This window comes from Marivivens sp. LCG002 (assembly GCF_030264275.1).
Classification (GTDB): Bacteria; Pseudomonadota; Alphaproteobacteria; order Rhodobacterales; family Rhodobacteraceae; genus Marivivens.
In genome coordinates this window covers 1,774,885-1,832,555 of record NZ_CP127165.1, presented here as the reverse complement: position 1 = coordinate 1,832,555, position 57,671 = coordinate 1,774,885, and the positions used below count along the sequence as shown (strand labels likewise).

At 55.7% G+C, this 57,671-nt stretch carries 52 protein-coding genes (2 of these 52 only partly in view); 37 read left to right on the top strand and 15 right to left on the bottom strand.

What is annotated here, in order from left to right; genetic code table 11:
• On the bottom strand, window positions 1-423 hold the 5' portion of the coding sequence (locus tag QQG91_RS09065; protein ID WP_285769904.1) for a hypothetical protein. The gene continues 525 nt to the left of window position 1, outside the view; the window shows 423 of its 948 coding nt (coding positions 1-423); the start codon lies at window positions 421-423; its stop codon lies off the left edge, out of view.
• A 12-nt stretch (window positions 424-435) separates the two neighbouring features.
• Window positions 436-3,339, bottom strand: a complete 2,904-nt coding sequence (locus QQG91_RS09060; RefSeq protein ID WP_285769903.1) for a vWA domain-containing protein — start codon at window positions 3,337-3,339, stop codon at window positions 436-438.
• Between the two features lie 185 nt (window positions 3,340-3,524).
• On the opposite strand from QQG91_RS09060, the gene QQG91_RS09055 reads away from it, so the two are divergent.
• From QQG91_RS09055 to QQG91_RS09015, 9 genes are all read left to right on the top strand, one after another.
• Entirely contained in the window at window positions 3,525-4,244 is a 720-nt protein-coding gene (locus QQG91_RS09055; protein WP_285769902.1) for a helix-turn-helix transcriptional regulator, read from the top strand.
• A 116-nt stretch (window positions 4,245-4,360) separates the two neighbouring features.
• Window positions 4,361-4,798 (top strand): c-type cytochrome, encoded by a 438-nt coding sequence (locus QQG91_RS09050; protein WP_502881571.1) that lies wholly within the window; start codon window positions 4,361-4,363, stop codon window positions 4,796-4,798.
• Between the two features lie 198 nt (window positions 4,799-4,996).
• On the top strand, window positions 4,997-5,479 hold the full coding sequence (locus QQG91_RS09045; RefSeq protein ID WP_285769901.1) for an Lrp/AsnC family transcriptional regulator: 483 nt from the start codon (window positions 4,997-4,999) through the stop codon (window positions 5,477-5,479).
• A 154-nt stretch (window positions 5,480-5,633) separates the two neighbouring features.
• On the top strand, window positions 5,634-6,776 hold the full coding sequence (locus QQG91_RS09040; protein ID WP_285772336.1) for a glycine cleavage T C-terminal barrel domain-containing protein: 1,143 nt from the start codon (window positions 5,634-5,636) through the stop codon (window positions 6,774-6,776).
• Window positions 6,777-6,832: 56 nt separating this feature from the next.
• A complete protein-coding gene (locus QQG91_RS09035; protein ID WP_285769900.1) occupies window positions 6,833-7,633 on the top strand; it encodes an enoyl-CoA hydratase in 801 nt (266 codons plus the stop codon).
• Window positions 7,630-9,264, top strand: coding sequence for an acyl-CoA synthetase (locus QQG91_RS09030; protein WP_285769899.1), 1,635 nt, complete (start codon window positions 7,630-7,632; stop codon window positions 9,262-9,264). Before QQG91_RS09035 ends, QQG91_RS09030 begins: the two co-directional genes overlap by 4 nt.
• Before the next feature lie 328 nt (window positions 9,265-9,592).
• Entirely contained in the window at window positions 9,593-10,444 is an 852-nt protein-coding gene (locus QQG91_RS09025) for a DUF4394 domain-containing protein (protein WP_285769898.1), read from the top strand.
• Window positions 10,445-10,576: 132 nt separating this feature from the next.
• Window positions 10,577-11,119: a sigma-70 family RNA polymerase sigma factor gene (locus QQG91_RS09020; RefSeq protein WP_285769897.1), complete on the top strand. Its 543-nt coding sequence runs from the start codon at window positions 10,577-10,579 to the stop codon at window positions 11,117-11,119.
• The gene (locus QQG91_RS09015; RefSeq protein WP_285769896.1) at window positions 11,116-11,814 is read left to right on the top strand and encodes an anti-sigma factor; all 699 of its coding nucleotides are present in this window, start codon (window positions 11,116-11,118) and stop codon (window positions 11,812-11,814) included. The genes QQG91_RS09020 and QQG91_RS09015 overlap by 4 nt, the downstream gene beginning before the upstream one ends.
• Before the next feature lie 52 nt (window positions 11,815-11,866).
• Here the strand turns inward: QQG91_RS09015 and QQG91_RS09010 are convergent, their stop codons facing one another.
• Window positions 11,867-12,769, bottom strand: a complete 903-nt coding sequence (locus QQG91_RS09010; RefSeq protein ID WP_285769895.1) for a LysR family transcriptional regulator — start codon at window positions 12,767-12,769, stop codon at window positions 11,867-11,869.
• A gap of 107 nt (window positions 12,770-12,876) precedes the next feature.
• Between QQG91_RS09010 and QQG91_RS09005 the strand changes: the two genes are divergently transcribed.
• Both QQG91_RS09005 and QQG91_RS09000 read left to right on the top strand, forming a co-directional pair.
• Window positions 12,877-13,590: a DUF4386 domain-containing protein gene (locus QQG91_RS09005; protein WP_285769894.1), complete on the top strand. Its 714-nt coding sequence runs from the start codon at window positions 12,877-12,879 to the stop codon at window positions 13,588-13,590.
• A gap of 27 nt (window positions 13,591-13,617) precedes the next feature.
• Window positions 13,618-14,619, top strand: a complete 1,002-nt coding sequence (locus QQG91_RS09000; RefSeq protein WP_285769893.1) for an NAD(P)-dependent alcohol dehydrogenase — start codon at window positions 13,618-13,620, stop codon at window positions 14,617-14,619.
• Window positions 14,620-14,633: 14 nt separating this feature from the next.
• Here the strand turns inward: QQG91_RS09000 and QQG91_RS08995 are convergent, their stop codons facing one another.
• Genes QQG91_RS08995 through QQG91_RS08980 form a run of 4 tightly spaced genes read right to left on the bottom strand, consistent with a single transcriptional unit; the run spans window position 14,634 to window position 18,053 of the window.
• Window positions 14,634-15,467, bottom strand: coding sequence for a metal ABC transporter permease (locus QQG91_RS08995; RefSeq protein ID WP_285769892.1), 834 nt, complete (start codon window positions 15,465-15,467; stop codon window positions 14,634-14,636).
• On the bottom strand, window positions 15,464-16,318 hold the full coding sequence (locus tag QQG91_RS08990; RefSeq protein ID WP_285769891.1) for a metal ABC transporter permease: 855 nt from the start codon (window positions 16,316-16,318) through the stop codon (window positions 15,464-15,466). Before QQG91_RS08990 ends, QQG91_RS08995 begins: the two co-directional genes overlap by 4 nt.
• Window positions 16,315-17,169 (bottom strand): manganese/iron ABC transporter ATP-binding protein, encoded by an 855-nt coding sequence (locus tag QQG91_RS08985; protein ID WP_285769890.1) that lies wholly within the window; start codon window positions 17,167-17,169, stop codon window positions 16,315-16,317. Before QQG91_RS08985 ends, QQG91_RS08990 begins: the two co-directional genes overlap by 4 nt.
• Window positions 17,166-18,053, bottom strand: coding sequence for a metal ABC transporter substrate-binding protein (locus QQG91_RS08980; RefSeq protein WP_285769889.1), 888 nt, complete (start codon window positions 18,051-18,053; stop codon window positions 17,166-17,168). Before QQG91_RS08980 ends, QQG91_RS08985 begins: the two co-directional genes overlap by 4 nt.
• Window positions 18,054-18,177: 124 nt before the next feature.
• Between QQG91_RS08980 and QQG91_RS08975 the strand changes: the two genes are divergently transcribed.
• The gene (locus QQG91_RS08975; protein WP_285769888.1) at window positions 18,178-18,609 is read left to right on the top strand and encodes a Fur family transcriptional regulator; all 432 of its coding nucleotides are present in this window, start codon (window positions 18,178-18,180) and stop codon (window positions 18,607-18,609) included.
• Between the two features lie 217 nt (window positions 18,610-18,826).
• Here QQG91_RS08975 and QQG91_RS08970 read toward each other — a convergent pair whose 3' ends face one another.
• The 3 genes from QQG91_RS08970 to QQG91_RS08960 form a co-directional block, all read right to left on the bottom strand.
• Window positions 18,827-19,585 (bottom strand): IclR family transcriptional regulator domain-containing protein, encoded by a 759-nt coding sequence (locus QQG91_RS08970; protein WP_285769887.1) that lies wholly within the window; start codon window positions 19,583-19,585, stop codon window positions 18,827-18,829.
• A gap of 138 nt (window positions 19,586-19,723) precedes the next feature.
• Complete coding sequence (locus QQG91_RS08965; RefSeq protein ID WP_285769886.1) at window positions 19,724-21,091, bottom strand: sensor histidine kinase; 1,368 nt, start codon at window positions 21,089-21,091, stop codon at window positions 19,724-19,726.
• A complete protein-coding gene (locus tag QQG91_RS08960) occupies window positions 21,088-21,759 on the bottom strand; it encodes a response regulator transcription factor (RefSeq protein WP_285769885.1) in 672 nt (223 codons plus the stop codon). The genes QQG91_RS08965 and QQG91_RS08960 overlap by 4 nt, the downstream gene beginning before the upstream one ends.
• A gap of 182 nt (window positions 21,760-21,941) precedes the next feature.
• On the opposite strand from QQG91_RS08960, the gene QQG91_RS08955 reads away from it, so the two are divergent.
• The 4 genes from QQG91_RS08955 (at window position 21,942) to QQG91_RS08940 (ending at window position 27,515) form a co-directional block, all read left to right on the top strand.
• A complete protein-coding gene (locus tag QQG91_RS08955) occupies window positions 21,942-23,048 on the top strand; it encodes a Bug family tripartite tricarboxylate transporter substrate binding protein (RefSeq protein WP_285769884.1) in 1,107 nt (368 codons plus the stop codon).
• Window positions 23,049-23,191: 143 nt separating this feature from the next.
• Window positions 23,192-25,171: a tripartite tricarboxylate transporter permease gene (locus QQG91_RS08950; RefSeq protein WP_285769883.1), complete on the top strand. Its 1,980-nt coding sequence runs from the start codon at window positions 23,192-23,194 to the stop codon at window positions 25,169-25,171.
• A gap of 11 nt (window positions 25,172-25,182) precedes the next feature.
• A complete protein-coding gene (locus QQG91_RS08945; RefSeq protein WP_285769882.1) occupies window positions 25,183-26,274 on the top strand; it encodes a 4-oxalomesaconate tautomerase in 1,092 nt (363 codons plus the stop codon).
• A 266-nt stretch (window positions 26,275-26,540) separates the two neighbouring features.
• Window positions 26,541-27,515, top strand: coding sequence for a D-2-hydroxyacid dehydrogenase family protein (locus tag QQG91_RS08940; protein ID WP_285769881.1), 975 nt, complete (start codon window positions 26,541-26,543; stop codon window positions 27,513-27,515).
• On the opposite strand, the gene QQG91_RS08935 is transcribed toward QQG91_RS08940, so the two are convergent.
• Window positions 27,512-28,555: an AbrB family transcriptional regulator gene (locus QQG91_RS08935; protein WP_285769880.1), complete on the bottom strand. Its 1,044-nt coding sequence runs from the start codon at window positions 28,553-28,555 to the stop codon at window positions 27,512-27,514. The genes QQG91_RS08940 and QQG91_RS08935 overlap by 4 nt on opposite strands.
• Window positions 28,556-28,643: 88 nt before the next feature.
• Here QQG91_RS08935 and QQG91_RS08930 point away from each other — a divergent pair, with 88 nt between their 5' ends.
• The 9 genes from QQG91_RS08930 (at window position 28,644) to QQG91_RS08890 (ending at window position 37,576) form a co-directional block, all read left to right on the top strand.
• Entirely contained in the window at window positions 28,644-29,318 is a 675-nt protein-coding gene (locus QQG91_RS08930; RefSeq protein ID WP_285769879.1) for a GntR family transcriptional regulator, read from the top strand.
• A 12-nt stretch (window positions 29,319-29,330) separates the two neighbouring features.
• The gene (gene tcuA, locus QQG91_RS08925) at window positions 29,331-30,728 is read left to right on the top strand and encodes an FAD-dependent tricarballylate dehydrogenase TcuA (protein WP_285769878.1); all 1,398 of its coding nucleotides are present in this window, start codon (window positions 29,331-29,333) and stop codon (window positions 30,726-30,728) included.
• Complete coding sequence (gene tcuB, locus QQG91_RS08920) at window positions 30,718-31,782, top strand: tricarballylate utilization 4Fe-4S protein TcuB (protein WP_285769877.1); 1,065 nt, start codon at window positions 30,718-30,720, stop codon at window positions 31,780-31,782. Before tcuA ends, tcuB begins: the two co-directional genes overlap by 11 nt.
• Window positions 31,783-31,824: 42 nt before the next feature.
• On the top strand, window positions 31,825-32,901 hold the full coding sequence (locus QQG91_RS08915) for an isocitrate/isopropylmalate dehydrogenase family protein (RefSeq protein ID WP_285769876.1): 1,077 nt from the start codon (window positions 31,825-31,827) through the stop codon (window positions 32,899-32,901).
• An 85-nt stretch (window positions 32,902-32,986) separates the two neighbouring features.
• Complete coding sequence (locus QQG91_RS08910) at window positions 32,987-33,388, top strand: MbcA/ParS/Xre antitoxin family protein (RefSeq protein WP_285769875.1); 402 nt, start codon at window positions 32,987-32,989, stop codon at window positions 33,386-33,388.
• The gene (locus QQG91_RS08905; RefSeq protein ID WP_285769874.1) at window positions 33,385-34,086 is read left to right on the top strand and encodes an RES family NAD+ phosphorylase; all 702 of its coding nucleotides are present in this window, start codon (window positions 33,385-33,387) and stop codon (window positions 34,084-34,086) included. Before QQG91_RS08910 ends, QQG91_RS08905 begins: the two co-directional genes overlap by 4 nt.
• Window positions 34,087-34,338: 252 nt before the next feature.
• Window positions 34,339-34,890: a fasciclin domain-containing protein gene (locus QQG91_RS08900; protein WP_285769873.1), complete on the top strand. Its 552-nt coding sequence runs from the start codon at window positions 34,339-34,341 to the stop codon at window positions 34,888-34,890.
• 64 nt (window positions 34,891-34,954) lie between these two features.
• Window positions 34,955-35,422, top strand: coding sequence for a peptide-methionine (R)-S-oxide reductase MsrB (gene msrB / locus QQG91_RS08895; protein WP_285769872.1), 468 nt, complete (start codon window positions 34,955-34,957; stop codon window positions 35,420-35,422).
• A gap of 396 nt (window positions 35,423-35,818) precedes the next feature.
• The gene (locus QQG91_RS08890; RefSeq protein ID WP_285769871.1) at window positions 35,819-37,576 is read left to right on the top strand and encodes a hypothetical protein; all 1,758 of its coding nucleotides are present in this window, start codon (window positions 35,819-35,821) and stop codon (window positions 37,574-37,576) included.
• A gap of 183 nt (window positions 37,577-37,759) precedes the next feature.
• Here the strand turns inward: QQG91_RS08890 and QQG91_RS08885 are convergent, their stop codons facing one another.
• The gene (locus tag QQG91_RS08885; RefSeq protein WP_285769870.1) at window positions 37,760-38,641 is read right to left on the bottom strand and encodes a site-specific integrase; all 882 of its coding nucleotides are present in this window, start codon (window positions 38,639-38,641) and stop codon (window positions 37,760-37,762) included.
• A 478-nt stretch (window positions 38,642-39,119) separates the two neighbouring features.
• Here QQG91_RS08885 and QQG91_RS08880 point away from each other — a divergent pair, with 478 nt between their 5' ends.
• The gene (locus QQG91_RS08880) at window positions 39,120-40,304 is read left to right on the top strand and encodes a hypothetical protein (protein ID WP_285769869.1); all 1,185 of its coding nucleotides are present in this window, start codon (window positions 39,120-39,122) and stop codon (window positions 40,302-40,304) included.
• Window positions 40,305-40,851: 547 nt separating this feature from the next.
• Here the strand turns inward: QQG91_RS08880 and QQG91_RS08875 are convergent.
• Together QQG91_RS08875 and QQG91_RS08870 are read right to left on the bottom strand one after the other, a co-directional pair.
• Window positions 40,852-41,655: a hypothetical protein gene (locus QQG91_RS08875; RefSeq protein ID WP_285769868.1), complete on the bottom strand. Its 804-nt coding sequence runs from the start codon at window positions 41,653-41,655 to the stop codon at window positions 40,852-40,854.
• Between the two features lie 196 nt (window positions 41,656-41,851).
• Window positions 41,852-42,376, bottom strand: coding sequence for a hypothetical protein (locus QQG91_RS08870; protein WP_285769867.1), 525 nt, complete (start codon window positions 42,374-42,376; stop codon window positions 41,852-41,854).
• A 168-nt stretch (window positions 42,377-42,544) separates the two neighbouring features.
• Between QQG91_RS08870 and QQG91_RS08865 the strand changes: the two genes are divergently transcribed.
• The 5 genes from QQG91_RS08865 to QQG91_RS08845 all read left to right on the top strand — a co-directional run bounded on the left by QQG91_RS08865 (window position 42,545) and on the right by QQG91_RS08845 (window position 50,381).
• Complete coding sequence (locus QQG91_RS08865; RefSeq protein WP_285769866.1) at window positions 42,545-42,679, top strand: hypothetical protein; 135 nt, start codon at window positions 42,545-42,547, stop codon at window positions 42,677-42,679.
• Between the two features lie 220 nt (window positions 42,680-42,899).
• Window positions 42,900-43,163 carry a hypothetical protein gene (locus QQG91_RS08860; protein WP_285769865.1) on the top strand — a complete coding sequence of 88 codons (264 nt, stop codon included), beginning with the start codon at window positions 42,900-42,902 and terminating at the stop codon, window positions 43,161-43,163.
• Between the two features lie 72 nt (window positions 43,164-43,235).
• The gene (locus QQG91_RS08855) at window positions 43,236-44,879 is read left to right on the top strand and encodes an IPT/TIG domain-containing protein (RefSeq protein ID WP_285769864.1); all 1,644 of its coding nucleotides are present in this window, start codon (window positions 43,236-43,238) and stop codon (window positions 44,877-44,879) included.
• A 169-nt stretch (window positions 44,880-45,048) separates the two neighbouring features.
• Window positions 45,049-45,651, top strand: a complete 603-nt coding sequence (locus QQG91_RS08850; protein WP_285769863.1) for an NYN domain-containing protein — start codon at window positions 45,049-45,051, stop codon at window positions 45,649-45,651.
• 221 nt (window positions 45,652-45,872) lie between these two features.
• A complete protein-coding gene (locus QQG91_RS08845; RefSeq protein ID WP_285769862.1) occupies window positions 45,873-50,381 on the top strand; it encodes an NACHT domain-containing protein in 4,509 nt (1,502 codons plus the stop codon).
• A gap of 577 nt (window positions 50,382-50,958) precedes the next feature.
• On the opposite strand, the gene QQG91_RS08835 is transcribed toward QQG91_RS08845, so the two are convergent.
• On the bottom strand, window positions 50,959-51,891 hold the full coding sequence (locus tag QQG91_RS08835) for a LysR family transcriptional regulator (RefSeq protein WP_285769861.1): 933 nt from the start codon (window positions 51,889-51,891) through the stop codon (window positions 50,959-50,961).
• A gap of 96 nt (window positions 51,892-51,987) precedes the next feature.
• On the opposite strand from QQG91_RS08835, the gene dctP reads away from it, so the two are divergent.
• The 6 genes from dctP to QQG91_RS08810 all read left to right on the top strand — a co-directional run.
• Window positions 51,988-52,992 carry a TRAP transporter substrate-binding protein DctP gene (gene dctP, locus QQG91_RS08830; protein WP_285769860.1) on the top strand — a complete coding sequence of 335 codons (1,005 nt, stop codon included), beginning with the start codon at window positions 51,988-51,990 and terminating at the stop codon, window positions 52,990-52,992.
• A 16-nt stretch (window positions 52,993-53,008) separates the two neighbouring features.
• Window positions 53,009-53,482, top strand: a complete 474-nt coding sequence (locus QQG91_RS15555; protein ID WP_352232094.1) for a TRAP transporter small permease — start codon at window positions 53,009-53,011, stop codon at window positions 53,480-53,482.
• A 2-nt stretch (window positions 53,483-53,484) separates the two neighbouring features.
• Entirely contained in the window at window positions 53,485-54,768 is a 1,284-nt protein-coding gene (locus QQG91_RS08825) for a TRAP transporter large permease (protein ID WP_285769859.1), read from the top strand.
• 9 nt (window positions 54,769-54,777) lie between these two features.
• Window positions 54,778-55,125 carry a hypothetical protein gene (locus tag QQG91_RS08820; protein ID WP_285769858.1) on the top strand — a complete coding sequence of 116 codons (348 nt, stop codon included), beginning with the start codon at window positions 54,778-54,780 and terminating at the stop codon, window positions 55,123-55,125.
• Window positions 55,125-56,084: an alpha/beta hydrolase gene (locus QQG91_RS08815; protein ID WP_285769857.1), complete on the top strand. Its 960-nt coding sequence runs from the start codon at window positions 55,125-55,127 to the stop codon at window positions 56,082-56,084. Before QQG91_RS08820 ends, QQG91_RS08815 begins: the two co-directional genes overlap by 1 nt.
• Before the next feature lie 269 nt (window positions 56,085-56,353).
• A protein-coding gene (locus QQG91_RS08810; RefSeq protein ID WP_285769856.1) for an IS1182 family transposase crosses the window boundary here: on the top strand, window positions 56,354-57,671 show its 5' portion. The gene runs 68 nt beyond the window's last position; only the first 1,318 of its 1,386 coding nucleotides appear in the window; its start codon is at window positions 56,354-56,356; its stop codon lies off the right edge, out of view.

Below are 57,671 nucleotides of genomic sequence, written 5' to 3'. Positions count from 1 at the left end.
GCTGCTGCCGCCGCTTCCACCGCTCGGAATGGAGACCGAAACGTCTGCGAGCTTCCTCAAGATATCTTGGGTGCGTCTCGTTGGATCGGGGAAGCCTGCCGCGGTGATGATGCATTCATCTGGGCCAACAGTTTTTCTGATCCAAGTGCCGTGCAGGGTCAGGATGTCGTAGAGCGATGTTTCCGTCGTATTGTAATACCAAACCTTGCCTGTATCGCGATTGACGAGTGGGACGAGGCCATCGCGCGCAGGCACGGTGGCTCCGATTTCGGCGTCATAAATCAGGGTCGCGTCGCCGTTTTCCACGACGAGGATCGGCGCAGGGCACTGGGCGGGATCGAAAGACGCGTCCTGAGCCAAAGTCGCGGCGGGCAAAACGCCCAAGAGAAGCGCGGCGGCGGAAAGAGTGTTGGAACGAAGCATCTTGGCCTCCTCTCAGCGGGCATTGAGCAGCGCGTCGAGCGCCTGCAGGTTTTGGTCGTCGAGTGTGACGTCGGCATCTTGGGCCAAGGCGCCACGCATCTCGGGAGACGGCGGCACGAGCATCGTCGCGATCAGGCTGATTACCTCATCGCTGATATAGGGGGTGAAGCTGCAAATCTGGTCGCCGGGTTGCAGGTCGAAACAGTCCTCTCCACCCGATTGGTTGAGCCCAAGGAGCTTGAAGTTGCCATTTCGGTCCATGTCCCAAAACCAGGTCGCGATGCGTCCGTCAGGAAGAGTGCGGCCGACCTCGACCGACCAAAGCGGGGGGAGGGTGCCAGACAGAGGCGGATTGGGATGTGCAAAAGTGCAAGGCTCGTCGCCGCAGCGGCGCAGAACGTTCCCCGTCGTGAGCGTGGCGCGCAGCGTATCAAAGGCGCGGGCGAGCGCGGGCTCATTGATATCGGGATCACGGCAGAGATCGCCGACACGGGTCAATTCGCAGGCGCGCTCTGCATCTGGCCAATCGATGGGATTCAGGGCGATGCGATTTGCTCCTGAGGCAACTTCGAAGAAATCGGCCACAGGGCGAGAGCCACCCGAAGTCACCTCGGCCACCCATGTTTCAGGCAGATGGAAAAAGAGCCCTGTCGCCGCGTCACGCATGTCGCAAAACTCGGTGGTTTGATCCTCGGGGAGGCAGCGATGGGGATAGTCGGACCAAGCGCGCTCGCCCATTCCGCCTGCATCTGGTCCGTGGCCATCAGCGTCGGGTTGCTGGAAGGCTTGGCCGATCGCGCCTCCGAGCATCGCGCCGAGATCGGGCATGCCGCCACTGCCGTTGGCCGCACCCAAGAGACCTTCCATCGCGGCCGCAGCCGCTGGATCGGTCTTGGCAAGCTCCGCCACGGCCTGCTTCAACGCGTCTTCAGGTGAAGGAACGGCGGCCTTTGGGGCGGGACGCCTATCATGCAGCGCGCGGGTCAGAACTTCGATGCCGCGCTCCAGCTCTTCGGTGGATGGATCGAAATAACAAAGTTGACCTGCTTGCACCTCAAGGCATGGGCCGTTCATCTCGGTCCATTGATGGGGGTTCAGGACGATCGTGTCGGGGTAGGGTTCGGAAGAGCTGAAAAAGCTGATCCGCGCGGGACCGTCCGTGCTCTGGTCGCCTGCGGTGGCACTTGTCCGCGTCGGAAAATCGGTGAACCATCCAGGGGGGAGCGCGAACAAGAGCCCCGTGGCCTCGTCATCGAAAATGCAAGGAACACCATTGTTCGCGGGACAGGCATAGCCGACATCCTCGCCCAAAGTGGAGACGTCGCTCGGTGCTACATCTGTTGCCGCGTTTGCCACTTCGACGTCGGAATTTTCAGGTGCAAGGGCCGCCTCGTCGAAATCGACCACCTCACCAACAGTCAAAGGCTGACGGGCGGCGATGGCATCTTCGCCATCGAGATCGGCAAAGATGTAGACAAGCTCGTATTCACCTGCCTCCATCGGGGCCAGAAGCGGCTTGGCGGGGCCGTATTCGGTGTCGAATGTGTCTTGCACATAGAGGCTCTGATCCCATGAATAGAGCCCGCCATCGCGCCATATCTCAACGCGGTCGCTGTAGCTGAGCCCGCCCTTGATCGTTACGGGCACGCGGGCGCCAGTCGCGACAGCCGCAGGGGCCACAAGGCCGACCTCGGGTCGTGCCTCGACGTTGATCTCGAAGCTTTGCATCACCTCGTCGATAGGCATCTGGGTATTGCGGTGGAAGGCAATTAGATAACGACCAGGCTCGGTCGGAACCCGAAAGAGCCCGACATGCCCTCCTAGAGTGCTGTCTTGCGTTGCATAGTCGATGAGGCGGTCGCCTGTATCCGTTGCATCAACGGGCAAGAGCGAGAAGATGAAGTCACCGCCACCAGTTGCCAGCCCCTCTTGGGTGATGCGATAGGGGATCAGCCCGTTCATGCCTGCCCTGAAAGCCCCTGTCGGTGCTGGCATATCAAGACCGGGGAGAAGGCCTTGGAAAGGCACGTAAATCGTCGCGTTCTCGCCCGAGACAATGCCCGCCACGATTTCGCCGCGTCCTTCCTCGCCTGCATCGGCGGTGATCATCCAGCGCCCTTCGCCAAGCTCGACTTCGAGATACTGCGCGGTGTCAAAGTCGAGAAGGCCAAGGTCGCGGGTTTCGCCCGTGGCCTTGCTCACTGCGGTAAAGCTGACCTGATCGGGTCGTCCCGCGATGTCTGCGCGGATGGTCACATGAATGGTAGCCGATCCAACTGCGGCAGGGGCGCTGGGCGCGGCGGCCGTGCGTAATAAAGCGTCAGCCAATTCGGCCCCCGATTGGGTCGAAAAAACCGTTCCTCCTGTCTTTTCGGCGACACATGCGATCTGACGCACTTCACCTTCGGTCAGACCAAAACCGACCACATGGGCGCGAAGGGGAACGCCGCTCGCTGCCAATTCCGCCGCCACGGCGCATGGATCACCGCCGCAGGTCTCTAACCCATCGGTCACGAGCACGATCTCGGCGCCTTCTGATGTGCTCGGAATCTCGGCAGCAGCACGGCGCAATGCGTCAGCGAGCGGGGTCTTGCCGCGCGGCATGAGACCCATGAGCTTTGGCCCGAGGAGACGGGGGTCTTGCGCACCGACTGGGGCTATTGTCTCGATATCGCTGCAATCGCTTTTGCGGTTATGCCCATAGGCGATCACGCCCAAATCCTGTGCAGGGTCGCGCGCGGCCAGAAAATCGACCAGCACATCGCGAGCTACTTCGATCCGTGAGCGACCTTCAGGGAGTTCCGCCCACATCGAGCCAGACCCGTCGAGCACAAGGATCGTGCTCTGTTCCTGAGCGATCGAAATTGCGGGGAGCGTGGTCAGAGCCATCACAGCCAGAAGGCACTTGAGTGACATGGATTTTGTTCCGTCAACTTTTAGGAAAATCGCGGCCAGTAAAAAAAGGATTGAAGGCCCAGTCTACCTATGGAAAACCTTAGATGCGCGGTATCAACCCTAGTGAGGTATTGGCTTTTTTGCCTTTCGAGGGGGGCATTAGGCGCGATTGCTGAGCAGCGCGTGAGGCTGCGGAGGGGTTCAAGATGCGCACCGAAGACTTCGCCAATCTGGTTGCATGCGAAACCGAAGCTTCTCGGCTTTGGGAGGCTTCGACAAGTTGGCTCGAAGAGATGGGCTTCGATCGAGTTCTGCATCTCGACATCAACGGGGCGGGGAAGGTCGCAGTTCAGACTACACTCGGTCGGGCGTTCGAGACCTATTATCAAGACGAGCGCCTTGAACGGCATGACCCCTTTTTGACCTATTGCCTTCGGACTCCTGACCCATTGGGGACCGGCGTCGATTATATTGATGACTACAGCTATCTTTCCGCAGCGGAAAAATCGGTTATCTACACGGCCTCCGAGACTGGATACCGCGCAGGATTTTCTTGTGTGGTGCGTATGGGCCCGACGGTGTGCGAGGCGTGGAATGTCGGCTCGACCCTTGCGCGCGCCGAAATCGAAGCGATCAGACGAGAGCGGGGCCATGAAATCCGTCTTGGCCTTTTAGCTTTGCGAGGGAGACTTGGTGCGCCAGCTTCGACACTTTTGGGGCAGCTGACCGCGCGCGAGAGGGCTTGCCTTGACCGACTTTCCAGTGGCCTGAGAACCAAGGCGATTGCGCACGATTTGGGCCTTGCACCAGTCACTGTAGAGCTACATCTGCGAAACGCCCGGACCAAACTTGGGGCCGCAACGCGCGATCAAGCTTTGGCACTCTATCGAAGCTTGATGTCCGCGTCCGAAGGCTCGCACCTTTGACCAAGGTCATACACTTTTCAGTGAAGACGTGGTCATTGCGCTTTCTATTGGTCTTCCGTTTTACGATCGTCTCGATTTAAAGAGGGCGGCAAACCAAGATGGGATCGGAGATGGCCATGAAGAAAGTCATGTTGATCGGTGCGGCATTTGCAGCAATTGCGACCTCCGTAATGGTCCTAAAACTAAGCGCGAATGAAGCAACCTCGCCTGAAGCAGCGGCACCTGAACAGGGCGCGCCTTTGGTGGATGTCATACTGCCCGAACAACTCTCTGCTCAAGCGCAGATCGGAAAGACGGCCTTTGATGCGGTCTGTTCAACCTGTCACGGTGCCAATGCGACCGGTCGGATGGGGTTCGGGCCGCCCTTGGTGCATCGCATTTACGAGCCGAGCCATCATGGCGATATGGCGTTCCAAATGGCTGTGCAGAACGGCGTCAAAGCTCATCATTGGCCCTTTGGAAATATGCCGCCACAGTCTGGTCTGACACGCAGCGATGTCGATGCCATCGTTACCTATGTGCGCGAGCTGCAAGCGGCAAACGGGATCAACTAGGGTTGCAAGGCCCCCCCCCTACGGACGCGGTTTGATTGAACCAAAAGCACAGGTTTGCATGGGTTTTTCCCAAATGTTTGCATCCTACGGGGCATTCGCCGTCTTTTGCATTGGCGCTGTCGTTTCCTGAGTTTCTCTTTCTTCGGTAATGGATTACCTTATTGTCCTTACTCCGACCCGCCTCTAGGAACCGCTCTGATGAAAAAACTCGCTCTTGATGGCGCTGATCTTCGCATTCTGGCGGCGGTGCAGTCCCATGGGCAGTTGAGCAAGACCAAACTGGCCGAGCTGGTGAACTTGTCGCCCACGCCCTGTTGGGAGCGGCTGACCAAGCTCAAGGCCGCAGGATATATCATCGGATACCGAGGCGATATCGCGCTCAGTAAACTGTGTGATTTCACAATGGTCGTTGTGACGATCTCTCTCGGATCGCACCGCAAGGCCGATTTTGAACGGTTCGAGGCCCAGATCTACGCGATGGACGAAATCATAGATTGCGTCGCGACGGGCGGCGGAATGGACTATGTCCTCAAGGTCGTGGCACCCAATCTGGTGGCCTTCCAGAACGTTTTGGACCGTCTCTTCTCCGTCGGTGTCGATGTGGATCGTTATATGACCTATATCGCGACCCGTCAGATCAAATCGAGCGTCCCGAACCTGACCACGCTCGTCACGCGATAGGGTGCAGACCGCTTGGTCGGGTTTTTAAAATCTCTTCAGCCCGAATAGTCGCCTTTCCGCTCTGTTTTCAGTCCAAGGTTCTGAAAATGCGGCGCTAATTATTGTCCTTAGTAGCACAGGGCGAGCCATGGCGCCGCCCATGAGTAAGGACGACATAATGCAACCTGATGATTTCGGCTTCGGCACCCAAATCCGCAAGTCCCCCTATTTCGATGCCACGGTGCGCTGGGGTGCTCGTGGGTTCTCGGTCTATAACCACATGTATATCCCGCGCGATTTCGGCGATCCGGTCCAGAACTTTTGGAACCTCGTGAACGACGCGATCCTTTGTGACGTAGCGGTCGAGCGTCAGGTCGAGATCAAAGGGCCAGATGCTGCGAAATTCGTTCAGATGCTCACCCCACGTGATCTGTCCAAAATGGCGGTCGGTCAGTGCAAATATATCCTGATCACCAACGCCGAAGGTGGCCTTCTGAACGATCCTATTCTTCTGCGTCTTGCCGAAGACCATTTCTGGATCTCGCTGGCAGACAGCGACATTCTTTTGTGGGCACAAGGTATTGCTGTCTACTCGGGGTTTGACGTGAAGATCGGCGAACCGGATGTTTCGCCGCTCCAGCTTCAGGGTCCGAAGTCGGGCGAGATCATGCGTGCGCTCTTTGGCGATAGCATTCTGGACCTCAAATACTACTGGCTGCGCGAAGTGGAGCTTGATGGTATCCCGCTCATCGTCTCGCGCACAGGCTGGTCGAGCGAATTGGGCTATGAGATTTATCTTCGGGACAGTGCCCATGGCGATGCGCTTTGGGAAAAGATCATGGCCGAGGGAATGCCATTCGGTCTGCGTCCCGGTCACACTTCCTCGATCCGCCGTATCGAAGGGGGCATGCTCTCCTATCATGCGGATGCGGATATCCACACAAACCCCTTCGAGCTTGGCCTCGACCGACTGGTGAACCTCGATATGGAAGCCGACTTCATCGGCAAGGCGGCCCTTCGCAAAATCAAGGAAGAGGGCGTCAAGCGTAAGCAAGTAGGTCTCATCATCGAAGGCGAGCCGCTCAAGGGGCCGAACACCACGTTCTGGGCGATCAAGGTCGGTGACAAGACGGTCGGCAAGGTTACCTCTGCGGTGTATTCGCCGCGTCTCGATCAGAACATCGCTTTGGCGATGATCGCCACCGAGCATGCACAGATTGGTAAAGCCGTCGAGGTTGTCACCCGTTCGGGGCCGGTGCGTGCCACGATTTGCGAGCGTCCTTTCTTCGATCCGAAGAAATCGATCGCGGCCGCTTGATCAACCTCCCCTTGGTGGGGTCATTATGGCCCCACCATGATTGCAAAGAGCCTCATATGACGACGACACAGCTTGTCCTTCGGGACCTTGCCCCCGAGGGGGTGCTTAGACTGACCCTGAACGACAACAGCCGCCGCAACGCGCTTTCAGAATCTATGCTGACAGAACTGCAAGGTCACTTTGACGAGATTGGGGCAGATCCGAAGGTGCGGGTCGTCATTCTGGCAGCCAATGGCCCCGCGTTTTGTGCAGGGCATGATCTCAAGGAAATGACAAAGGGCAGGGCCGCTGATGATCGGGGCCGCGCCTATTTCACCAAGATCATGGGCATGTGCGCGAATGTGATGCAGTCGATCGTGAATTGTCCAAAGCCCGTCATCGCAGAGGTCGCAGGGATCGCCACCGCTGCTGGGTGCCAGTTGGTCGCAAGCTGTGATCTTGCTATCGCGGGGGAGACGGCCAAGTTCAGCACGCCCGGTGTGCATATCGGGCTCTTCTGCTCGACCCCGATGGTCGCATTGTCCCGCAATGTGAGCAACAAGCACGCGATGGAAATGCTGCTCATGGGCGAGATGGTGAGCGCCGAGCGAGCCGCCGAGATGGGGCTTGTGAACCGCTGCGTGCCGCCGGAGGCCTTGAGCGAAACGGCGACGGCTTGGGCCAAAACCATCGCGTCGAAATCGAGCATGACTTTGGCGACAGGCAAAAAAGCGTTCTACACTCAAAGGGAAATGCCCCTTGGAGAGGCTTATGCCTATGCCTCTGAAGTGATGGTCAACAATATGCTGGCCCGAGATGCAGAAGAGGGGATCGGCGCCTTTATTGAAAAGCGCGAACCCAAATGGGGCGATGAATGAACGAGCGTGTAAACTTCTATAATCAGGACCTCGACCGCACCCCTGCAAATTTCCAGCCGCTGACCCCGCTGAACTTTCTCGAGCGGGCGGCAAGCGTCTTCCCCGCGCACACTGCGATTGTGCACGGTGCACTTCGTCGGAGTTATGCCGAGTTTTACGCTCGTTCACGTCGACTCGCCTCGGCGCTTGCAGCGCGTGGTATCGGGCGCGGTGATACGGTTTCTGCGCTTCTTGCCAATACGCCTGCAATGTTGGAGGCACATTACGGTGTTCCGATGTGCGGCGGTGTCCTGCACTCGATCAACATGCGTCTTGATCCGGCGATTATCGCGTTCCAGCTCGATCATGCTATGGCGCAGATCGTGATTGTGGACCGAGAATTTATGCCTTTGTTGCAAGAGGCTCTTGCGCTGGCCAAGGCGACACCGCTCGTCATCCAGTATGACGATCCCGAATTCAAAGGCGAAACACCCGCTACCCAAGTGCTTGACTACGAGGCCTTTGTCGCGTCTGGCGATCCTGCCTTCGATTGGCTTATGCCGCTTGATGAATGGGATGCGATCTCGATCAACTACACATCTGGCACGACGGGCGATCCCAAGGGTGTGGTTTCTCACCACCGTGGGGCCTATCTTCTTGCTCAGGGTAATGCATTGACGACATCGATGCAGAAGCACGCGGTCTATCTCTGGACACTGCCGATGTTCCATTGCAATGGTTGGTGTTTCCCCTGGACGATGTCGGCGATCATCGGCACCCATGTGTGTCTTCGTCAGGTGCGGGCCGAGCCGATCTGGTCGGCCCTCGCAGAAGAGAAGGTCTCGCATCTTTGCGGTGCCCCAATCGTTATGTCGCTCCTCATCTCTGCACCCGAAGAGGAAAAGCGGAGCCTCGATCACAAGGTCCAGTTCTTCACAGCTGCAGCCCCGCCGCCCGAAAAGCTGCTTGCCGATATGAATGATGCTGGCTTCGAGGTGACCCATCTTTATGGCCTAACCGAGACCTATGGCCCCGCTGTCGTCAACGATTGGCACGCGGAATGGTCGGAAAGACCGAGAGCCGAGCAAGCCGCGCTCAAATCTCGCCAAGGGGTGCGCTATCTCCCGCTCGAAGAGCTTGATGTTCTTGATCCCGAAACCCTCGTGCCCGTGCCGCGGGATGGCAAAACGATGGGTGAGGTGATGTTCCGCGGGAATGTGGTCATGAAGGGCTATTTCCGTAACCCCAAAGCCACGCAAGAGGCATTCAAGGGCGGATGGTTCCATTCGGGCGATCTTGGGGTGCGCTATCCCGACGGTTACATCCAACTTAAGGACCGCTCCAAGGACATCATCATTTCGGGCGGGGAAAATATCTCTTCGATCGAAGTCGAGGAAGTTGTGTATCGGCATCCGGATGTGAGTGTCGTTGCGGTAGTCGCCATGCCCCACGAGAAATGGGGCGAGACGCCTTGCGCATTTGTCGAACCTGTCGCGGGACGCAGCATCGAAGCCGAGACCCTGCGCCAATGGTGCCGCGAACACTTGGCCGCCTATAAGGTTCCCGGTCGGTTCGTCTTTACCGAGATCCCGCGCACATCCACGGGCAAGATCCAAAAGTTCCAACTGCGCGAGAAGGCGAAGCAGCTGTAAGAGCGGCAGAAATCTAACCTTCTAAAGGCTCGAAACACATCGTTATATGTTGGCTTCGAGGTTCAGCTCGCTTTATCGGTTCAGTGAGAAAGTGCTGATTGCCTTTAATATTAGCGAATATATTTCAGATATTTACGGTCTATTATTCATCTAATTCTTGATCGCCTTCAAGAAAGCCTATGTCTCTTGGCAAGGGGCCTTTGGGATCGCGCAGGTCAATTGGTTTGGCAATAAATTTTTCTCTCTGAAACTTATCGACCCATTCATTCGTGGCTTCGGGGTGAGCGCAGGGAAGCCTGCGTGTTTGTTCAACCCGAAAGGAATTCCGATGAAGACCCAATTTATTCTGACCTCGCTTCTTGCTCTTGCCTCTGCACCTGTCTTTGCCGCCGGCCATGCCTCGGTATCCGGTTACGCGCTGGCCGATAATGGGGCGACTTTGGTTGTTATGCCTGATGTCAACGCGCCCTCGGATGTGATGAGCTTCAGCCTTGCTAGCCCTGTCAAAGCGATTGCATGGCGTCCTGTAACGGGTGAGCTTCTTGGTTTTACCGACGGAATGGTCGGCTCCATTGACCCGATGACAGGCGCGATGACGGACCTCGAGGCCACATTCATGGACGGGGCGATGGTCGGCGAGGGCGCTATGGTTGCACTCGATTTCAACAATGCGATTGATGCGGTTCGCGCGGTTTCGACTGCGGGCGATAACCTCGTCTATTTCCCCAATGGGTTCGGGGATAATGACGAGCGTGCAGGCTCGGTCCGCCGCTTCAAGGATCTGGCCTATGCCGAAGGCGACGCCGGCGCAGGCACCATGCCGATGGTCTTTGCCAACGCTTATACCAACGCCATCAATGGGGCCAAAGCGAGCGAGACCTTCCAATATGCGCTTGATGCTGCAAACGACACTCTGATCAGCCTTGCAAACAACGAGGGCACTCTTGCCACCATCGGCAAGATCACCGTGGACGGCATGCCTGTCGATCTGTCGGCTATGGGCGGCTTTGACATCGTGTCAGGGGCTGAAGGTGAAAACATGGCGCTTGCGATCCTCCAGCTCGAAGGCGCAGCCACCGCCGGTCTTTACGAGATCGACCTCGGCACTGGTGCGGCCACGATGAAAGCCGACCTCGGCATGGGGGGTATCATCGGCTTTGCAGCCTCCCTCGGGATGTAAGGGCAAACCGATTTTGATCGGATAAGGTCCATTGAACCAAAGTGGTCTCGGTTGAAAATGTTTGCCGACCGAGACCATTTATGTCATGCGGGTCTAAAGCAGGACGGGCTTTGTGAACCACTCAAGGCAGGCATGACGGATCGTAACGACATCGAAGACCTGATCGGTCGCATTGCACTTGGCGATCGTGCAGCGCTTGCCGCGCTTTATGATGCAACAAACGGAAAGCTCTTCAGTATCTGCTTGCGCGTTCTGCAAAATCGGTCCGAAGCCGAGGATGCGCTTCAGGATGTTTATCTGCGGATTTGGGCGCGAGCCGACCGCTATGCGGTGACGGGACATAGCCCGATGACGTGGCTCATTACCGTTGCCCGCAATCTGGCAATTGACCGCCTTCGGGCGCGCAAGGCCAACCATGTGGACATCGAGAGCATAGCCGAAGTAGCGGAACGGGGTCCCGGACCCGAAGAGGCCAGCATTACCGCCTCCGAAGGGCGACGGATCAGTGAATGCTTTGAGGAATTGCCATCCGATCGGGCGCAGGCCGTAAAGGCGGCCTATCTCGATGGGGCAACATACCAAGATCTTGCGGCCCGTTTTGACGTGCCGCTGAATACGATGCGAACCTGGCTGCGTCGCAGCCTGATTTCTTTGAGGGAGTGCTTGTCGCGATGAGCGAACGAGAGGACATAATGGACGACGAGGCGCTCGCCGCCGAATACGTCTTGCGCCTGCTCGACACGCAGGCAGAGCGGCAATTCGAACAGCGCCTTGCAGTGGAACCCGCTTTGCGCGAGCTGGTGACCTTTTGGGAAAAGGAGTTCGCGGTTTTGGCGGATGATCTACCCGAGGCAAAACCTTCAGCGCAGGTGAAGGCAAAATTGCTTGAGCAGTTGAATGGCGCAAAGCCAAAGCGCAAGTGGGCTTGGGGTTGGTTTGCCTTCCCGTCGCTTGCCGCTCTTGCCGTCGTGTCTTTCCTCGCGTTCGGCCCCGCTCTACGTGGCCCGGCCTTTGATCCGACCCTTCACGCTACGTTGAAGTCGGCTGATGGCGCAGTGCACATAGAAGCTGGATATGCGCCGAATGGTAATCTCTTCAAGGTGATCCCGCAGCTTGGCGCACCCGCCGAGGGTCGCGACTTCGAGCTTTGGGTGATTGGCGCGAATGCCGCTGCGCCTGTTTCTCTCGGCGTTATTCCCGCCGATGCGGAAAGCCTCTTTGAAATCACGCCCGAAATTGCGGCGCTGATTGATGGCGGCATTCTGGCGGTGTCTGACGAACCCAAAGGCGGCTCGCCCACGGGCGCCCCGACGGGCGCGGTTCTCGCCACAGGCACCTTCTTCGATGCCAAGCTCTTCAAAGCGGGCTAAGGCTCTGATCGGTTTTGGCCGTTCGGGGGCCTAGCCCCGAAGGCGAGGAGGCTCAATCCCGCCGAAGCTCCTGCGCCAAGAAATCATAAACCCTACGAATGCGGCGGCTCGTGCTCAACTCGCGATGCGCGACGAGCCAGATGGGAAAGACGATCGGTTCCAAATCGGGCAGAACACGCCGCACGAGCGGATCCGCATCGCCGATGTAGGAATCCAGAATGCCTATAGCGGCGCCTTGGCGGACCAATTCCCACATGACAAGGTAGCTTTCCGTCATGATCGGGAAGTTCGCCTCGGTGAGGCCGAGCCCGAGCGCGTTCAGCCCTTTGAGCAGCATGCTCCCATGGTCGAGAGCGATGAAGTCGGCATGTCCCAGATCGGATGGTTCCGAAGGAAACCCGATCCGTTCGATATAGTCTGGTGACGCATAGAGAACCGCGCCTGCATCACCAATTTTCTTGGCGATGAGGTTAGGTTCTGTCGGCCTGAAATTACGGATCGCGATATCCGCTTCGCGGCGGCGTAAATCGCTGGCATGGTTCGAGACGACGATCTCGATCTCGATACCGGGTTCGAGCCTGCGAAGTTTGGCGATGATCGGGGGCAATAGAACCGCGGCATAGGTCTCGCTTGCCGAAATGCAGATCGTTCCTTCCAAGGCTTGTGATTGGCCGAGGGCAGCCATGGATACACGGCTTGCGGCGTCTCCCATGTCTCTGACGTGTTCGAGAAGCTCCATGCCGCTAGGTGTGAGGGTGAGGCCACGCCCTACGCGCTCGAAAAGCACTACGCCGAGTTCCTGTTCGAGTCCGTCGACCTGACGGCCAAGGGTCGGTTGAGCCATACCTAAAGCGCGGGCCGCTGCCGACAAAGAGCCTTCTTCGGCGGTTACGAGAAAAGCTCTTGCTTTGTTCCAGTCGAATTTCACCGAGCGCCAATCCATGCATTTATGCATATCAAATCTCAGGATTAGGTCAATTCGCATGAATTGAAGAACTGGATAGGCTTTAGGCACTCCGATTTGGGTCACAAAGTCGCGGACGGACCGTGAAAGGAAGCAAAATGACAACCGCCGAGCAAAACCGCTTGAACACCAAAGATGCCAGACTCGCTGGTGCGCTCTATCTTGCTATCGCGGTGTGCGGTGCGTTCAGCATCGGCTATGTTCCGATGCAGATCGTGGTCGAGGGCGACGCGGCGCGCACTGCACAGAACCTTCTGACCCAAGTCGGGCTGTTTCGACTTGGCGTGCTGGCCGATATTGCCGTGATCCTATTTGAAATAGCGATTACGGTCATTCTTTTTCAGATGTTTCGAAGCAAGAGCCCGCGCCTTGCGGTCATCGCGATGCTGTCCCGTTTCGGTATGATCGTGATCATGGGCTTGAACCTGCTTATGTGGACAACGGCCTATGTCGTTGCGAGCCAGCCGACTGGGTTCGATCCGAGTAGCGCCCAGTCTTTGGCTCTTGTTTTCATCAAGGCGCATAGTCTCGGGGTTTTTGTATGGCAGATTTTCTTCGGCGCGCATCTTCTTGCACTTGGAGCAATGATATTGCGGACCCGAACGGTGCCCCATCTTTTGGGGTGGGGGTTGCTCGTTGGAGCCTTTGGGTATTTGGTTCAGGCGGTTGTCGAACTGACCTTTACGAATATAGCGGCACTTGATTTTCTGGTGATCGGACTTCTGACTGTTGTGACGATTTCCGAACTCGGGTTCGGGCTATGGCTTCTTTTGCGCGGGACGCGCAAGGTTGCGGGTCAAAAGACCATATGAACGAGATTGTTTTGAGGAATTATTGTAATGTATGCCTACAGCGCTTCGAGATACGGCGGTCCCGAGGTTCTCGATCTTGTTGAACTGCCTATGCCTAGCCCCAAAGCCAACGAGGTTTTGATCCGCGTGATCGCAACAACGGTTTGTTCCGCTGATTGGCGCGTGCGGAGCCTGACGGTGCCTGCGGGTATGGGGTGCATCGCGCGATTGATCTTCGGGATCAACCGTCCTCGCAAGCCGATCTTTGGAACGGAATTTTCAGGGATTGTCGAACAGGTCGGCGCAGACGTGACCGAGTTCACGGTAGGTGACGCGGTGATTGGCTTTCCCGGCGCGGACATGGGAGCGCATGTCGAATTCATCGTTATGCCCGCTAAAGGCAAGATTGTTCACAAGCCTGAAAACATCGACTTTGAAGCAGCGGCAGCGATCCCCTTTGGTGCAATTACAGCCTATGACTATCTGATTAATAAGGGGAAAATTCGTGCAGGTGAGCGCGTTTTGGTCAATGGAGCCTCGGGATCTGTCGGGTCCGCTTGCGTTCAAATCGCCAAGCACTTCGGGGCCGAGGTGACCGGAGTTTGCAGTGCAGCCAACGCGGATCTGGTGCGCCGTATAGGGGCTGATCACGTCATCGACTACAAGGCCGTGGATTTCGAGAACGAGAGTCAGAAGTATGATGTGGTGGTCGATACAGTCGGCACCGCGCCTTGGTCCCGCACGCGGCACGCATTGGTTCCCAAAGGGCGCATGCTCCTCATCTCGGGTAAAACATCGGATATGCTGTTTGGAGCACTCAAGGCTCGGCTCGATGGCAAACGTATGATCGGCGGCGTGGCGTCAGAGGCGGTGTGCATTTTGCGCAAAGTGGTGGATCTTGCCGCTGCGGGAGACTTCAAACCTGTGATTGATCGAACGCTTGATTTTTCGCAGATGGCAGAGGCACATGCTCTTGTGGATTCAGGTCGCAAGAGGGGCAACGTCATCGTGAGGGTCGCGCCTTCAGTCGAGGCGAAAAACCGAAGATAAGCCCGTTTTCGAGGTCACACCTTCTTTGCGTTTGCCCGCTCTCGCATCCGTCGGAGCGCGAGGGCGGCGATGAACATCGTGATCATAACGAGAACGATGGTCGGTGCAGGGGCGGCGTCTAGCCAGAAGGAGGCATAGATCCCGATGCCCCCCGATCCCCAAGCCGTTGCAATCGCGGTTAGCATCATCGTCTCGAACCGCCGCGCGAGCAGAAAGGCGATTGCGCCCGGGGCGATGAGATAGGCAACCGAGAGGATAATGCCGACCGAAGACAGCATCGCCACAATCGTTGCAGAGAGGACTGCAAGCAGCCCATAGTGCAATAACCCCGTGCGCAGTCCCATCACCTTGGCCTGAACGGGATCAAAGCTGTGGGCCAGAAAATCGCGCCATTTCGCAGCGAGGATCAGCGCGACTGCCCCTGATATGAGCCCGGCGGTCCAGAGGTCTTCGGGGCCGACGCCGAGCATGTTGCCGAACAGAATGTGGTCGAGGTGAAGGTCACTCTCGATCCGCGTGTAGAGAACAATCCCGAGGCCGAACATTCCCGAGAAGACGACGCCCATGATGGTGTCTTGCTTTATGCGGGAGTTGTCCTTGATGAGTCCCGTGCCGACCGCGCAAAGAAGACCTGCCGCGAAGGCTCCGACGATCAGTGGAATTCCAGCCATATAGGCCAGAACGACCCCGGGAAGAACGGCATGGCTGGTGGCATCACCCATCAAGGACCAGCCTTTGAGCACGAGAAACGAGCTCAGCATCGCCGCTGCGGGCGCAATGAGCGCGATTATGAAAAAGGCGTTCTGCATGAACGCAAATTGGAACGGAAGAAGCAGCTCGGCCATCATGCCGCTCCCTTTCGCTCTGCGCGGGCGCGGAAGCGGGCCGCGAGCATTCCGTGTTTTGGGGCACAGACGAGTGCTAGGAGGAAGAGCGCCGTTTGCAGGCAGACGATCACTCCGCCCGTCGCTCCGTCGAGGAAATAGCTCAAGTAAGCCCCGAACCCCGAGGTCACAGCGCCTATCGTCACCGAGAGGCCCAAGAGCCGCGGAAAGCGGTCAGTGAGAAGATAGGCGGTCGCCCCAGGCGTTATGACAAGAGCGATGACGAGGAATGCGCCGACGGTCTGCATCGCGGCCACCGTGGTGGCGGAAAGCAGAGTGAAGAACACAAGCTGGAGCACGGTAACGTTCAATCCGATCGAGCGCGCGTGCGCTTCATCAAAGAACACCGCCAAGAGGTCCCGCCATTTGGCCAAAAGCACCACCAGCGAAATTGCACCGATCAGCACGAGTTGCAGCGTATCGGCGGGCGAAATCGCAAGGATATTGCCCATAATGATGGTTTCGATCGAAACGGCCATCGGATTGAGCGAGACCATAAGGAGGCCCAAGCCGAAGAACGCAACGAAGATGAGGCCGATGACAACATCCTCTTTCAGTCCCGAGCGCTGCCGCAAGGCCAGCATCGCCAAAGCGGCAAATCCGCCCGAGAGAAAAGCGCCGAGAGCGAAGGGAAGGCCGAGAAGGTAGGCCCCAGCAACCCCCGGCACCACCGAATGGGCGAGCGCATCACCGATCAGCGACCAGCCCTTGAGCATCAGATAGGCTGACATGAAAGCGCAAACCCCTCCCACAAGGGCAGAGACCCAAATGGCGTTGGTCATATAGCCATACTGGAACGGCTCGAGCCAGATCATGACCGGCCCTTCGCGGTGCGGGTGCGATCGTCATAAATCACCAAGGGGCGCTCGTCATCGGTTAGGACATCGAGCCTTCGGGGATCGGCATCGTTATGGAGGCGCTCTCCCTGCAGCATGAAGTGGCGAAGCACTCCGCCGAAAGCCTTGTGCAGGTTTTCGGTGGTAAAGACCTCTTCGGTCGGACCGTGCGCGAGCACTGTTCCATTGACGAGAACGACCCGATCACAGAATTCAGGCACCGATCCGAGGTTGTGGGTGGCAACCAGCATCACTCGACCCTCGGCACGCAGATCGCGCAAGAGACTGATGATCTGCTCTTCGGTTTTGACATCGACACCTGTGAAGGGCTCGTCGAGCAGTATGACCTTGGCCTCTTGGGCCAGAGCGCGGGCGAGGAAGACCCGCTTTTTCTGGCCGCCCGAAAGCTCTCCGATCTGTCGGCTGCGAAAATTGCTCATACCGACCCGTTCAAGAGCGGTCGCAACAGCCGTGTGATCGGCGGGGCGTGGACGACGGAGAAAGCCCATATGGCCGTAACGGCCCATCATGACGACATCTTCGACAAGGACGGGGAAGGTCCAGTCGACTTCCTCGGCTTGAGGCACATAAGCGAGAGATTGAGATTTTATTATCTTACTTACAGGTTGGCCAAATATTTCAATCTTACCGTCCGCGATAGGAACAAACCCCATCAACGCTTTGAATAGCGTGGATTTTCCTGCGCCATTAACGCCGACAAGCGCAGTGATCGTGCCCGTTGGGATCGCGAAACTGGCATCGCGAAGAGCGGTATGGCCATTCCGATAGGTGACAGTGACACCCGTTGCCCGTATGCCGTCGCCTGTCATTCCTCTAGCCCCTCAACAATCGTTTGTGCGGTCACACGCAACAGGTCGAGATAGCTTGGCACAGGGCCGCCGGCTTCACTGAGGCTATCGACGTAGAGAACACCGCCGTAAAGGGCGCCGGTCTCTCGCGCCACCTGTTTGGCGGGCTTGTCCGAAACGGTGGATTCCGAAAAGACGGCGGGTATCTGGTGCTCTCGCACCGTATCGATCACGGCGCGCACTTGCTGCGGGGTGCCCTGCGCATCGGCGTTGATCGGCCAAAGATAGACCTCGCGCAGTTCAAAGTCCCGCGCCAGATAGGAAAACGCACCCTCTGACGTCACGAGCCATCGACGGTTTTCAGGCAGCGCTCTCGCCGCCTCGCGAAGGGGGCCAATCGCCTCGGCAATCTGCACTTTGTAAGCCGCGGCATTGGCCGCATAGATGCCCGCGTTGCTGGGATCGGCAGCGCTCAGCGCGTCACGGATATTGTCGATGTAAATTTCCGCCGATGAAATCGCCATCCAGGCATGGGGATTCGGCTTGCCGTCATATTCACCGCCGGAAATAGAGATCGGCTCCACCCCGTCAGAGAGCGTTGCAGAAGGAATGTCCTGTAGGTTGGCGAGGAATTGTTCGAACCAGCGTTCAAGGTTCAACCCGTTCCATAGTATCAGGTCGGCATCTTGCGCTCGCACGATATCGCGCGGGGTCGGTTGATAGCCATGGATCTCGGCACCCGGCTTGGTGATGGAAACCACTTCGGCCGCATCGCCCGCCACGTTCTGGGCCATATCGGCAAGGACGGTAAAGGTGGTCACGACTTTGAGCTTGTCCTCGGCCATCGCTTGAGTGGCAAGAACCAGTGCCGCGATTGTTCCTAATAGCCCGCTTCGGCCAGTCATTCACTTTCTCCGCGCTGCAACTTTTCCTCTTTCTATTTAGGAATGATTTGCAACAGTCAAGCCAGTTGCAAGTGATTCCCATCTAACTCTTGCCAAAACACATGAATGTGAGTGAAAAGGGGGCATGACGAAAATAGCGCGCAGAACTGAAAAACTGACTGAAGCCTTGCGACGGGCAGGGGTGCGGATCACGCGTCAGCGTGCAGCCCTTTTGTCAGTGTTGGCTGAAGCGGAAGATCACCCCGAAGCGATCGAACTTCACCGCCGCGCTGAAGCCGTTGTGCCGGGGATATCGCTATCGACCGTCTATCGCTCGCTGACCGAGCTTGAAAATCAGGGCGTTATCCTTCGTCATCAATTCGACGGCACGCCTGCACGTTTCGAGCATACCGAAACCCGTCACCACGATCATATGATCGACGTAGACACAGGCGAGGTGGTCGAATTTGCAAGCGAGAGGATTGAAGCGCTCCAAGCCGAAATCGCCGAGGCGCTAGGTTATGAAATCGTCCACCATCGGTTCGAGCTTTATGTGCGCAAGAAAGACGGCCTCTAGCGATCAGCTTTCGGCTCCACTGTTGCGGGGTCGAGTAAACTCGATCAGATACGAACGGTTGCGCCAAAGGTCGCGTCAGGCGACGATTTGGCAATAGGGTTCGTCGCAGGGCAGCCCTGCAAAGATAACGCATGCCTCCTGCAAACTTTGGTTATCCGCCTCAAGGTCAACGTCTTCGATATTTAGGCTGCCGAGCGATCGTTGCAGTCCCTCAAGTTTATGAAAGAACGCGCCTGAGACCATCCTGCACTTTGAGCAAGGCTGGCAGATAGGTCCCTTGGATGGCATCTTGTGTTGCGTGGATCGTAGCCATGCCTGTGTTGAGCGCGGCAACCGTGCGGCCGCGGGAGTCGAGGATCGGCACCGCAAGCGCGGTCAGGCCAAGCTCGATTTCTTGATCGATAAGGGCGTATCCTTGGGTCCTGACTTTGGCAATCTCGGCGCGGATCTCGGCCGGATCGGTCAGCGAATGCACGGTGCGCGGGGTGAGATCGGCGCGGTCGATTAGCGCGGCCGCCTCTTCCTCGGGGAGAGCCGCCAGCAGCACCCGCCCCATGGAAGTGATATGAGCGGGAAGCCGCGAGCCCGGCATAAGGCCGATCGACATCACGCGCCGCTCGGACGCGCGGGCGATATAGACGATTTCCAGATCGTCGAGGATCGAAACCGAACAGGAATGGCCGATTTGCTCGGAAAGCTGATCAAGCCAGGGCTGCACGATCCGCGGCAAGGGCAGGGAAGCCATCGCCCCCATTCCGAGACGCAGCACGCGGGGTGTCAACGTAAAGAACTTGCCGTCATAAGAGGCATAGCCCTCGTGGTGGAGCGTCAAAAGGCATCGCCGCGCTGTTGCCCGATCAAATCCTGTCAAAGTGGCGACGTCCGAGATGGCCAAACGCGGGCGATCCGCGCCGAAACATTCCAGCACGCGAAGCCCTTTGGCAAATGATCCGATGATGTCGGTCGTGTTTGTCATGTGCGCTAAGGTGGTCGCATATTGAACAAAGATCAATATGAGAACATGAGGAGCGTTTTCGGGAGCAGGTCTGGTTTTCACCGGGCCCAATCTTTTTTGCGATTGTCCAAGTGACAAGAAGTTTCGCGGCAGTCCCGGTTATTCGTGAGGAATCCGGATTTCCATAGCCGATCCATTCGCGAGAGGCACCACTTGGGCGGTTCCGCCATGGGCTTCTGCGACTTGCCTAACGATCGCAAGGCCAAGGCCGCAGCCACCCGAGGCGTCATCATTCAATCGGAAGAAGCGGTCAAATACGCGGTCACGGGCCTCTTCGGGAATGCCTGGGCCCGAGTCCGTTACACGGATCGCGACATCCTGCGCGGCGAAGTCGATCTCTAGGTCCACGTCGCCCCCATTGGGGCAGCCATAGCGGCTTGCATTGTCGAGGAGATTTTCGATCGCTTCCCGTATCATGACAGGATCGCCTTTGACGCTGCGCGCGTTTCCAAGGACTTGGAAAGAAACCGAAATATCCCTGCGGAGCACTTTTTCCGCAAAGCTGGTCGCGACCTCTTCGACAAGATCGCGCAGGTCGAACGCTCGCCAATTTCCGGTGGCATTGCGACCGTGAGCCTTTTCCATGGACAAGAGCTGTTGTGTGAGGCGCCCAGTGCGACGTGCCGTTTCGGCAAGCTCGGCAACACGTGACCTTAGCTCTTCCTCTGTGGGCGCGGTTGTTGCGGCCTCGGCCTGAGCTTGGATGGCGGCGATGGGGTTGCGAAGCTGATGCGCTGCATCGGAAATGAAGGCATCGCGCAGGGCGAAGGCGTCGGAAAGGCGAGCGAAGAGCGAGTTCATCGCGGTCACGAGGTTACGCACTTCTTTGGGCACCGCGCGTCTGATCGGTCCAAGATCATCAGGAGACCGCAAGGCCACCGCTTCTCGAAGCTCCAACAGCGGACGTAGGCCAATGTTGATCCCGAACCAGACGAGGAGGGCGGCCGAGACGATCACGATGGCCATGAGTATGATCGCCTGCGCCAAGAGCTCGAGGCTCAGCGCTTCGCGCTGGTTTACAGTTTGCCAGACGTCTACCGTCACCCAGCCGCCGAATTGCGGCTCGGCGATGAATTCGCGCAATGTGACCACGCGAACTGGGAGACCGAGGCTAGTGGAGTCGTAAAAATATGGAATGCCCGATTGAACTTCGGCGTCGATCGGGCGCTCGGGGGCATCGGAATAGCCCGTCACGAAACGCGATTCAGGCCCCTCGATCCGGTAATAGACAGGATCACCAAGGGCTTTGGTCAATGCGTCGAGTAGTTGTTCGGTAAGGACGTCGCCTTCGCTTAGAACCACATCACGCGAGATTGTGAGAGCAACAGCAAGGAGCGTATCGTCATAAAGCCTCTGTGACATCCGCTCTGCGAGGACATATCGCGCAAAAGCCGCAAAGCTTGCCACCAAGATAAGCGGCAGCACGATTAGGACGAAGAGGCGGCTGCGAAGGGACCAACCTTTCATTTGGTGTCATCGTCCAGGAGATAGCCGAGACCGCGCGCGGTGCGGATCGTCACACCGGTTCCGGCCAATTTTCGGCGCAACCTCGAGACCAAGAGCTCAATCGCGTTCGGCTCTATCTCGGAGCCGACGCCATAAAGAGTGTCCGAGATACGGTCCTTGGATACGATCCGCCCGAGTTGGTCGGCAAAACATTCGAACAGAGCTAGTTCACGACGCGGTAGATCAATGAGGCCTTCGGGGCCGGTCAAGGTGCGGGCCATCCGATCAAATCGAAGCTCTCCTATCTCCTCAACACCGGCTCTGATGTCTGCGCGCCGCCGCCCAAGGGCACGGATGCGTGCGGTCAATTCGGCAATTTCGAAGGGTTTGACGAGATAGTCGTCAGCCCCTGAATCGAGCCCTTCGACTCGGTCATCAAGATGGGTGCGAGCGGTCAAAAGAATCACGGGAATCGTGATTCCCTGCTTGCGTAAAGCGCGCACAATTTCAAAGCCAGTGAGCCCCGGAAGGTTCACATCAAGCACGGCAACGTCTGCTCCTTCGGTCTCGAGGAACTTTTTTGCCTCGAGTCCGTCACCGATCCAGTCGACCGCATGTCCTTGATCTCGCAAAGCATTCTCGATGCCCTTGGCAAGTCTTTCGTTGTCTTCGACCAGAACGATTCGCATTTTTTAGAGCCTGACAGGTTTTGGACAGGATGCGCGATTAACGTGCCGCACATCAAGTCGACCACGGGTGGAGGCCCTCGGTAGACTGGTGTCAAGGAAAGGTGAAGGAGGAGAAGGGTCGCCATCGGCGGTATCTCCACTGCACAATTCCGCAGGGAAATACATTACGGGGAGGAACCCAAATGACAGATTCAATCAAGACCACCCGCCGCGGCGCCATCGGTATGGCATTCGGCGCACTCGCAGCTTTCGGCCTTGCCGGTCCCGCTGCTGCCGAAGTTTCGTTCGAAGGCAAAACCATCGAATGGATCATTCCGTTCTCCGCTGGTGGTGGCTCGGATACCTGGGCACGCTTTAACGCTCCGCTGCTCGGCAAATATCTCCCCGGCAACCCGACCGTTGTCGTTGTCAACGAACCCGGTGGCGGCTCGACCAAGGGTACCAACCTCTTTGCAGCTCGTGCCAAGCCCGATGGTTTGACCATCCTCGGCACCTCGGGTTCGACCCAATTCCCCTATCTCTTGGGTGATCCGCGCGTCCGCTACGAGTATGCTGATTGGGAAATCGCAATGGCTTCCCCCACGGGCGGTGTTGTCTACACCTCGCCGTCGACCGGTGTGACTAGCACGGACGAGATCGCCAAGCTCGTTGGTCAAGACCTCGTTTATGCAAGCCAGGGCGCTACCTCGCTCGACCTCGTGCCGCTTCTTGGTTTCAAGATGATGGGGCTGAATGTTCAGCACGTTTTCGGCTTCAAAGGCCGCGGTGATGGCCGTCTCGCTTTCGAGCGCGGTGAGACCAACATCGATTATCAGACCTCCTCTGCCTATATCAAAAACGTCCAGCCGCTCGTTGACTCTGGCGCAGCTGTGCCGCTCTTCAGCTGGGGTGTTCTCGATGAGAACGGCAACATCATGCGCGATCCGACCTTCCCGGATCTGCCGCACTTTGCCGAAGCCTATGAGACCATGACAGGCAAAGCGCCCGAAGGTCCCGAATACGACGCATACTTCGCCTTCTTCACCGCAGGTTTCCCTGCCCAGAAGATGGTGTTCCTGCCCAAGGACACGCCGCAAGAGATCGTAGACACCTATCAGGCTGCATTTGAAGCCATGAAGGCCGATCCCGAGTATCAGGCAAACAAAGAGTCGGTGCTCGGAACCTATGAGCAGGTCACTGGTCGTCAGGCAGACGCTCTTTTCGAGCGCGGCACCAAGATCTCGGCAGAGCTGCGCACACAAGTTGTCGACATGCTTGGCGCAGACTACGGCGTCAAACTCGGTGAATAATCGGTTCCAGCGGATATTCCGCTGAGACTGACACGAACCGTGCGGCCCATCGCCAAAGGCGACTGGGCCGCAATTCTCCCTTAGAACTAATTCTTTTGCACAGATCGCCCGAGCATGTTTCTGCCGGGTTGGAGGATGCTGCCATGATGGATACGCTGCTTACCGCGCTGGCCACTCTGTTCACCTTTCAACACATGGCCTACATGTTATTAGGCGTTTCGGTCGGTCTAGTGATCGGCGTTATTCCCGGTCTGGGCGGCATCGCCGGACTTTCGCTCCTTGTCCCGTTTCTCTATGGTATGGACCCCGTTTCAGCGCTCGGAATGCTGATCGGCCTCGTGGCCGTCATTCCGACCTCTGATACCTTCTCGTCGGTCCTTATGGGTATTCCGGGATCGAGCGCGAGCCAAGCGACGGTCCTTGACGGGTTTCCAATGGCCAAGCAGGGCCAAGCGGCGCGCGCGCTCTCCGTTGCCTTTATCTCCTCCCTTTTTGGTGGCGTGGTTGGGGCTGTAATCCTGACGGGCTTTGTGCTCATCGCGCGCCCGCTAATTCTGCTTTTCGGGTCGGCGGAGCTTTTCATGCTCGCGCTCTTCGGCCTTTCGATGGTTGCAGTGCTTGCGGGCCGCAGCCTTCCCAAAGGTCTTGCCGCTTGTGCAGTCGGCCTTTTGATCGGCTCGATCGGTGCCGCCCCTGCGACGGGCGAGTTTCGGATGATCTTTGGTTCCGAATACCTTTATGACGGTATTCCGCTGGTCATCATCGGCCTTGGTCTTTTTGCTATTCCTGAAATCTCTGACCTCTTGCGCAAGAACAGCTCGATCGCTCAAGGTGCGCCGCTGGGCACCGGTTGGGCTGCAGGCTTTATCGACTGGTGGAAGAACATCTTTCTCTCGATCCGCTGTGCGGGTCTTGGCTGTATGATCGGTGCTATCCCCGGACTTGGTGGTTCTGTCGTCGACTGGATTGCCTATGGTCACGCAGTGCAGACGTCTAAAGATACCTCGAAGTTCGGAAAAGGTGATCCGCGCGGCGTTGTTGCGCCTGAAAGCGCCAACAATGCGATGCAGGGTGGGGCGCTTTTGCCGACCATGCTCTTCGGTATCCCCGGCTCCGGCTCCATGGCGGTTTTCCTTGGCGGTATGGTGCTCATCGGTATCGAACCGGGTCCGTCGATGGTCGGTCCAGACCTCAACATTACCTATTCGATCATCTGGTCGCTGGCTTTGGCCAACATCTTCGGCGCAGGCATCTGTCTTGCCCTTGCGCAGCCGATTTCGCGCCTGACCGCAATCCCGTTCCAACTTCTCGCGCCGTTCATGATCGCGCTGATCTGCTTTGCCGCCTTCCAGGCAACGCGCGATCTCTCGGACCTTGTTGCTCTTCTGGCTATCGGTTTCGTCGGTATCTTGATGAAGCGCTTCGGCTGGCCGCGTCCCGCTTTGCTGATCGGGTATGTTCTTGCCCCGCAAGCAGAGACATTCTTTTATCAAGCGCTGCAGTTCAACGGTTGGGGCTTCCTTGCGCGTCCTGGCGTTCTGATCATCGCCGCGATGACGATTGCCTCGATCTACCTTGGTCTGCGCAATCGCGTTGATGATACGGGCCCGACGGGCGATGCCGTCGTGACCTCGCATACCAGCCGCAACATCCAGATCGCTTTCGCGCTTGCCATGATGGCGTTCTTCGGAATGGCGCTTTGGGATGCGATGGGCCACAGCTTCCTCGGGGGGATTTTCCCGATCGGTGTTGGCGTCGTTGGTGTCGTTTTTGGTCTGACGTTGCTCATCCATCTTTGGCGCGGCCATGAAAACCATCCTGCCTTCTTCGACTATGAGATCGTTGGAGATCACGTCGGCAACGAGGGCAACGGTTGGTTCTGGACGGGGCCTGCGTGGATTGCGCTTTTGGTCGTCTCCACAGCGCTCGTTGGCTTCTACATCGCGATGATCGTCTTCTTTGTCGCCTTCCTGAGGCTGCGTGCCAAAGCGTCCTGGATCAAGACGATCATCATGACCGCCTCCGCTGCCGCCTTCATTCTCGGGCTCGCCTATATGCTTAGCCTGAATTTCCCCTCGGGCTGGCTGCAGAACACCTACGATCTTCCTTGGCCAATCCGTTGATGGAGAAGAATATGACGCAAACCTCTATCCCATTTCACTTTTTCCGTGGCGGCACGTCGCGTGGGCCTTACTTCAATCGCGCAGATCTGCCCGAAGACCTCGAGACATTAGCCCAAGTGCTCTTGTCGGTGGTCGGGTCAGGTCATCCTCTTAACATCGACGGGATCGGCGGCGGCGCTGCGGTGACAACCAAAGTGGCGATGCTATCCCGTTCCAGCGATCCCGAAGCGGATATCGACTATTTCTTTGCGCAAGTTTCGGTCGAGGATCGCACCGTCGATTTCAAGCCGACCTGCGGCAATATCCTCTCGGGCGTCGGTCCTGCAGCCCTTGAGATGGGGTTGGTCGAGCCGACAGGCGATGTCACCCGCATCCGAGTGCTTTCAGTGAATACGGGCGCACGCGTTGAAGCCGTGGTCCAAACGCCCGGCGGCCGCGTCAATTATGATGGCACTGCATCGATCGATGGCGTTCCGGGAACCGCTGCGCCGATTTATCTCAACTTTATGGATGTCGTCGGTTCGAGCACGGGCGCCCTGTTACCAACAGGTGCCGTTCGTGACGTCATCGACGGGATCGAAGTGACCTGTATGGATGTGGCAATGCCCATGGTTATTGCCCGCGCCGAGGACTTTGGCCTCACAGGCTATGAAACCGTGGCCGAGCTCGACGCCAATCGTGAATTCTATGCACGTATGGAGCCGATCCGCATTGAAGCAGGCAAACGTATGGGCATGGGGGATGTTTCGGGGTCGGTAACGCCCAAATTCGGACTTTTGTCCAAACCGCGCGAAGGTGGAACGATCACCGCGCGTTATTTCATGCCCAAGAACTGTCATCCCACCATGGCCGTGACTGGCTCGCAATGCCTCGCGTCGTGCGTTTTGACGCCCGGCACCGTGGCCGAGGGGCTCTTTACCGCTCCCGAGGGCACTCCGGCTCTTGTCGTGATTGAGCATCCCTCGGGCACCATTGATGTGACCGTTGATTACGAGTCTGGTGCTGATGGCTTCAAGCTACGTTCTGCGGGGTTGCTCCGCACTGCACGCCTTTTGGCACGGGGCGAGGTTCTAGTCCCGCAATCGGTTTGGAAGGGGCTTTGACGCGCGGCTAATTCGGGTTAAGTATACAATCGTATACCAAGTTGAGGCCAAGGATGTACGAGGAAATTTCCGAGTGTATCACGCTCGCCAAAACAGAGCTAAGGGTCGCGAAGCAGCGCATATCTGCCGAATTGGCAAGCCATGAGCCTTCGGGCTCTGACTCGAATACCCAGCGAGATGAACTTCTAGCGCAGCGTCGGCGTGTCGATGCTGCGCTGGACGCCTTGTCAGATGGTCCCCAACGTTCCCTCACAGAGTAGCGCGAAATGAAAGTCCATATCCTCGACGATTGGTTCGATACCCTCCGCCACCTACCGTCCTATCAAAAGCTCGATGGGCATGATGTGACGGTTTGGACGGATCACCTCACAGACGAAGCAATTTTGGCCGAGAGGCTGAAAGAGGCAGAAGTGCTGGTCCTCTTTCGGGAAAGAACGGCGATTACCAAAGGCCTTCTCGAGCGACTACCGAAGCTACGCCTTATTTCTCAGCGGAGCGTTTATCCGCATGTCGATGTGGCGGCCTGCACAGCGCATAACGTGCTCTTGAGCTCGAACATGCATTCGGACACCCCCTCATATGCGGCGGCCGAGTTGACTTGGGGGCTGATTTTGGCAGCGATGCGGCAAATCCCGCAACAGATGGCCAGTTTGCGGGCAGGGCTTTGGCAGATGGGCGTCGGAAAAACCCTCCGCGGTCGGGTCATTGGGCTTTATGGATATGGCCGCATCGGACGAGAGGTTGCCGGTTATGCCCGCGCCTTCGGGATGAAGGTGGTATGGTGGGGCTCGCCCGAGGGGCGCGCACGGGCGCTTGCTGCTGGCGAAACCGTTCCTGAAAGCCGGGAAGCGTTTTTTGCTATGGCCGACGTTGTGAGTGTGCACGTCCGCCTGAAACCCGAAACGCGTGGGATCATCGGTCCTGCTGATTTTGCCGCGATGAAGCCAGGAGCAGTTTTTGTAAACACCTCCCGCTCTGGCCTCGTTCAAAAGGGCGCGCTGTTAGAGGCCTTGAATGCGGGGCATCCCGGAATGGCTGCGGTGGATGTGTTCGACGTTGAACCGATGGTCGATGCCAATGACCCTCTGGTTTCGCACCCCAATGTCATTGGCACCCCTCATGTCGGCTATGTCACCGAAGACGAGCTGGAGCTTCAGTTTTCGGACATCTACGACCAGATCAACGCCTATGCAGACGGAGCGCCGATCCACATGATCAACCCCGAGGTCTGGAAGGGCTAGTCCTTTCGCACCTTCAAGAGGCGCGCTGCGATGGGCGCGCCTGTGATCACCAGAATAATGCGGACCAAATGGTGGGTGATGACGAACCCGAGGTCTGCGCCTGCAACGATAGCCAGCACTGTCATTTCCGCCTGACCACCTGGAGCATAGGCCAAGAAGGCCTCGACGGGTGCGGAAAAGCCTGCAAGCGTGACGATCTCTGTGAATGTTGCCGCCAAAACCGCAAGGATCAGGACAAAGGCAACACCCGAGGCAACGACTTGGCGTAGCTCGCGCAAAGTCACCCCGACGTAATAAACGCCGATCCCCATCCCGATGAAGTATTGAGCGATCAGGATCGCCTCTTTCGGTGGGCGCATATGAATAAGACCGCTGAGCGAGAAGATCGCAGCGACAATCATAGGTCCAAGGATCGAAGCTCCAAAGAGCCCGATCTTTTCGCCGCCTTTCCAGCCGATCAAAGCCGCTACCGCCATAAGCCCAAGCTCGTGGAGTGGGATCGTTGTCGCAGGGGCGCCTATCGGATTGCTGAGCGGCGCGCCGTAAAGCTTTACCAGAACGATGGGCGCGATGGTCACGATGATAAGCACGCGTGTTGCGTGGACCAACGAAAGCGTCCGAACATTGCCGCCCGCAGCCTGTCCAAAAATCACCATGTCCTGAAGCCCGCCTGGCATTGCCGCATAAAAGGCAGTGACAGGGTCAAAACCGCAGAGGCGATGAAAGAAGGGAACACCGACTAGTGCGATGAGGGCGATGTATACGGGGATGAACGCCACAGATGCCGCCATAAGCGGCAAGTTATGCAGTAGTTCGGGCGTAATCGAGGCGCCGACCGCGACCCCGAGGATCGTGCGGGCAGCGACCGAAATTTGTCCTAATCCCTTGAGTGGTGCCCCAAGAAGAGCGGCGATCAGACAGGCAGCCATCGGTCCGAAGAGAAACGGCAACGGAAGGCCCAAGGCCCAAAATGCAGCCGCTCCGATTGCAGCCGATACGACGGTCAAAAGGCGCGGTTTTAAGGATTCTAGCGCGCTCATGGTTGCTTTCCTGATCTGGCTTGACGATTTATGAATCCACTTGTATACACTTGGATACAAAATGCAAGCGACCTTTGAGGTTCCGAAAATGAACGATGCTCCCGAACTCGAGGATGGCCCGCAGGGAAGCGGAGCTTATCGCCGTTTGCTGGAAGATATTGGAAACGGCCATCTTGCTCCCGGTGCGCGTCTGCGCGAGACCGAGCTTGCCGAGCGGTTCGGCATCAGTCGCACACCCATTCGCGAGGCTATTCGCCAGCTCGAGGCAGACGGTTTGGTCGTCCATATGCCGCGACAAGGCGCCACGATCCGCGTGCTCGATTACTCCGAAGTCATGGAGCTTTATGAGATGCGCGCGGTGCTTGAGGGCACGGCCGCACGTCTTGCCGCCCGTGCGGCATCTGATCTGGAGCTGGACGAGCTTGAGACGTTGAACAGCGAGCTTTCACAGGCAGCAGACGTGCGCACTGCCTACGAGCTGAACCGTCAGTTCCATATGACCCTGCTGGATGCGGCCAAGAACCGCTACCTGATCAAGTCGGTGAACGCTTTGCAAAAAACCTTGCTCATTATCGGCACCTCGACACTCGCTGAGGCGGATCGCGCACAGCAAGCAGTCAAGGAACATGCCGCTCTTTTGGTGGCACTCAAGGCCCGTGACGGGGTTCGTGCCGAGGAATTGATGCGCGCCCATATCGAGGCTGCGCATCGTGTCCGTCTTAAGGCTCTTCGCGCGCGCGAGCGGCCCATCGACGCAATATAAGGTGAAACTCCAATGAACTTTGACGTCCTGAAAGGTCCATGGGATATCGTTGTGGTCGGCGGCGGAAATGCCGCTCTCTGCGCAGCGATTACGTCGGCAGAGGAGGGCGCGCGCGTCCTTATCCTCGAATCCGCCCCCAAGACCTATCGCGGTGGCAACAGCCGACATACCCGTAACTTCCGCTGTATGCATGAGGGTCCACTTTCAGTGCTGACCGATAGCTATGGGGAGGACGAGTATTTCGATGATCTCATGCTTGTGACCAAGGGTAAGACCGACGAGCCTTTGGCGCGCCTTGCGATCCGCTCCTCGGAAGAATGCCTTCCTTGGATGGAGGCGCACGGAGTGCGGTTCCAGCCTTCTCTTTCGGGCACACTCTCGCTTTCACGCACGAACGCCTTCTTTCTTGGTGGCGGAAAGGCATTGGTCAATGCCTATTACAACACGGCCGAGGATCTGGGGGTTACCGTCGTTTATGACGCCGAAGTCACCCATGTGCATATCGAAGGGGATCGTTTCACCCACCTTGTGGCGCAGATTGGCGGGAAGACCCATACGATCGAAGGAAAAGCAGCGGTTCTCGCATCCGGCGGATTCCAGTCGAACCTTGAGTGGCTCACACGCGCTTGGGGGCCTGCGGCAGCGAACTTCTTGATCCGCGGCACACCTTATAACAAGGGCGCAGTGCTGCGCGATATGCTTGACCAAGGGTGCGAAAGCGTGGGTGATCCAACCCAGTGTCACGCGGTGGCTATCGATGGGCGTGCACCAAAATTCGATGGCGGTATCGTCACGCGTCTTGACTGTGTGCCTTTCTCGATCGTCGTCAACTGCGACGCAGAGCGCTTTTATGACGAAGGCGAGGACGTCTGGCCCAAGCGCTACGCAATCTGGGGACGCCTTGTGGCGGCTCAGCCCGATCAGGTCGGCTATGCGATCATCGACTCCAAATCCATTGACCTCTTTATGCCTTCTGTTTTCCCGCCCAATCGTGCTGACACGATTGAGGAATTGGGCGCTCAGTTGGGGCTTGATGGCGCAAAACTCGCGTCAACGGTTTCCGAGTTCAACGCGGCCTGTCGCACGGGGCGGTTCCATCCGACAGAGCTTGACGGCCTCGCAACCGAAGGACTTGCGCAGCCAAAAACCAACTGGGCTCGTCCCATCGATACGCCGCCCTATTATGGCTATCAGCTTCGCCCCGGCGTGACCTTTACCTATCTGGGGCTGAAAGTTTCCGAAACCGCTCAGGTCTATACAGCAAGCGGTCCCTTGAGCAACGTATGGGCCGCAGGCGAGATCATGGCCGGTTCGATCCTCGGACAAGGCTATCTCGCTGGGTTCGGTATGACCATTGGAACTGTCTTTGGACGCATCGCGGGCCGGGAGGCCGCAGCCTATGTCAATTGATCTTATCAACGAAGCCCGCCGTCAGACCGAGATCTGCAATGCTTGCCGTTACTGTGAAGGTTTTTGCTCGGTATTCCCGGCGCTCACACGCAACAAGATGTTCACTGACGGTGATATCACGCATCTTGCGAACCTCTGTCACAATTGCCGTGGTTGCTACTATTCATGCCAGTATACTGCGCCGCACGAGTTCGACCTGAACTTCCCAGCAGCTCTTGCCGAAGTGCGTCAGGACAGCTGGGAACGTCACGCATGGCCACAGCCTTTGGCGCGCCGTTTTCATGAAAGCGGTGTCGCCATTGCTTCGATGCTAATCGTCGGATTTGTCGTCCTCTTTGGCATGTTGCAGACCTTCCGGCCTGCAAGCGGGGAAGGTTTTTATGCCTATCTCGCACATGGTGCGATGGTGTCGCTCTTCCTTCCTGCTTTCCTTTTGCCACTCCTTTCGGTGATCATCGGACTTCGAAGCTATTGGCAGGAAATCGGCGGCACGCGCATTCGTTGGAACCACATCAAGGGCGCCGGTCTTGCCGCTGCTCGGCTCAAGAACCTCGATGGCGGACAAGGGCAGGGCTGTAACTTCGAACATGAAGACCGCTACTCCAACACGCGTCGTTGGCTCCATCAGGCGGTTATGTATGGTTTCCTTTTGTGCTTCGCAGCGACGAGCGCCGGCACCGTCATGCATTACGTCTTCGATATGCCAGCGCCTTATGGTCTGTTTAGCCTGCCCAAACTCCTTGGCGTTCCTGGCGGTATACTGTTGACCATCGGTTGCGTTGGCCTTGCTTGGCTCAAGACCAAAGCAGACCCGTCGCTTGGGGCCGCACGTGTTTGGGGTGGTGAAATGGCGTTCATTGCGCTCTTGGGGGGCACTGGGGCCACCGGTCTTGCGCTCTATGCGGCAACTGGGACGGCGTTGGTGCCTGTGCTTCTTGCCGTGCACCTCGGGTTTGTGCTGGTTTTCTTCCTACTCCTTCCCTTCACCAAAATGATCCACGGCTTTTTCCGCTTTGTGACCCTTATCGTCGAAGAGCAGAAGCGCCGCGCTTAATCAAATAGCGGGGCTAGTCCCCGCTTAACAAACGAGAGCATCATGAAAGTTGCCTTTATGCCCGGAGACGGGATCGGACCCGAGATCTCTGCTGCGACCCGAAAAGTGCTCGAGGCGGCAGATCGCCGTTTCGGCCTCGGCTTTACCTATCACGAGATCGAAATCAGGTTCGAGGCACTGCGAAAATATGGCTCGACCCTACCTGATGTGTCGTATGCACAAATCAGGCAGGCCGATGCTCTGATCCTCGGGCCTGTGTCCCATCTTGACTATCCACCAAAAGATCAGGGCGGACTTAATCCATCGGGTGAACTTCGCAAGCGGCTCGATCTTTACGCCAACATTCGCCCCGCGTTGACGCGCAAAGGTCTTGGCTCTCCGACGGGGGCCGAATTCGATATGGTGATCTATCGAGAAAATACAGAAGGCTTTTATGCCGACCGCTGCATGCACAGCGGGAGCGGCGAGGTGCAGGTGACCGCGGATGTCGCGATCGCAATGCGACGTATCACTCGCGACGCTTCCATCCGAATTGCCGAAGCCGCGTTCAAAGGCGCGATGCAGCGTCGTAAGAAGGTCACGGCGGTGCACAAGCAGAATGTGCTCAAGGTGACGGACGGGCTCTTCCTCTCCTGCTGCCGCGAGGTCGCTGCACGCTTCCCCGAGGTGGAATATGACGAGGTTCTGATCGATGCCGCCTGCGCGCACTTCGTGCGTCGACCCGAAGCCTTTGACGTTGTTTGCACCACCAATATGTTCGGCGATATCCTCTCTGACCTTGCGTCCGAGCTTTCGGGCGGTCTTGGACTTGCGGCCTCCTTGAACGCAGGCGAGGGCGTTGCAATGGCGCAGGCACAACATGGCTCTGCCCCTGATATCGCAGGAAAAGGTATCGCCAATCCTGCCTCTCTTATCGGGTCCTCTGCCATGCTGCTTGAATGGCTTGGTGCGCATCATGACCGACCTGATCTTGTGAAGGCTGGACGCGCGATCCACAGCGCACTCGATACCGTCATTGCCGATCCTGCCACGCGGACTGGCGATTTGGGTGGAAATTTGGGAACCACGGCGTTCGCAGAGGAAATTGCGAAAGCTTTGGGGGCATATCCAGCCGCATAAACCAAAACTTGCAGTGGTTGGGTGGAGATCTCGTATGCGCTCATTTGACCTTTACGATAAGTTCATATGGACTATATTAAGGTCAATGGAGGACGCGATGCATGTTGCAGAGAAAATCCGGGAACCCGCGCAGATCAACGCCGTTGCGCTCAAAGCCTATGCCCGTGTTGTCGATGCTTGGGGGCTGACCCTCAAGGAAGCTGCTGGCCTTGCCGATATGTCAGAGAGCACATGGAAGCGCGCCAAGAAGCCTGACTTTGCGGGGGAACTGACCAAGGACCAGCTATTGCGGCTGAGTGCGGTAATTGGCATTTACAAGTCGCTCGAGCTCTATTTCTCTGAACCGCTTGCTCGAAGCTGGTTTACGCGGCCGAATACCGGCCCGCTCTTCGGGGGCAATCGTCCTGTTGATACGGCCATCGATGGGGGTTTGCCGCAGATTTTGGCGGTGCGGACCTATCTGGGCGCCCTGCGTGGTGGGGCATGAAGCAGACCGAGATTTCCGATCGTGGTCTTGTTCGCCTTCTGCCTGCCACCTACCACAAACCACCTTCGCTGCGTGGTCTCGTCGATACCGACGATGAAATGGAGATTCTGGCGGAGATAGAGGGCCTCACCAGCAGCCGCCTTCTGGCAGAACGCGGGCGCAACCCACACCTCGACCCGCGCGAGCTCGCTTGGCAGCGCCGCAGCCGTGATCTTCGCATTTATGGCGAAAGTCACATCAACGCCGCCTTTACATATACCCGTGCCGGCGGAAACCGCTTCAACACCGAGGAGCGCGGCGCTTGGTATTGCGCATGGGATGTGATGGTTTCAGTCAGTGAAGTGGCCTGGCATCGCACGCGTGAACTTGGCTTTACCGGCAGCTTCCATGACAGTGCTCGCTATGTGGAACTCTTGGCTGATTTCATCGGCGTCTTCGACGACTTGACCGACGAGCCGAACCATCCCGCTTTGCATGCTGATCCGGCTGTTGGATATCCTGAGGGTCAAAGCCTCGCTCGGCATTTGCGTCGGGCTGGATCGCGCGGTTTGATCTACCCTTCGGTTAGGGCACCTGCACCGGGCGGGAATTGCCTCGTATGCTTTGAGCCTCATGCCATCCAGAACGTCCGCCCGGGCGCGTCTTGGACCCTTGTTTGGGACGGGACACCGCATCACGCGATCACGGCGGTCGTCTGACCGATGAAAGCTCTTGGCTGGAATGGCTCCTCGGCATCAGACTGCATGAGCCAATAAAGTCTAATAAAAACAATTCACTCCGTTAAGAGGGGCGGCCCAAGGCGCCTGAAATTTGGGGGCATAGCTGGCCTTTCTGCACTTCTTTCATTCGCCTGCGAAGAATTTTTGATTTTTTTTGAAACTCTTCGGCGCGTCATTCCGTGGTTCCTCCAACCGCAAGAGATTGCGGATCACACCCAAAAGGAGAAAACCATGAAACTTGCTTCCAAACTCGCCACCGCCGTTGCTGCTCTCACCATTGCCACCGCAGCCTTTGCCGAAAACCCGATGGTCGGCGGCGCGCCGATGTTCGAGAATAAGAACATCGTCGAGAACGCTGTAAATTCGGCCGATCACACCACGCTTGTTGCCGCTGTGCAGGCTGCCGGCCTTGTCGAGACGCTTCAAAGCGAAGGTCCGTTTACCGTCTTTGCCCCTGTGAATGCGGCATTTGATGCGCTGCCTGCTGGCACGGTCGAGACGCTTCTCAAGCCCGAGAACAAGGATATGCTCGTCAAGATCCTGACCGCGCATGTTGTAGCGGGCAAGTGGTCGGCTGCCGATATCGCACGCCAAGCACGCGCTTCGTCGGATGGCTTCTATCACTTCAACGCGGTTTCGGGCGATGCGCTCTCTGCTCAGGTGAAGGGTAACAAGGTCTACATCTATGACGAAAACGGCAATGCGAGCCTTGTCACGATCGCTGATGTGAACCAGTCCAACGGCGTTATCCACGTTGTCGATAAAGTGCTGCTCCCCAAGTAAGTAGAGCGCTACTAGGATGGGCTCCCTCTCTGAGAGCCCATCCGAATTGATAAGGAGGCAGAATATGAGACGAAGAACATTCATTTTGGGCACGGTCGCGGCGATTGCTGCATCTCCCGTCGCTGCTGAAACCTGTGAATTCGAAATATGCCTGACCGAAGCTGAGTGGCGGTCGAGGCTAAGCGCGAACGAATACCTCGTCCTTCGCGAAGAGGAGACTGAGCGTCCCTTCACCAGCCCGCTCAACGACGAAAAGCGCGTTGGTCTTTATCAATGCCGAGGGTGCGAGCTTCCTCTTTATAGCTCAGAGGCGAAATACGACAGCGGCACAGGCTGGCCGAGCTTTTACGAAAGCCTGCCCAATGCGGTGGGCACCAGAGAGGATCGCAGGTTCATCTTCCAGGTTAGAACCGAGGTCCATTGCCGACGCTGCGGCGGCCATCTGGGGCATATCTTCGATGATGGTCCCGAGCCGACAGGTAAGCGGCATTGCCTAAACGGGCTCAGCCTCGCTTTTGTGCCGCAAGTGTGAGGTCGGTCCTTACCTCGTTTTTTTGAACCCCAAAAGCGGCTCGCGTGTCCCCCAATCCGTCGATGATGAGCCGCTCAACTTGGCGCGCCCTGACCAGGCGCGCCTTTTTCTTTTTGATGAGCGGCCCGGTCACTGTTGAGCGCTGCGCACTGTGATACCAGACCTCAGGTGCAGACTTCTTTCCTGCCTCAAACGTGGCGCATGTGCACTCCGCCGCGCAGATTGTCTTTCTCAGAAGCAGTGAAATTGGTTTGCTTCGGCTAAGAGTGCGCGTGGATTATTTCCTATATATTGTTGATAATATTCATATTTTAACAAAACGCCTTTTGGCGAAAGACATTTTTTACTCCCCCGGCCCATGTGCTGACTTGAGCAGATTGAAAACGGGGTTCGCTGATGAATATTGCTGGATACGGTAATGACGCAAAGCTGAGAGTTGGCGGCGGGGTGAAAGGGAGGAGCCTGCGGGAAAGGTTTGAGCCCAAGCCTGAAGGCGTGGTGCGCGGGAGCCAAGATACCAAAACGCCCGAGGTGCCTTCGAGGCAAGGCAGGGCGCCTTCAATCAATGCTCCCGATATTGTCCAACTTTGGCAAACCAATTTGGGCGAGCTGAGAGCAGCGGTAGAGAGTGCCGAGGCACCGCTTGAAAAGGCGCGTATTGAGGAGCTTCTCAATGGAAGCCTTCTTGCCCCAAACCACTTTGCATCGACTGTCAAACGCTTGCGTGAGAACAACGAGGCCGATCATCGCGTCCTCAATGCGCTGAATGCAGCGGGGATAGATACCACGCGCTCGGGAAAAGAGGATACTTCGGTTCTTGTCGGTATAATCAGCGGCGTTGCCGTGCTCAACCGCAAGTCTAGGGTTCAAAAGTCAGTCTTTCCGAGCGATCGCGAAGAAGAACAACAAAAGATGCTGGCGTCTCTCGCTGCATATTGCCGATTTGGCGCGCCCCCATCTGCGGGTTTCGATGTGTGGCTGGATGTGACCGGACGCGAATTGCCCCTCATGTCCCTGAGAGATGGGCTCGCCGAAATCACATCGGCAATCGAAAGCCTTCGTCGCTACATGCTTACTGTCTCGGAAGGTGCCGCAGAGATTATATTCGTCGGCCTCGAAGTGTTTCCTGTCGAAGGTCGCGAAGCCTACTTGGTCAAGACGCATCTTGTCGTGCAGAACGATGAGCCTGCGGAAATTGATGCGCTTTGCGAAGTGATCTCGGAGAAGCTGGGGTATGAACTGGAGCATCTTTCAAATCCGACATTGACCGAGATTGAGCACTCTATGTTTCAAGCGAGCGATATGCGGGCGCTTTCTCGGTGTGATCCCGAGAGGATCGTCAGATTTGCAGAAGTTATAGATAAAACAAAATTCCAGCGTCCGTCTGGCGGATTTCGCTCATGGCGCGCAAGCGATGCGGCAAAAGAGTCCCAGCCTCTGTTGCTTTGGCTTGGTGACGACCTGAACATATGCCTGATTAGAAAGAAGTCTCGGTCAAATGACGTCGATGACGAGGTGATCGAGGGGGAGGAAGAGAAGGAAGAAGAGGACGAGGAGAGCGAGGCGGCTGCGGAAGAGAGCGACAGCTCGGATGGTTCGGAAACTGCCTCGGCAAAGCCCAAGTTTAACCTGAAAAGCGGGCACAAGATCGACCGGTTGCCGGGTGTGTTCTTTTTCGAGCCCGTTGCCCACATCCGGAATTATTTGCCGAATAGCACGGATGCCGATGACCAGCGGCGCCTTGCCGAGTGTGTCCCGAAGGTCCTTATCGATAGGTTCGAAGCGGCTATCGGCCTATCAAGGGATGAAGCTCAGAGGCTCAACCTTATGTTGAACCAAGTCTCTGACGACCTCGCTGAGCAGTCAAATACGTCGGCACTCCAAATGATGGAAAATATCTTGGCTGGTCCGCTCGAGCCAAAGGGGGCCGATGGCGTCTTCGAGGGTATCCGAGGCGTGAATGATCGCGAGGGCAATTCAGGGGCTATAGATATTGGCGCACAGAGGGGGAGAAAGGATCACGATGATGGTTCGATGGTTCCCGCGCCACAAGCGGTAACAGCGGAGAGCGGCGCTAAAACCCAACTCCACAAGAAGAGGGGCCGAAGCGCTGATTTTGATGATGTATTCGAGCCGTTCGATGACGACAGTTAGCAATTTTGCGCTCGAAATGAAGCCAATCGCAGAGCGTGTGATTGCAATCCTGGAAATGCGTCTGCGTCGAGCAGCCTTTGATCAACGATCTAATTCTAGTCGATAATTGTGACGCATCCCGAATGGCGCGACTTATACCAAGACACGCCAAAGGTCCCTGCGAACATCGCAACGTGCGATGCTTCAAGTCTTTGACCTGCGCCTCGATATCAAATGGGATGGGGCAGGAGCGTTCAGTTTCACCTCGACATGCATCACCTGCGCAGGGTTCGGAAGGCAGTGGTCAGAGCGTTCCTCTGGCCCCCAGGCCGACTTTGAGGAAGCATAGTGCGTTTTCGCAGTTTGCGTTGTTGCGTGTCCGGCCAATGCCGCAACGCATTGTGCCGCCTCCGTCTCACCCGCGCTTTCCCTGAACGTCGCTTTGGCGTTTGCTATGGCTTGATGACGAAACGTGTAAAAGCATGGCCTGACGCTTCCGTCAGGGAAAACTTTCTCGCAGCTTCGCGTGAGTAGCTTTGCCAGTGTAGAAAGGGAGCTCTCGAAGCTATCTTTTGTCTCGAAGGTGTCAACCCACTCGAATGTGCGCTTGATCGCGCCAAGGGTCTCGGTGGATAGGTTTGTGAGATCAAACTCTCTCTCCTCTCCATTTCCGCGTCCATTCGAGGTCTTGGCATTGAGAACGTTCAAGATGGGGTGGCCGAAGTTATGGAGGTAGCGCGCCCCAAACCACTCGCAGGGACGCAGGCCGAGAGCTGCAAGCGCGACGAGGAAATCCGCGAGTATGGCGCGATTGGCGATGTTCGAGGGTCTTCGCAAGTAGAGGATCAAGCTATTGAGGTGCTGATAAGAAATCGCCTTTTGCTTTTTCTTCGAGGTCCGCTTTAGGGAGGCTGGAAGCGCTTCGCCTGCTCTGACCTTTGCCTTCGCCCTGTCCGACAAGAGCTCATGCAGGATTTCATCTTGCCATTCTCCATTGTAGTCGATCGTCGCCCGAATTGCCGCCTCGTAACGTCGCCAAGTGGAGGCGCAGACCTTCGTTTTGAGGTCTATGAAAAAGTCACACATTTGTCGCTCCGTCGGCCTTTGCTCAGTAGGGAGGTTAAGCATCTTTTGAACGCGCCTGACGAATTGTTCGGTCATACGAAGATATTTCCTGAGGGTCTCATCGCTGCGGGTAGGTTTAGGAAAGTGGGGGTGGGATTTTGACATGGGATGCTCCAGTTGATCTGGAAAGCATCTGAGTTCAGGCATGCAAGAGACTGCCCTTGATGAGAGCCTTGAATCTAAAATCCCAGCTCCAGCCTACTGATTTAATTTAAATTATTTTTCCTGCTCTTTCTTGCGTGAGGCGGCTCATCTTTCTCGCAAGCACTGCTGAAGGAGAATTGTGATGACCCAAGCCCCCGAAAATCCGATGACGACATGGATGCGAAAGGAGCCTCGTATGCGTGAGGTTCTTGAAGCAGACCGCCGCAGCAGGGGGAAGTCAGTTCCTGAGCAGGGGCTCTCGTCAAGATGTTTGCCGGACTATTCAACGCGGTCGATGCAAGACGCATTTGCGTATGTCGGGCTTGCCATTGCGGGAGAAGAGAGAAGCGATGCCTTGGCGATCGTGGTCAAGAGTGCGGCGAAGCCACCGGTGGAGACGTCCGAAGTCACACCGGAAATCGCTTTCTATCGGCGCGGTGCGGATAAGATCATCGCGGCGTTGACCGAGAAATGTGACTTTGTCTACTGCCGCTACAAAGTGATCCCGCAAGAGACCGAGGGGCTTTGCTGCCTCGGTTATGCAATCGTCTTCCAGCCGAAGGGCGATCTGAGAGATCCTGATCAGGCCGTCGCAATGGCGAAAGAGATCGAGGCGCGGATCGAGACGCATGACTGCAAGGTCTTGGTGGCCCGAACGCTCGTCGATCTCTACGGGCTCGTTTATGACCCGAGTGAAATGGCTGCTCTTGCAGGGTGGGGCGACGACGCCCTCGTCGCCTATGATAAGGCCACATTCGGACGCAAACTTTCGAAGTCGGGGGAACGCTTGGCTAAAGTCAAGCAGCAGCTCGAGCGAGATGAGATGCGTCCAATTCCTATTGGGCGTGATCAGACACTCTGCGTTGGGCTCATCGACAAGAGGGAGTATCAAAGCCGTTTGGCGGCGCTGACCGTCAAAGATCCCTGCTCTGAGCAACCCGAGCAAAACGCGCAAGATCCGCTCGATCCTGCGCCCTCCACCGATCCCGATCAGCCCACCTCAGCCGCTGAAATGAGCAAGACATGTCTCGGGGAGGAGGCCAGAACAGATCGGGTTATGCCGTTCGATTGGATGGGAAACACACGCCTCGACACCAAGTCTGAGGCAGACGCCGATACTTGGGTGCTTGGGGTCGACCTTGCTCCTTGGGTCCAATCTCACGTCCTACAGGCCGCGGGCAGCAGGGGCATGAGGCGACAAAGTGCATGGTGTCCGTGTCCTCGAGAGCTAAAGCGGGCGCGCTCGAAGAGAGCCAAACAAGGTCCACATGCGCGCCATATCCGGTTTATGCTGATGCGGAGGGTCCACGAGGTTCAATCCCCGAAAGTATCCTGCTGCGGTAACATGATCTGTCAACTTCGATGTTGGTTGACCGGAGCACCCGCGATCCTCGAGCCGCCTTGCTCGCATACCCATCGGAGCCTCGTTGCGGGGCGCCTCCCGAAAGAGCGAGGCCTTCCCGCAAGGCCGCCCCCATAAGGGCTCGCAAACCCTCTCTTTGTGGCGTCTGCACCTGACTTCCTTCTCAGGCATCTCTCCTGCGCTCATTTATCCAAATCTGAGTGCGCGTTCCGCGTAGGCCCTTAGGTCGTGTTTGTCCTGATCAAGGCTTCGGGGCCGCTCTTATGTCAAAGTCTAACCCTCACTCTGAACGAGAAACGCGTTCAGGGTTATCGGCGCTTTGTCTGAGGGTTCTGTGATTGGAGGCGGCGCTCTGCGCGCCGCGCCTCCGCTTTGGTCTCGGCGAAAGGTCTTAGAATAGATGGCAGAGATGGCAGGGCGCGGGGAGGGGAGCCCGAAGGGCTTTCTCCTGGCGCGCTTGCAGGTTTGACCGAGGCTTCAGGTGGGCCGCCTTCACCCACATGGATCCCCCACAAAAATGTCCAAGTAACGTTGAGGGGGTCGCAAAAAAAAAGCCTCGTAAGGTCGCAATTCATACCTGAGGTATTGGCAAACCGCTCAAACTCTCCGAGGGCCCCAATTGCTCGAGGCCCTCGGTTTCCACCGCCCTTCGACGAGTTCCAAGTCAAAGGATGCGGCGCGCGTAAAGCTGCAGCACGTCAATCGCCTCTTCGGGAGTTTCCGCTCTGAGTGCTGTCATGAGCTCTCCTGACGAGATACGGTGAAAGGCCACGTCCGGAGGGAGTTTTGCGATCCATTCAAAGTCGAAGGCCCTCGGAAACAATCGATAGAGCAAGATGCCGATTGTAAGTCTGTCCATAGGTTGCAGCGCATGGAGCTCATAAGCGGGCTTAGGTGTATCAAGAATGTAAAATACCTTCGAATGCATGAAGGCAAAGGAGCCGCCCAAGCTCTGACTATGTGCCGCGACCTTCGAGGGAAATGCATCGTAAGCTTTTTGCAACTGGTAAGACGTAAAGTAGCTCAATAAGTCAAAAGTGGTGACCTTCGGGGTCATCTCCTCGGTCACTTTCAGCCCATGGCACATCATAATGAGCGCAAACATGTCCGAGAAATGCGGCAAGCTCGGTGACAGAAAATCGACAATATTTTGTGGATCAATAAAAACAGGCTCCTTTGAGTGCTGAGCCTTTGACCACCATGCGGGGTTCGGAAACGTGCGGCACAGGGTGATGGCTACTGCAAGCGGAGCTGCAAATTTGAAGCAGATGCATGCGTCATAACGATCTTTCCTCGGTTGATGAAAGGCTTCCAATTCGGTTTTATCGAGCTTCAGCATTTCTGCGACTGTGATGCCGTCCTTATAAGTCGCACATTTGATCATGAGCTGCGTCACATTGAGAATAAGGTCTAGGGTGTGTGTTGAAAGCTTGAAGGGGTGATGGGGCGCTAAATTCTTTTCGGTCACGGTGTTATCCTTGAATATCTGAAGGCCCCGCTCGGACGTCCGAGCAGGTCAAAGGTGCAGGCGGCTCCCCAGAGCCGCGCAGGATGTTGTTCGGGAATCCTCGGAAGGGACGCGAGACGGTCCGCTCGCGGGCTTTTCGGGTCAGGGGGAAGGGGACGCGCTCACAGGTTGCGGTGAACGCCGAGGCGCTTCGCTTTTAGTGAAGCGCCGCACCCGTTTTAGGAAATCCGCCGCCACACTCGATCATACGCGTCGTGGTCGAGATCAATACCTCCACGCCAGCACGCCGCTCGATGAGCTGGATGACTTTATCCAAAAAGGGACGCAAGGCCTTGTCCTCGTGTCCAGATGCCGTGGCAATGTCCGCGAGCTTCCCTTCGACCGACTTGGCCAGAGCAAGCATGTCACGAAACGTGCGCTGTTCGGTCGAAGCCGCGAGCGCAATGATGCTTTCATGGAAGAAATTCGGCGCGTCAGGGAAGAGTGCCGAGTAATGCCGTGATTTATTTGCGAAAGCGACGACAATATCAAAGTGGCAGCACGCGGTCTCCAACAGCTCGTCGTCGGGGTTCTCGCTCATACGAGAGCTGTCCCAATGATCGAGAAAGTAAAGGCCATTCTCGAATGCCGCGAGGACATAAAGAAACTCAGCACGCAGATTGAAGACGTGAGGGGGGACTTTTGCCGGAGTATTGGGCGTGATAGGGGTGTAATTAGACATGATGATCATCCTTCGCTTGATCGTTGTGTTTAGACGGAAGCAGGAGTTGCCGCTCTTGCTTCCGTTGCTTATATCTAGCAAACTTATTTGATGACGTCAACAAATAAGTTATCCGATTGGTGAGATTAAATGGCAAAACCAGGCAGACCCCCGCGTGACACTGAATCCATGACCCTTCGGATTACGCGTGACATGCTCGCTCAGATCGATGACGCGCGCCGCGTTGAGCCAGATCTACCTACGCGTCCTGAAATGGTGCGTCGCCTCCTTGCCAAAGCTTTGAAAGAAGCTGACCAATCCTGAGTGCCTGCACAGAAATGACATCGCGCTAGATTTTGCGTCGATTGGAGATGAAAGCCTTGGGGCAGCTCCTTTGCCTTCTGAACCTGTAACACGTGAGGCTATAGTTTAGGGCAGGTAAAGCATAGCCTCCTGCAATCAGACCTATCTCCTCAGTATATCTAGTCTCACTTGGATAATGTGCCGTAGGCTCGCCGCGCATTAGGTATCGAGTGACGAAAGCATGAGTAAATTATCACCTGTCGACGTCGCTAAGATGTCTCCCTCCGAGTTTGCCAGTTATGTGTTGGAAGCGGCAGCAGGGGAGCGCATGGTTTACATGAGAAAGCCGCAAGGTGAATACACTCCCTTGAAACGAGAAGCTTTGGACCTCTATGAAGCCGGCTTTATTCTTCTCACGCAAAGACGTTGCGAGAGACCAAACGAAAAACTCTTCGAGTATATCGCGACAAGAACGAAGAAGCCGAAAACTCTAGCTGCCCAGTAACATGCTAGGTAACCACTTGGGGTTCATCATGACGTTGATACGCGAAGGCTTCATTCGTAGTGGAGAGATGGGTTGAAATTCTCTTCGGTTTTCGGTTTTTCGTTGGTGACCATCATGGCCGCACAAGTCGCATTCGCGTCTTGCAACGGGAACAACCCACCGACAATCACATCCATTAGTCCCTCATCTGGCTTGATAACAGGCGGCACTGTTGTGACAATTTCGGGCACCTCGCTTGGCTGTGTAACTGTGAGTTTTGATAACGTTGCTGCGACCAATGTTTCCGCGAGCTTTGGCACTGTGACGGCAACAAGCCCAGCGGGGCGGCAAGGTGTGGTGTCTTTGAAGCTTACCAACCCCAATGTAGGGGCAAATGCCAATGCATTTGATGCGTCTGAGTTTACTTACATCATGACACCAACGGCCCCGATGTCCGTAGTTGCAACCCCAGAGCCCTACCAAGTTTCTTTGGCATTCGCCGCGCCATCGAACGATGGAAGTGCTCAGGTCACTGATTATGAATACCAGCTTGATGATGGGGTGTGGGTGAGTGCCTCAAGAGCGATGAGCCCTATTGTGATTAGCGGTCTATCAAGTGGAACCAACTACTCCATCAAATTGCGTGCCGTGAATGCTGCGGGAAAAGGAGCAGCGTCAGCCGCGTTGCAGGTTGCAACAAGTTCAGTCGCGGCAGCCTCGGCGACGATCATTCAGTCTGACGTTGCTCGTGTGACCCGTGGTGCGATCAATGCGAACAACAAAATGGTCTCGCAGGGTCTCGGCCGATTTATCGCCGACCGTGAGCGCGGCATTCCCCTTGCTGAGTCAGTGTCTTCAAGTGGCATGAGTTCTTTCAGAATTGAGCCAAATATTGTGCCGATCAACGATGGTGATGGACTTAGCCTTAATGGTGTCTTTGGTGGAAGCACCTCTGACGGCACGTTTCGCCGTGTGACCTTTGGTGAGTTCGATGTCCAGCACGAGCCTGGCTCGGGCACGACCTTGAACTTCAATACACGCTTGGCATGGGAACGGGCCGCTGGTGATGATGCTATGCTTGCCTACTTCGTTGGTGCTGAGTTTAATAACTCGACGATCTCGAGCACTTATACTGGCACCCAGAGCCGTTACGGCGTATCCGCTGGTCTATATGGTGTTAAAGCGCTGGGTCAGAACCTCTATGCTGCTGGTTACGGCTCCTTTGGTTTGGCACGGAATAACCTGAACATCACCGATGGAACCACTGACATTTCTGGCAGCTACAATACCCTTGGCTTTGGCCTTGGTGCTCAGATCAGTGGCTCTATTGATCAGGCGTCTTACAAAATCCGTCCGTCTGTCAGCTTGAACTTCATGCAGACTTGGGTCGGTGTTGTGGCGCTAAGCTCAACTGCTGCTGGTGCAACATCCTCCATCACTACATCTGTCGGTAACACAAATACACTTGAATTACTTGCGACGCCCGAGTTCCTCTTTCCTATTTCGCTTGGAAGCTCTGGCGAGGCTCCGGTTACGGCTTCTTTTGCTCCTCGCCTCATTTGTGAGCGCAACTATGGTGCGGGCGCCGTGACCAAGAACTGCGGTGCAGGTGCTCAGCTTGGCCTCAACCAAGCGTCGATTGATGGTTCAACCAATCTCAATGCGAGCGTCCGTCTGGATCGCATCGGGGGTGTCAATCGTCGCGGTCTGAACCTTCAGGCAGAATTACGCTTCTGAACCTTTCTCCAGTGTAACGAGTAACAGGGCGGCCTTCGGGTCGCCCTTTTTTGCGTCAAATGGAACAATTGCTCTAAGTGGGGGCGAGGCCAACTGGGCTAAATAGAAACCGATTGCGCAATCGAGGCTGACGTTGTTTTTGGTGAGTATATTTAGGTGGTTGGTGTCTATGTTGTTCCTTATTTTCTTTCTATCCCTCTTGGTCTTTTGTGCCGCACTGCTTGTCCCGGGCCTTGATGACCTCCTATTGATCGGTTTTCCGAGCGTAGTTGCGAGCCTGTTGCTGCTCCTAAAGCGGTTCAGCGGCTATGGCGTCTCGCTTTTTTCCCAAAAACGCTGGATCATCTTGGATGGCTCGAACATCATGCATTGGAAGGGTGGGGATCCTGACCTTGCGACTGTCCAGGAAACGATAGAGTTTTTGACCGCAGAGGGTTATGCGCCTTGCGTCGTGTTCGACGCCAATGTCGGCTACAAGTTTTGTGGCCGTTACCAAGGTGAGGCAGAACTTGCCGCGATGTTGAGTTTACCGGTTGCCCGCGTGATGGTTGTCCCAAAGGCGACGCCCGCTGATCAGGTCATACTCGCTGCAGCTCGGGACCAGAAGGCCAAGATCGTGACCAACGATCGCTTCCGAGACTGGATTGACCAGTATCCAGAAGTAACAGTTGAGGGTCATCTCGTGCGCGGTGGCTATCGCGCTGGGCGACTTTGGTTGAACTTTGCGCTGACCAATAAGGTGATAGGTGCGCCAAGTGCGGCCAATCTCTGACGACGCACTAGCAAGCCGGGGAAATATTAGTTCGCATACAAACCGGCGTGTCGCTTCCGGCCCTAAGCGGACTTTGAAGAAGTTATTCTATGCTGCACTGCGGTATCGTTTGCACAGCATAGAGGCCACCTAATTAAACAACCCGATTGCACTTATTTCTCCGTGCTGGTTGCGATATACAATTCCAAGATGATTAGAAGCGGTGTTTCGGGCGGGCGTGTATGGATTTTAGTAAAATAAATGACTTCGGGCGAGGTCAAACGGACTCATTTGAGGACTTGCTGAAAGTTCTAGCAAGGCGAGAAAAGGTTGATGATGCCGTCGAATTTCAACCTAACGACGGGCGAGGCGGTGACGGCGGGGTCGAAGCTTTGTGGCTGCTCAATGACGGTTCGAAGGTCGGATACCAATCCAAGTTCTTCAGCAGCCTAGAAGATGCCCAGTGGCGACAGATGGACAAATCTGTGACGCAGGCTCTCGCCACACATCCTGAACTGGTCAAATACATCTTCGCGTTGCCCTTTGATCTGACGCCCAATCGCGGGCCCAAGGCGAGAGGTAAATCTCAGCAGAAGAAATGGGATGACCACGTAGCCAAATGGAAAGCCGATGCCGCCAAGCTTTCGATCACTCTGGAGTTCGAACTTTGGGGTATGACGGCACTCGCCGATAAGCTTATGGCAGAGGGCAATGGACCGCTTTGCGAACACTGGTTTGGCGAACAGGTCTTGGACAATCGTTGGTTCCAGAACCAAGTTTCATCAGCCACTTTGAAACTGGATGATCGTTTCAACCCGGATGACCATGTGGAAGTGAGCATAGAAGACTTGTTTGACGCGATTGTACGTGGTCCTGAAACGAGGCGAACACTGAACGACGCCATTGACGGTCTGACGAAGAACCGGGTGCCAAATATCGAATTTACCACGACTGAAATTGTTCCAGATCAGGACCTCTTACAGGAGATGCAAACAGACTGGGAGACGCTGACATCATCTAAGCCCATGGTTCAATTCACCCCTGGGACAATTTGGACCTGGGCAGTGTTGGTTGATGTGGCCAGCCGGTTAAGTTCGAACACGTCAAAGGTTCAACGACTTTTCTATTCAATCGACAAGGAAGCTCAGAATGAAGCGGACAAACGCAAGGTAGAAGTTGTTTCCCACTCCCTAAGGGAGCTTAGCTCGGCAGTGTACGAAATCCGAGACACTCTTGCCGGTAAAGGTCTCATTGCCGAAGCCCAACAATGCGCTCTCGTTTTGGGAGAGGCGGGGTCAGGAAAATCTCACGTGCTCGGTCAAATCGCATCCAAGAGGGTGGAGCAGGATTTACCGACGGTATTGGTGTTGGGCCACGACTTTGGTGACGCTCCTTTCTGGACCCAGCTTGGACAACTTCTGGGGATTAACGGCAACTCCGCTGTTGAGATTTTAGGACTGCTCAATGCCGTAGGGGAGCGTCTGGGTGCACGAACGCTAATTCTAATCGATGCCATCAATGAAGGCGTCGGAGCTCATTACTGGAAGCACTGGCTGCCGACTGTCGTTGCTTCGATCCAGTCATATCCGTACTTGGCCGCTGTTGTCTCCTGCCGTGATGTATACGCGGATTACGCGATACCCAAAGCCCTCCAAGAGAGCTTGCCTATGTATCGTATCCAAGGATTTCATACTCCGGAAGAAAGGGAGCGGGCAGCGATCCAATACCTGGACAAGAAGGGCATATCTCGCCCCAATACACCATGGTTATCTCCAGAGTTTTCTAACCCACTATTCTTGAAGAGCACTAGCGAAGCCCTTGCAGCCAAGGGAGCAACAGAGTTCCCACGCGGCCTGAATGGTGTATCGCAACTAATGGCGTTGTATCTGGATAGTTTCAGCACTCGGATGGGTGTGCCAACCGCGACATCAGATGAAATCTCAAGGTCTCTAAAGCGCCTAGTCAGTGCCATTTCATTGCAAATGGCAGACGATGGTCAGGACTTCCTCGCAGTTGATCGAGCGAACGAAATCATTGCCAATATCATCGGCAATCGATCTGCTCCGGAAGGAAAGACCTGGCTGGATGTCTTCATTCAGACCAACCTCTTTCGTCGTGATCCTCCGCCGTACAGCGAGGACGACAACCCACTTTTTCCACCAGCGGACCTGGTGAGATTTTCGTTCCAACGATTCCAAGACTATCTGATGGCGGACGCGCTTGTGAACAAAGTCTTGGCACTGAGTTCGGACGATGATCCTAGCAGCGCGTTCGCCCCATCTGGACCACTAGGTTTTTTGTTTTACGAAAACGATGTTGGTAAATGTGTGCGCCATCAGTTCGCGGGTTTGGTGGCCGCGCTATCAACGATCTATCCAGAACGTGTAGGGACTGAATTCGTTTTGTCACTTCCCAATTGGGAAAAGCACTGGTTACAAGACCACCCGTTCCAACCTGCGTTTGCAGAGAGCTTCAAGTGGCGTCAGATCGATGCTTTCAGCGATGATACTCGAACGCTCCTGAATGGCTTGGACTCGGGTTACGTGGAAACTCTTGAACTTCTTCTAGAAGTATCGATGACGAGCGGTCATCCGTACAATGCCCATCGGCTCCACGATTGTTTGAAGAGACTCCCTCTCGCGAAACGCGACAGCTATTGGACGCAATGGATCAACTATTCTTCCAGAGAGGAACTTAGCCAAATTGACCGCATCGTTTCGTGGTCGCTTTCGGCGGCTGACGAAAATTCAGACCCACGGCATGTGGATCTCGCTGCAATCGTTCTGACTTGGTCGCTTTCCTCGTCACATATGACACTGCGTGATCGGGCGACAAAGGCCCTGACATCTGTGTTCTTGAGGCATGGTGGCGTATTTGAAACTCTGTTGCAAAAAATGCAGGACTGTGACGACCCATATATTATAGAAAGACTTTATGCTGCGGCCTTTGGAGCGTGTTGCAACGATCCCGAAGCTGGCCGACTAAGCAGCTACTCGCAACTCGTTTACGACGCAGCTTTCGCATCGGGTAAACCGCCTGTTGCCTTGCTAACGAGAGACTACGCACTTGGGATCATCGAGCTTGCAGAATTTCATGGTTCGACAGGATCATCTGTTGAATTAAACCGATGCTATCATCCCTTTTCAACCGAACCTCCGCTGTTCGGATTGACTGAAGGTGAAGTTGAAAGCACTGCGAAGGCCAGTGGTGATGAGAAGATTTTCCGCTCAGCAGGTTCTGAGTGGGGTGACTATGGAAAACACAGCATTCCTCGCCGTGTGCGGGACTTCCTGACCACACCACTGTCTGAACCCGCACCAAAGTCCAAGGCTGAACTGAAGCAAATCTGCTACGACGAAATCGTTGCGGGTCATCAAGATCGTGTAGATGCTTTGGAAGCGTATGAGGAAGCTACACGCTTTCCAGTCGAATTCGTTATTCGTGTCGTTCCATCCGGAGAGTTTTTAGATGAGTCAGAACCCGAACGTTCGGAAGAAGAAAATCATCGCGATGCGCTGCGAACCAGTTTTGAAGACCTGCTAACAGATGATGACCGTCGAAAGATGTCCGAGGTCTATTTCAGAGATGGCTTGAGCAACGAAGACTATGAGCGTGTAAACATCCAACAATGCCGTTGGTGGATCGTCAAACGCGCATACGAACTAGGTTGGACCAAGGAACTCTTTCCAAGAGATGGACACGGCGGCGGGTATTCTCGGCATCACAATGATCTTGAACGAATTGGTAAGAAGTACCAACGCATTGCTCTTGACGAACTCCAGGCCCGACTAGCCGACAACTATTGGTCGATCCAAGGATGGAACTCGGGGCCCGCACTTTATAGGCATAGCCACCATGATTTTCGCCGCAACTTGGAACCCACGGTCTTGCCTAACAACCCGTGTTTGGAAAAGTATCTACGGGAAGCTGACGCATGGATCATCGAACCCAGAATAGAGATTCCGGAGGTTTCTGAGGTTGAGCTATTGGATTGGCCCATGCAACATGATCCTGCGGCATCGGCGGTTGATATCATTCGCCGACACAGTCCCGATGGGCGTGATTGGCTTGTGCTTTATGACCATGTGCATGATCGGGACACATATGAGGAGACTGGCCGCTTCAGTCACAACTTGAGAATAGAGGAATTCCGTTTCTTTCAATGTGTGCTGGTACCCAGAGGTAAAGCCGAGAATTTAGCCGTTCACCTGCAACAACAACAAGAAATCGACGTATGGAGCTTCAAGCCAACAGAGTATGTAGACGGGCCATACATCGGGGAAGCCTTCTGGCGCGATACTTGGGAGACCACAAAGTTTACGGATGACATTTGGAAGACGCCAGATGATTGTCCCATCGCCATTCCCGTCGCGAGCTACCAATGGGAAAGCCACTTGGACAAAACACTGCCTGACGGTCTCTCGACCTATTTGCCGCAACGTTGGTTCGCTGAAGAACTCGGGTTGGTGAAAAGATCAGAGGACTTTCGAAGCTGGATGCGCGAAAGCGGTGAGGAAGTGTTCAGGGTTTTCATGGGCGGGGAGGATCACCAATCGGGTGTGGTCATTGATGCGAACGTTTTCGACGAATATCTAGCGGCGCATGAACTGGAAGCGATTTGGCTGTTCATTGCAGAACGAAGTGCGTGGCCGAACGGCGACAACGAACAGGCTAGTCGTCCAAGGTTTGAAGCAGCCATTTGGCGGGATGAGAAGGGCTGGAAATCACTCAAATGGGTGCGGGACACTTAGGAAAAAAACTGGCACCCAATATCGTCTCGTCTCTTTCCTTTTCTCTTGCAGCAAATGTCCGCAATCCGCCGATTTGGTTTATCGGCATTACAGTTAAGGAGGGGGCACAGAGCCCGAAGTTGCCTCTCGTGGCTTGGCAGTCCAACAGCATATCCGGGCCGCTTGCCAAGGCGGTCTAGCTCTTTCTGGTTCCTACGGCCCATGCGATCGCGACCGTGTCTTCGAGTTTGACGCCCAGGTATCAGACTGTACTGTCCATCTTGATGTGGCCGAGCAGGCGCTGAACAACATGCTGGTTGCCGGTCTTCCGGTCGATCTGCGCCACCTTGGTTCGCCGCATTGCATGAGTGCCATATGCTCTCGGTTCCAGATCGACTGATTTGACCCACTACCACACCAGACGCGCGTATTGCCATGTCGAGATATTAAGCCGCTTGCGGAAACGACTTGGCTAGAGATATTCGGACCCAATCATCAGCGGCTCGTCCATCCACCACATGAGAGACTTCCGCATGCCTTCTGCGATCCCGCCGCGGGCGGCCTAACTTGAGTAGCGATGCTTTACCCCTTCGGCCAATTATGTCGGCCAACCGCCTGATCTGTGCAAATCTTCAATCAAGCTTTCAACCTCTGCTAGCACTGTAGTCAAAGCTGGATCGCCCAGCATCCGTCTGTGGTGGCTCACCCCCACGGTGCGAAGGTAGCGCGGTGCCAACGGGATCGCAGTAACTTGGCTATTGAGCAATTCACTCGCAAATGCGCTCTGTGCAAACACACCAAAACCAATTCCAGAACTCACCAATTTTACCAGTTGATGACCGGCGTCTATCTCGTACAAGATATCAAGCTTTAACCCGAGTGCCTCAACCTGTCTTTCTAAGTCGGACCGTAGAGCATGCCTTGTAGACGTCACAATTAGCGGTAATTCTGGAATTCTGCTGACGGGATATGGGCAGGGGAAGCCAACCATCTTTTTGGTTTCGCCAATCAACATCATTTCTTCTTGCATTATAGGTCGTGTGATTACGGTATCCGTATCTTGACAGTTGAAAGTAATTGCAATGTCGAGATCGCCGGTCCCGACCCAGTCATATAAATAGCCCGACATCGCCTCGACAATTCGAAGGGACACGTTTGGAAACCTTGTGGACAGCCTGTGTAGCAATGGCTGTGTCATTACCACAGACACAGATGGAGGTAAGCCGATCGAAACTTCGCCGGAGGGTTCGAAACCAATCTGATGTAGTTCAATCTGAAGTTTTCCTAGAACACCGAATACTTCGTAGACCTTTGGCAAGAGGTAACGGCCTGTTTCTGTCAGTTTTACACCACGAGGCAAGCGTTCGAAAAGTTGTTGTCCAAGATCGTTTTCGAGCCGACGTATGGATGCTGAGAGGGCAGGTTGCGCTACGCCCAGCACTGAAGCGGCAGCCGTAATCGATCCCTCCTCCGCTACAGTCATGAAAGCTCGGAGACGGACAAGATCGAACTGGTGAGCGATTTGTGTCATAATCTATACAATAATTCTTATGTCGATAGATGCAATCCATATGAGATTATTTTGCCATATGGATTTATACGCAGACTCAGTTTTAGGGAGGAACACATGAAACGTTTTGCACTCATGGCAGCTACCGCAGCGTGCGCAGTAATCGCCGGCGCGGCTTATGCCGCTGACTATACAATCACCGTCACCCTCGACACGAGCCCTCAGCATGTTCGAAATGTCTGGCTGAGAGATTTTGCACAAGCAATTGAAGAAAAGTCAGAAGGGCGCCTCGAGCTCGAGATTTTTGAAGCGGCAGCAAAATACAAAGATAGTGAAGCGGCCGCGGCAGTTGCGCAGGGCGCAATAGATATGGCTATTCCTCAGTATCAGCTGATCTCTCGCTTTGTCCCCGAAGCAGATTTAGAGCAGCTACCCATGTTTTATGGGTTAGATCGGGAGCAGATTTATGCCGTCGTTGACGGTGAAGTCGGTGATACTTTGCATAGAATGATCGAAGAAAAACTCGGAGTGACTGTTTTGGGCCGCCCGATTGACCTCGGCTTTGGGACTGTATTCTCGACTGACATCGAACTTTCTGAGCCATCAGACCTTGCTGGGCTTAAAGTGCGCGTGCCAGGAGGACCTGCAACGGTGCAGCGCTACGAGAATATGGGCGCAGTTCCTGTTCAGATCTCTTGGCCTGATGTGCCGCAAGCTCTTCAAACTGGAACGATTTCATCTCTTTGGTCTACCCAAGAATCTGTAGCGTCTGCAAAACTATGGGATGCGGGCGTAAGGTACGCAATGGAAGACCGTCAGGCCATTGTTCAGTATGTTCCTTTGATCAGTCAACGCGCACTCGACAAACTACCTGCGGATCTAAGTGCATTGCTGGCAGATACTTGGGACGAGATGGTTGATGCCCAACGTGATTTTGCAGCTGAGCGTCAGCAGAAAGCTCGCGAGCTGAATGCAGAGAACGGCATCATGACGTCTGATCCAGATGCTGAGGCACTGGGAGTAATGCGTCAGCAGTTGATGGCAGGTCAGCCTGCACTGGTAGAGGAATTGGGTATCGATCCTGCTTTCATCGACCAGATTACTGCCGTTATCGGCGACTGATTAGGCGGTTGTTGAAATGAAGTCCCTTCTTGTCGGGCTGGAGACCGGGGCAACCGGTCTCCTCGCCCTTGCAGCCGCAATATTGACAGTAAGTGAGTCTGTATTGCGGTTCGTCGCGCCAACAAATCTCCCTGATTGGGGTGCAGAGGTCACTGTCTATTTTATCGGTTGGTCCGTTATGCTGAGTGCGAGCCGTCTGATCCGTGACAGAATGCATGTCTCTGTTGAATTGTTGGCCGATCGGCTCCCACAACGTGGCCAAGTCGCATTGCAGCTATTTGCGTGCCTCTTCGGCGTAGCCGTTGCAGGATGTATCGCTTGGGCCGGTTGGCTAATGGTTGATTTCGCGATTTTGCTAGGCGAACGATCTGACAGCTCGATCCGTTTTCCCATGTGGGCCTATTACGCGGCTATCCCAATCGGCTTTGGCCTAACTGCAGCGACGTACCTATGGCAACTCATGTTGATCGTGAGCGGAAGGGAGAGCTAAACATGTTACTGACTTCTGTCTTAATTTTATTCTTCATTCTACTACTTGTTGGTGTGCCAATTTACCTTGTGCTTTCCGGACTGGCAGTATTGGTCTGGGTGGTCGAAGGTGCACCACTAGTTTCGCTTGGGCAACAATACGCTAACCACCTGAATTCTTACACACTCGTCGCCGTGCCTTTGTTTGTTATTGCTGCGACGTTTATGCAGCGAGGAGGTGTCGCTCGTGCCTTGATTGACATGGCGTCAGCCTGGGTCGGACGTACACGCGGTGCGCTTGGTATTGTTTGCATTCTCGCCACTTCGCTCTTTGCAGCAATTTCGGGATCGTCAGTCGCAACTGCACTAGCTATTGGCGCTGTACTTATCCCGGCTATGAAGGAACGTGGCTATCCAATCACGTTCGCGACCGGTACAATTGGCGCAGGTGGCACGCTCGGTATTCTTATTCCACCGTCTCTTGCGATGCTGATCTACGGTATTATCGTCGATGAGTCTGTGCCTCGCTTATTCCTTGCAGGAGTAATCCCAGGGCTCATCCAGGCGGGGCTGCTTATGGCCTACGTTCGGTACTACGCAGTCAGTAACGATTTGCCGGTAGAGAACCCGATGGATCGTGGTGAGTTTGTGCGGGCCAACCTCAACGCTTTACCAGCATTGTTAGTTCCTACGATTATTCTTGGCGGTATTTACTCGGGTCTCGTTACGATCTCTGAGGCTGCTGGTCTCTCGGCAATAGTTGCCTTGATCGTGTCGCTGACATTTTATCGAGAAATTGGATTGCGCGACGTTCTGCCCATCCTTGCTGATGGTGTACGTCAGACTGGTGTAATTATTTTCATCGTTTTGGCAGCGGTGACGTTTGCTCACTGGCTAACGGGTGCTGGCGTGACACGTGCCCTGGTAGAGCTGATCGAGCGGATGGACTTGACAGCATTGCAGTTTTTAATTGCGGCCAATCTCATCATGTTCATCCTTGGCATGTTCCTTGAGGTAATCTCGGTAATTCTAATTTTTGTACCGCTGATCGTTCCGGTTCTATTGCGGCTAGATATCGACCCTATCCACTTCGGTGTAATTCTTGTCGTTAATATGGAAATAGCACTGCTAACACCCCCAGTCGGTCTTAACCTTTTCGTCCTCAAATCTGTAGCTGATACGGGCATAGATAAGGTTATTCGAGGGGTGATCCCTTACATTGGCCTCATGCTGGTTTTGCTGGTTTTCATCACTTTGGTGCCGGCCGCCTCTACTTGGCTCCCCGACCTAGTGTTTGGCTCAAGATAGGAAATCGTCATGCCTATTGCTCAAATTATCGTCGCACCGCGTATCGTAGCAGCCCTCGCGACAGACGCAGACAAAATCATGAACAGCCTTAAGTTGGCACTTGTCGAAGGTCTTTCGACCGATGAAAGGCTCGTGCAAATAACAATTACGGCGGCGCTCTGTGCGCCTGTGGGTTGCGAGATTTTGTGTCTCGTTCACCATAGAGCTGCGGAAGGCCGCACCGAGGCGGTCCGTGCAGCTACCGCCCAAAACCTTCACAATTTATTGCATGAAAGCCTTAACGGCACGGTGCGAGTCCGATTGATCGCAGTAGATCAGTCTCAGATCGCTGCTTTCGACAGTCAGGAAACCCTGTAATGAAAATGAGTGCGATTTCTCTACGCGATATCCGATCGTTCCATGTTGGTGGTGCGGCAGTCGAACTCACTGGGCAGCCTTCTCAAGACGTCAGAGTCTCCCCTGACGCAGCTCCTCGAACTGTGGACTTGAACGGGCACTATATTAGCGGACAACTCTACGCACAGCATTTTATGCTAGAGAACCGAGGCAGTGAAGTTCCAATCCTCTTTTGGCACGGTGGTGCGATGACAGGGGTGACGTGGGAAACAACGCCAGATGACCGTGCGGGCTGGTCACAGTTCTTCCTTCGTAAAGGATACGATGTTGTGGTGTCTGATGCCGTCGAAAGGGGGCGTTCCTCTTGGTCGCCCTATCCGCAAATCTACGATAGCGCACCCCTCTTTCGGACGGCCGAGGATGCCTGGTATCTGTTCCGAATGGGTGAAGCGAAGGATTTTGGTCAGAGACGACCCTATTTGGGCCAGCGTTTCCCAATCGAGAGCTTTGATCAACTCTGCGCTCAGTTTGTGCCACGTTGGACAACCAATGCTGAAGCAAGCATTTCTGCTTATATGCATCTGATTTCGCGATTTGAGCGCGTTATCGTAGTTGCCCATTCTCAAGGTGGTTGGTTTGCTCAAACCTTGGCTGCACGTTTGCCTGAGCGGATTGCTGCAGTGGTACTGCTAGAGCCTGCAGGTGCACCTAATCTGAGTAAAGATGATCTCATAAAAGCTGCCCACGTGCCGCACTATTACATTTGGGGAGATAATTGTGACAGCCACAATGCCTGGAAGACCTATAAGTCTGACGCTATACTGCATTCGGAGACATTGCGTGATTTAGGTGGGTATGTGGAGGTCATGGATTTGCCTAAATACGGCATTTATGGAAACTCTCACATGCCGATGATGGACAATAATTCTGACGAAATTGCGACAATGGTTGCTGATTGGTTGCGCAGAGATATCCATTGAGCATGTACCAAGTATAGACTACGCATCGAGCCAAGCTTATAAACACGTCTCCGTATCGCTCCAACTCGACGGCTTCGCAGCTGTCACAGCCAACATCGAAAAAGATGCGGGCGATGCAGAACAGGCCAAGTGATGTAAATGCTGTAAGCGGTCATTGGCTCTAAGCGTAGCGAATGACCGCTTACAGCCGATGCTGTTGAAAAAGTCTTTGTTGCAGCGCGGCAAGTCCTTTGATTCACTCGAATATGAGGGGATTGGAGGATTTCGTCATGATGGGCACCCATACGGCACCGGCGCAGCTGTTCTATGACTTCGATCTGGAGCGTCATGTTCCATCTGGTCATATGCTTCGTGAGATCGACAGGTTTCTCGACGTGGATGGAATGCGGGAGGCTCTTCGCCCCTTCTACAGCCACCTTGGGCGTCCCTCGATTGATCCAGAGCTGATCATCCGCATGTTGGTGATCGGTTACGTCATGGGCATCCGATCGGAACGTCGCCTCTGCGACGAGGTCCATCTGAACCTCGCCTATCGGTGGTTCTGTCGGCTGGGCATGGAGGGGAAGGTCGTGGATCATTCTACGTTCTCTCGGTATCGCCATGGCAAGTTTCGCGAAAGCAACCTGCTGCGACAGGTGTTCGAAGCCACGGCTGAACGGTGCCTGAGGGAGGACTTAGTTTCTAGCGAGGGCTTTGCCGTGGATGCCAGCCTGATCTCCGCTGACGCCAACAAGGCTCGGTCAATCGCAGCCGAGGACTGGAGCCCTGAGGTCGCGCGCGAGGCTGGCAACCGAGCGGCGCGGGAATATCTGGACACGCTGGATGATGCCGCATTCGGCGCCGCGTCACCGACCCAGCCGAAGTTCGTGGCCAAGTCCGACCCGGCGGCGCAATGGACCCGCGCCGAGGAAAGTCGCCCCTATTTTGCTTACGCCACCAACTACCTGATCGACACCAAAAGCTCGGTAATCATGGATGTTGAGGCGACGCGAGCCATTCGCCAGGCCGAAGTCGGGGCGTCGCGCACGATGCTCGACAGAACCGAAAAACGGTTCGGGATCAGACCAGATTGGCTGGCTGCCGACACTGCCTATGGCAACGCCGAGAACCTCGGATGGCTGGTTGAGCAGCGCAGCATCATCCCATTTATACCTGTCATCGACAAATCAGAACGGACCGATGGCACCTGGTCTAGGTCCGACTTCGAATGGGACGAGGCGAATGATCAATACATCTGCCCCGAGGGTCAGGCCCTCAAGCAATATCGCCGGAACTACTCCGATCCGAACCGGGGTCAGGACACCGGCGGACGGAAGAAATATCGCGCCTTGAAGGCGACATGTCAGACCTGTCCATCCAAGGACATCTGCTGCCCGAAAGCGGAGGCCCGATACGTCACCCGTGAACCCCACGAGGAAGCACGCGAGTTCGCCCGCGAATGTCGCAAGACTAAAGCCTACAAGGTATCCCGAGACAAGCGGAAGAAAGTAGAGATGCTCTTCGCACGTCTGAAGCGCATTCTGAACCTCACGCGGCTCAGGCTTAGTGAACCAAACAGCGCAAAGGACGAATTCCTTCTCGCCGCCA

Coding starts and splice junctions, on each gene's coding strand:
- QQG91_RS09060 (WP_285769903.1), bottom strand. CDS start 3,339: ATGTCACTCAAGTGCCTTCTGGCTGTGATGGCTCTGACCACGCTCCCC.
- QQG91_RS09055 (WP_285769902.1), top strand. CDS start 3,525: ATGCGCACCGAAGACTTCGCCAATCTGGTTGCATGCGAAACCGAAGCT.
- QQG91_RS09050 (WP_502881571.1), top strand. CDS start 4,361: ATGAAGAAAGTCATGTTGATCGGTGCGGCATTTGCAGCAATTGCGACC.
- QQG91_RS09045 (WP_285769901.1), top strand. CDS start 4,997: ATGAAAAAACTCGCTCTTGATGGCGCTGATCTTCGCATTCTGGCGGCG.
- QQG91_RS09035 (WP_285769900.1), top strand. CDS start 6,833: ATGACGACGACACAGCTTGTCCTTCGGGACCTTGCCCCCGAGGGGGTG.
- QQG91_RS09030 (WP_285769899.1), top strand. CDS start 7,630: ATGAACGAGCGTGTAAACTTCTATAATCAGGACCTCGACCGCACCCCT.
- QQG91_RS09025 (WP_285769898.1), top strand. CDS start 9,593: ATGAAGACCCAATTTATTCTGACCTCGCTTCTTGCTCTTGCCTCTGCA.
- QQG91_RS09020 (WP_285769897.1), top strand. CDS start 10,577: ATGACGGATCGTAACGACATCGAAGACCTGATCGGTCGCATTGCACTT.
- QQG91_RS09015 (WP_285769896.1), top strand. CDS start 11,116: ATGAGCGAACGAGAGGACATAATGGACGACGAGGCGCTCGCCGCCGAA.
- QQG91_RS09010 (WP_285769895.1), bottom strand. CDS start 12,769: ATGCATAAATGCATGGATTGGCGCTCGGTGAAATTCGACTGGAACAAA.
- QQG91_RS09005 (WP_285769894.1), top strand. CDS start 12,877: ATGACAACCGCCGAGCAAAACCGCTTGAACACCAAAGATGCCAGACTC.
- QQG91_RS09000 (WP_285769893.1), top strand. CDS start 13,618: ATGTATGCCTACAGCGCTTCGAGATACGGCGGTCCCGAGGTTCTCGAT.
- QQG91_RS08995 (WP_285769892.1), bottom strand. CDS start 15,467: ATGATGGCCGAGCTGCTTCTTCCGTTCCAATTTGCGTTCATGCAGAAC.
- QQG91_RS08990 (WP_285769891.1), bottom strand. CDS start 16,318: ATGATCTGGCTCGAGCCGTTCCAGTATGGCTATATGACCAACGCCATT.
- QQG91_RS08985 (WP_285769890.1), bottom strand. CDS start 17,169: ATGACAGGCGACGGCATACGGGCAACGGGTGTCACTGTCACCTATCGG.
- QQG91_RS08980 (WP_285769889.1), bottom strand. CDS start 18,053: ATGACTGGCCGAAGCGGGCTATTAGGAACAATCGCGGCACTGGTTCTT.
- QQG91_RS08975 (WP_285769888.1), top strand. CDS start 18,178: ATGACGAAAATAGCGCGCAGAACTGAAAAACTGACTGAAGCCTTGCGA.
- QQG91_RS08970 (WP_285769887.1), bottom strand. CDS start 19,585: ATGACAAACACGACCGACATCATCGGATCATTTGCCAAAGGGCTTCGC.
- QQG91_RS08965 (WP_285769886.1), bottom strand. CDS start 21,091: ATGAAAGGTTGGTCCCTTCGCAGCCGCCTCTTCGTCCTAATCGTGCTG.
- QQG91_RS08960 (WP_285769885.1), bottom strand. CDS start 21,759: ATGCGAATCGTTCTGGTCGAAGACAACGAAAGACTTGCCAAGGGCATC.
- QQG91_RS08955 (WP_285769884.1), top strand. CDS start 21,942: ATGACAGATTCAATCAAGACCACCCGCCGCGGCGCCATCGGTATGGCA.
- QQG91_RS08950 (WP_285769883.1), top strand. CDS start 23,192: ATGATGGATACGCTGCTTACCGCGCTGGCCACTCTGTTCACCTTTCAA.
- QQG91_RS08945 (WP_285769882.1), top strand. CDS start 25,183: ATGACGCAAACCTCTATCCCATTTCACTTTTTCCGTGGCGGCACGTCG.
- QQG91_RS08940 (WP_285769881.1), top strand. CDS start 26,541: ATGAAAGTCCATATCCTCGACGATTGGTTCGATACCCTCCGCCACCTA.
- QQG91_RS08935 (WP_285769880.1), bottom strand. CDS start 28,555: ATGAGCGCGCTAGAATCCTTAAAACCGCGCCTTTTGACCGTCGTATCG.
- QQG91_RS08930 (WP_285769879.1), top strand. CDS start 28,644: ATGAACGATGCTCCCGAACTCGAGGATGGCCCGCAGGGAAGCGGAGCT.
- tcuA (WP_285769878.1), top strand. CDS start 29,331: ATGAACTTTGACGTCCTGAAAGGTCCATGGGATATCGTTGTGGTCGGC.
- tcuB (WP_285769877.1), top strand. CDS start 30,718: ATGTCAATTGATCTTATCAACGAAGCCCGCCGTCAGACCGAGATCTGC.
- QQG91_RS08915 (WP_285769876.1), top strand. CDS start 31,825: ATGAAAGTTGCCTTTATGCCCGGAGACGGGATCGGACCCGAGATCTCT.
- QQG91_RS08910 (WP_285769875.1), top strand. CDS start 32,987: ATGGAGGACGCGATGCATGTTGCAGAGAAAATCCGGGAACCCGCGCAG.
- QQG91_RS08905 (WP_285769874.1), top strand. CDS start 33,385: ATGAAGCAGACCGAGATTTCCGATCGTGGTCTTGTTCGCCTTCTGCCT.
- QQG91_RS08900 (WP_285769873.1), top strand. CDS start 34,339: ATGAAACTTGCTTCCAAACTCGCCACCGCCGTTGCTGCTCTCACCATT.
- msrB (WP_285769872.1), top strand. CDS start 34,955: ATGAGACGAAGAACATTCATTTTGGGCACGGTCGCGGCGATTGCTGCA.
- QQG91_RS08890 (WP_285769871.1), top strand. CDS start 35,819: ATGAATATTGCTGGATACGGTAATGACGCAAAGCTGAGAGTTGGCGGC.
- QQG91_RS08885 (WP_285769870.1), bottom strand. CDS start 38,641: ATGTGTGACTTTTTCATAGACCTCAAAACGAAGGTCTGCGCCTCCACT.
- QQG91_RS08880 (WP_285769869.1), top strand. CDS start 39,120: ATGCAAGACGCATTTGCGTATGTCGGGCTTGCCATTGCGGGAGAAGAG.
- QQG91_RS08870 (WP_285769867.1), bottom strand. CDS start 42,376: ATGTCTAATTACACCCCTATCACGCCCAATACTCCGGCAAAAGTCCCC.
- QQG91_RS08865 (WP_285769866.1), top strand. CDS start 42,545: ATGACCCTTCGGATTACGCGTGACATGCTCGCTCAGATCGATGACGCG.
- QQG91_RS08860 (WP_285769865.1), top strand. CDS start 42,900: ATGAGTAAATTATCACCTGTCGACGTCGCTAAGATGTCTCCCTCCGAG.
- QQG91_RS08850 (WP_285769863.1), top strand. CDS start 45,049: ATGTTGTTCCTTATTTTCTTTCTATCCCTCTTGGTCTTTTGTGCCGCA.
- QQG91_RS08845 (WP_285769862.1), top strand. CDS start 45,873: ATGGATTTTAGTAAAATAAATGACTTCGGGCGAGGTCAAACGGACTCA.
- QQG91_RS08835 (WP_285769861.1), bottom strand. CDS start 51,891: ATGACACAAATCGCTCACCAGTTCGATCTTGTCCGTCTCCGAGCTTTC.
- dctP (WP_285769860.1), top strand. CDS start 51,988: ATGAAACGTTTTGCACTCATGGCAGCTACCGCAGCGTGCGCAGTAATC.
- QQG91_RS15555 (WP_352232094.1), top strand. CDS start 53,009: ATGAAGTCCCTTCTTGTCGGGCTGGAGACCGGGGCAACCGGTCTCCTC.
- QQG91_RS08825 (WP_285769859.1), top strand. CDS start 53,485: ATGTTACTGACTTCTGTCTTAATTTTATTCTTCATTCTACTACTTGTT.
- QQG91_RS08820 (WP_285769858.1), top strand. CDS start 54,778: ATGCCTATTGCTCAAATTATCGTCGCACCGCGTATCGTAGCAGCCCTC.
- QQG91_RS08815 (WP_285769857.1), top strand. CDS start 55,125: ATGAAAATGAGTGCGATTTCTCTACGCGATATCCGATCGTTCCATGTT.